The organism is Paenibacillus sp. P4_A9 (assembly GCF_056402415.1).
This window is the reverse complement of the sequence record NZ_JBFUHL010000005.1, coordinates 1-57,671: the sequence shown is the minus strand read 5'-3', so window position 1 is coordinate 57,671 and position 57,671 is coordinate 1. Positions and strand designations below refer to the sequence as shown.

Below are 57,671 nucleotides of genomic sequence, written 5' to 3'. Positions count from 1 at the left end.
ATTTTCCATCCCGATCCGCAGCAAATTCCCAAGTCGAACAACCATTTGGCTGACTTTCTTCCCTTGGTTTTGGATGGCTAGCACATTGATCGATTCGAGTGTATTAAAAAGAAAATGAGGCTTAATCTGCGCTTGCAGCAGCATAAGCTCCGCCTTGTTTTTGCGGTCTTGCTGACGCTTCACCTCTTCGAGAAGATCCTCGACCCTTACGACCAAGCTGTTAAAGCCTCTCGCCAACGCTGTCGTTTCGTCCTTCCCGCTTACTTCCATGCGCGTAGTAAGATCGCCCCGTTCCACTTTTTTCATCGAGGACAGCATACGTAAGATCAATTGAATAATACGTCTGACGAAGACGAGGTTATACACCAGCGCAAAGAATAAACAAATAAATGTTATTCCCGCTACGAGCTTCATAATCGTCTCAATTTCCCCAGCGACATATTTCCATGAGGTAATGGACACGACACTCCAGTCCTGAACACCCATCGAATTAATATTCAAATGGTACAAGGAGATGAGGCTTTTTTCATTTTGAAAATTGGCCTGGAAGCTGTAATTTTTAAGCCCAAGATCCAATTTCCCTTGCGTTAATTGCAGGATATTGGCTCCATCTAAGCTCATCTTATTATCGTAAAAAATAAGGCCATTCTTGTTGATCAGCAGATACCGCTTGGAGCTTTGCTCATTCGTATTGAAGGATTTGAATATCTGATCCAACTCATTGAATTTAAATTTCAATAGCATATACCCTAGGTTATCCATCGTCCAAAAATCCTTGACCATTCGCGCTTGATAGAATTCCCCGCGGCCTGAACCGAACTCCTTGAACTCGGAGGGGCCAATCCACAGGGGACTGCCGTTTAGCTCCTGAATATGCTGGAAGGCCATACTTTGCTGTATCGTTGTCCATGGAATCACGCTTCCGCTCGTGCGGCCTGCGCTGAAGGATTTGCCGGCATTGTTGTAAATGACGACAGACTGTACAGGTGAATATGTGAGGATTGAGCCGCGAAGCAGTGTATCGAACGTATTCAAATCATACGAGGACAGCGAGTCGGCGTTCGGCTTAACGGCATCTATCGTACGATAGATGCCTTGAATGCTATCTTTCACCATCCAGAAATCCGAGAAATAGTTCGCTTCCTTGAACATGTAATAAATATTGCGGGAGATCGCTTGCAGCGTTACTTCTGTTAAATCTCCATATTTCTTCTCAATAAGCTGCTGGGAGACCGTGTAAACCGCTGACCCGAGGACGAATAAAGGGATGATAATGAAAAGTAAAAAACCGATAAATACTTTTTTGTTCAGATTCATCGCTGCGCTGCTCTCCTTCTAGATAGACTCGGACATTTAGACGACAAGACGACAAGACGACAAGACAACAAGACGACAAGACAACAAGACAACAAGACAACATCTCAGCAACGAAGATTCGTTTATGCTTCCAAGATTCGAATATTTGGCTCAACGCTTATATGTACATTGCCTCGCAAAGCCTTGCTAATCATACAGGTCTGTTCAGCACGAATGGCCGCTTTATTTATTTTATCCAATTGCGCTTCGGTCGTTTGAGGTGGCACAGAGATGAGGGGACGGTGAATGATCGCATTCACTTTCATCGTAGGTTGGTTCTGAACTAAGATGTGGGATTGGAGCTCAAGAGATAGGATTTCTGTCCGCTGTAGCAGCGCACCTAAAGTGATGATGTAACAAGTTGCCGCGGCACCGAGCAGCATTTCTTCCGGATTTGTTCCCATTCCTGGACCATCAAATTCACTTGGAACGGAAATTGGCGTTGTGAGGCATCCCGCCTGAATGTGGCCAGTTCCGTCTAGCCCGCCTGTCCAAGTTGCCTTGAGTTCAAAGCGATGTTCGGTCATCGATTCTACGCCTCTTTTCACAAACATTATTAACAAACCATCGGTTGATTTGATTTTATTGTAAAGGAAGTAGGCAGGATTCACCAGCCATTAGCACAACATAAAAAATCGTTCCCGCACCTAATCAGCACGAAAACGATCTATCTAACTACAATTGATATCTATGAAATTGCGTAATTCATGTGTTGGAATCAAAACAATGAAAGCCCTACCTCTCTTTCATCCTTGCGGCTCCAATGACCGCGCCAGTGCGAATTGCGTTACAAACACTTACTGCCGAAACACTTACGTTGCCTCGGGTTTACCATAAATGAGCTGATGGACTGCGCATTGGGAGAAAAACAAACAAGGAGAGGGGGTTACTTTCTTCTCGCTAATCGTTCGTGTGGGGTAAATGAGGCTAAATATGAAGTGTTTATATGGTTTCATTTCAATCAACTTTAATATTATATAACAATTGTATATGCGTGTCAATACTTTGGTGATATACGGCGTGTGTGTGCTATTATATAGAAATAGTTGGTCGTAAAGAATACGCCGCTTTTCTAATTTCAGCCTAGGCTGATTTAGAGAAGCGGCTTTATTTATTTCAAGGAGGTATCCCAATGAAAATAGAATTTGAGCTTGCACATGATGGATTTATTGCTTACCACGCATCTACTCGAAAAGGTGACTCTCTTCGCAGGCTGCTGGAGGGCCACAGTCATGCTGAGAAATTATTTCTTTTGCAGGTTTGGTGGCCTGCCTTTAAACACTTCAATGATCTTCATCCCGAGTATGAAGTGAAAGACTTTCGGGATGGCACGCGATTCATTGACTTTGCTTTTATCAAACATACGCTCAAACTTGCCATCGAAATTGATGGATTCTCCACCCACGCTTCGCAAATTAGCCGCACCCAATTCTCCGATCAGCTGCTTCGGCAGAACCATCTCATCATCGATGGATGGAGAATACTGCGTTTCTCCTACGACGATATCAAAGATCGCCCGCGCATGTGCCAACAAGTCTTACAACAATTCATGGGCCGGTATTTTGGCATGACAAGCAGCTTAAACATTCCAATGAACTACATGGAAAAAGAAATCCTGCGGTATGCGCTCAACTTAGAGACATTTCTTACAATTCAAGATGTGTGCCAGGTATTGTCCGTTAAAGATCAGAAAGCACGACAACTGCTCAAGATCATGCTTGAAAAAAAGATCCTTGAAAGCGTTGGGAAAGGAACTCAGCGGATCAAATACTACCGTCCTACCGCTGAAGCGCTGCAACAGTTGATGGGCTAACTTGCGGAAGCTAGATTTCGAAAGCTAGACGGAGTTGCAGCCACTCTCCCGCTGTAAGCGTGTTTTTCAACGCTATAGCTCGCTAACCGGCGGGTTTCTCGCCGTTCTACCACTGTAAGCGTGTTTTTCAACGCCACAGCTCGCTAACCGGCGGGTTTCTCGCCGTTCTCCTGCTGTAAGCGTGTTTTTCAACGCTACAGCTCGCTAACCGGCGGGTTTCTCGCCGTTCTACCACTGTAAGCGTGTCTTTCAACGCCACAGCTCGCTAACCGGCGGGTTTCTCGCCGTTCTCCTGCTGTAAGCGTGTTTTTCAACGCTACAGCTCGCTAACCGGCGGGTTTCTCGCCGTTCTACCGCTGTAAGCGTATTTTTCAACGCTACAGCTCGCTAACCGGCGGGTTTCCCGCCGCTCTCCTGCTGTAAGCGTGTTTTTCAACGCTACAGCATCAAACCAAAAACCCGCAGGCACAATGCCCGCGGGTCCACTCTACACCTTAAATTTCTGCAACGAAATTTGCAATTCCTCCGCGAGTCCAGCTAAGGACTTCGCGGAATTCTCAATTTCCTCCGTAGTCGACAGTTGCTGCTGACTCGCAGCGGATGTCTCTTGGCTGACGGAAATCCCTGTCTCCGAAACGGAGCTCACAATGCGCATCACCTGCTCGATTCGTAAGTTCGCATCCACGAGTTGGTGAATGTTCCGATTCACATCTTCTACTTTCGCATTTACTTTCTCGACAGAAGTCTCGATATGTACGAACGATTCTTGCGCTTCCTCCGAAATCGTCAATCCCTCTTGCACTTTCCCTGCTCCCGTATGCATGGAGCTTACTGCTTGATTGATCTGACTTTGAATCATCAACACCAGATCCGTAATGTTACGCGCAGATGTGGACGACTGCTCCGCCAGTTTACGCACTTCCCCAGCTACAACCGCGAAGCCACGTCCGGATTCCCCAGCCCGTGCCGCTTCAATCGCTGCGTTCAAAGATAGCAGATTCGTTTGTGTCGAAATCTCATTAATGACATTGACGATTTCACCGATTTTGTGTGCATTTTGCCCCAAAGCTTCAATAACCACGTTAACGTCACGAACCGCTTCAGATATCTCAGACATTTGACCTGCAATAGATACCACGGATTGCTTACCGTTCTGAGCTGCTCGCGTCGCTTGATTCACGAGAGTGGCAACCACTTGCGCAGACTCATCAATTTGCTTCGTACTCGTCAGCATAAGACCAACAGCCTCATTCGCTTGTGTCACACCGGCAAATTGCTTATCGAAATCCTCCGACAGCTGCTGACTTGAAATAGCCACCTGCTTCGCTGCCAAAGAGCTTTGCTCCGAGCTCGCTAGCAGCTCTTCCGAACTTGCAGATAACGTCACTGCATTATCAGCAATCTGCATAACCAAACTGCGTAAGCTCTCCGTCATCACATTAAAGGAATGGGTTAACTTTCCAACCTCATCCTCATAAGGGTAGTCCCCTTTAACAGATAGATCACCGTCGGCTGCTTTTTCCATGTTTTCTTGAAGTCTGCGAATTGGCGTAGAAATAATCATGTTCAGGGCCAAAGCGCCCATAGTCATCACCACAATCGCGATGATAATTGTTAGAATAATGACCAAATGAGAAGTAGCTGAATCGGAACTACTCGATTTCTGGAATTGTTCGGCAGCGGATTCTTTGAGTCCAACGAGCTTATCCAACGCTTCTACCGTTTTATCACCATGTGGGGATACTTCATTGTTATAGATTTGATAAGCAACTTGATTATTTTGCGTCGCTTGATCGATCGTTTTTGTAACGACTTCACGATACTTCAAATTCAGCTCCTCGAAACTTTTGAAAGCTCCCTTCTCTTCCTCATTAAGGGGAATTCCTGCTATTCTCGTAACTAATTCTTTATTGGTAGCTGAGTTCTCATCCAACTTCGCTTTGAGCTTGGCCTTATATTTCACATCCGTGGAAAGCATCATTTCAAGCAAATTAGATTCAGTTTCATTGAAATTTGTTTTTATTTGATTAATCCATTTGACAGATAGCAGACTTTCCTCGTACATTCTAGTAGAATTACTAGACATCTTGTCCATAAAATAATAACCGGTAATACCTACAATTAAAAGGAATAAGATGGCTATTGCATTCATTAACATCAGCTTAAATCGAAGTTTAAGATTACGAAGGATGGACAGGTTGCCGTTCAGCTTTCCCGTACTATTCATGCTGCTCAATTTCGAATTGTATTTCAAAGTTAACCATTCTCCCCCCGAGTGTAAATCACAAAGTAGTCTTTTAAATGACATAAAACCTAACACCAGGAAAAATTATTTTACCTATGGTTTATTTTACAAAACAGTGCCCCTTATGTAAAGAAAATTCATCATAATAAACCTTATACAACAATCAATCCACTTTCAAAATACTTCCACTTCACAGAAAAGATAAGGGGTAAATATCCATGAAATCCATCGGAATCATCGTGAACCCGCTTTCAGGTAATGGCAGAGGAGCTAACATATGGACCCAAATCCAATCCTACCTCCAAGCAAATCACATCTCTTATCTAGCAAAATTGACTACAAAAGCTGGCGAAGCGACGCAACATGCCTTGACGCTGATTCAAGAGCATCATGTCCATAAGATTATCGTTATTGGCCGAGACGGTACCATTCATGAGGCAGCAGGTGGGATTTGGCAGTTTCAAAACAAGGAAACCTCCTGCCCCATCGCGGTTATCCCAGCAGGAACAGGCAATGATTTTGCCAAAGCCTATGGCATCCCTAATCATCCGCTTGAAGCTCTACAAATCGCCTTAAATGCCCCCAGTACGGTGCAAATTGATCTCTTACATGCCATACACAATCAAGTGGCTGTGAATAGCATAGGCGCAGGCTTTGATGGGATGGTTGCCAAACTGACAAACGAAGCCAGCTACAAAAAGCTCCTAAACCGTCTAGGACTAGGTAAACTATCCTATTTCATATCTATACTTCGCGTATTCGCAACCTATCAACCTTCCACAGCATGGTTAGAAGTAGACGGCAGCGTACATGAACTGCCTAACATGTGGCTAGCAGCCGTTGCGAATATCCCTTTTTACGGAGGTTCGATTCAAATTTGCCCGACAGCAAGCCCAACCGACGGTATCGCAGATGTTGTTGTTATTAAAAGTAAAAGCCGCTTCCGTCTTCTGCCTGTTCTTTTCACTGTATACCAAGGTAAGCACACTCAGCATCCTGCTGTATCTTTCTATAAAGGAAAATACATTTCCATTCGGACAGAAAAGCCCTTGCTTGTCCAAGCAGACGGGGAATTCGCAGGCTCCACCCCTTTGCAAATCGAACTCATTCCTGCCGTCATTTCCGTAATCAGACCAACACCCACAGCTTAAGCTGTGGGTGTTCCACCATCTGGATGCCCATCATTGTTTTTCAATGCCCATTGCTTCAGCGTCACGTAGTCAATCTTTCCACTACCGAGCAGCGGCAGCTTCTCGATATACCGAAGCTCAGAAGGCATATAAATCGCTGGCTGCCCCCCAAGTCGCATCGACTCGCGAAGCGTTTCAAGCGGATTCATCTTACTCGTATGAAACACAATGATCCGCTCTCCCTTTCGTCGATCAGGCACATGTACCGCAGCGCAGACCGCAGGTGCCACCAAGCTCCGTGATACGAGCTCCTCCACCATGAGAAGGGATATTTTTTCCCCGCCGATTTTAGCAAAAGACTGCAAACGTGCTTGAATGAACAGGTATCCTTGATCGTCCAAGGTAACAATGTCCCCGGTGCTATACCACTCTGGAACAGGTACGAAGCCCTTGCTATGAATTAAGTACCCTTTCATAACATTCGGACCCCTGACAAGCAAATGACCACCTGTCGCAATCCCTTCTACTTCTTCAACAACGGCATCTATCCCTGGCAGCAGCTTGCCAACTGAGCCTTTTTTCGCATTCATCGGTGTGTTCAGAGAAATAACAGGCGTCGTCTCCGTCGTACCATAGCCCTCCAAAATTCGAAGACCGAATTTATCCTGCCAAACCTGTCGAACCTCATCTTTCAGCTTTTCAGCACCCGCTACAACATACCGCAACGAATGGGCAAAATCATAGGGATGTGCTGTTCTGGCATACGCTCCTAGAAAGGTTGACGTACCGAACAGAATAGTAATATTCCGATCATACACAAGCTCTGGAATGACTTTATAATGCAAGGGATTGGGATATAAAACCAACTTAACCCCCGCAAGTATCGGGAGCATCGTACCCGCTGTCAAACCGAATGAGTGAAACATGGGCATACTGCCAAGCACGCTATCTGAACTATTAAAAGCAATAACAAGCCTCGCCTGCTGTATATTCGCACATATATTACGATGTGTCAGAACGACACCCTTCGGTTTACTCTCACTGCCTGATGTGAATAGAACAACTTCATTCTGACCAGGACCCACGGGCCCTTTCTTCTGCAGTAAAAAGTGAAACAAGCCAGCAAGCTTCTCTTGTAAGCTCAGCGCTTCCTTAACGTCTTCGAGATAAATAATGTTGAAGGAACCGCTTGCACCTTGGATAAAATCCGAAAGACCCGCCTTCTCGATAAATGCCTTGGACGTCAACACACTCTTCACTTCGGCTGTTTCACACGCCTCTAGCATAGCCTGCCTGCCGGCTGAGTAATTCAAGATCGCTGGCGTAATCCCTAATCGGTATAGCGAAAATAACGTCACCACATGCCCCGCGGCATTGGGTAGCAGTACGGCTACCCGCTTCTGCTCTACTAGAAGCTTCCGCAACCGAATCGCCAGTGTATAGCTAGTTAATAGCAGCTTCCGATACGTCAAAGCAGAATTACTCAGGACATCTTCACAAATGACCGTGGATGGACCGTGCCTTTGAGCCGCCATCAGCAGCTCATTGAATAAATTATGCTCAGGCTCGAGTCGGCTGTCCAATAGATGTCGCAGGAGCTTATTGCGGATAAACTCCGTCGCCTGCTCCTTTTGAACTTTCTTCGTGAACCGCTTATCCCCTGCCGGGACTTGAAACGCATCGCCAAAAGCGATCTCTACCTTCGGGAACCATCGTTGTTTTATTTTTCCACGTAGATACGACAGCTTCGAATGCTCCAAACCTTGGATGGCGATCGGCACAATTCGAGCCTGAGCCCGGAGTGCAATGTACCCGATGCCGCCGTATATTTTCATCATGCCACCTGTCGTTGTGATACGTCCTTCTGGGAAAATAACGAGAGGTATCCCTGCATGTATCGTTTTCAACATTGTGCGAACAGCATAAGGATTTGTCGGATCTACCGCGATATGAGCTCTGAAAAGGAGTGCCCACGCAAAACGCTTCGCAATGTTCGTATTCACAACAAATGCCGCGTCCTTAGGCAAAATCAAGGCGAGCAGCACCGCATCCAACAACGATACGTGATTCGGGATGATCACTGTTTTACCCGTTAGAACGAGATTCTCCATGCCCGTCACTTTCACCTTGAAGGCGACCCGCACTAACAAACGCAAGCACGAAAGCAGAGGCCTTACTAGCGTAACGAACATCCATTTGAACATGGGAATTCCCCCTATTGGTATCTCTATCGAGTCTGTCAATAGTTCATTGTATGCACGAAAAAGAAATAAGACCTCGGCATGTGTATGCTTCGGTCCATTTATTCTTACCTATGTTTCCAAATACGCCCTCAGCCTGCCCGGGTAATCCGTTATAATACCCGTGACACCTGCTTCAATCATCCTTTTGTAATCGGAAACCTCATTAACCGTGAAAGGGTAAACAGCTATCCCCGCTGCCGTTGCCAAAACTATGTCGTCTAAGCCAATAAATTGATTATGTGGATGTAGAGAGAAGACTTCAACCTCTAGCAACTTCGCATATGCTGTATGGTCAATAAAATTTGCCGAATACAGCAAACCCACCTTCAATTCAGGTTCTGCTCTTTTTAACCGCTGAATAAATTTATGGTCAAAAGATGAAACAACGACGTCCTCATACCGCTTGGCCTCACGCAAAAACGCCAGCAGCTCCTTCTCCATTCGTCCCTCATAGGCATGCTTCACTTCCACATTGATGAGCGTGCCACGCGGCACTAAATCGAATACTTCGCTAAGAAGCGATATACGTTCCCCTTTGAATTTCTGCGAAAACCAAGATCCCGCATCTAGTTTCTGAATGTCTTTCCAATTATGATCACAAATGAGTCCTGAACCATTCGTCGTTCGATCTAACGTTCCGTCATGGCATACGACGATTTCGCCATCCTTCGTGATATGTACATCCAGTTCAATGGCCTGTGCTCCTTGTTCTAAGGCCAATGCAAAGGAGGCCAGTGTATTCTCTGGCGCTTCCCCTGCCGCGCCGCGGTGGCCGATAATGATCGGTTTCGGTGTATTCATGTTCAACGCTCCCAACGTTTTAGCGTGCATGACTTGCTCTCCAAATTATATACGCAGCCGATTCTTGGCGTCAATTAGCTTCACCGATGTCTCCGCCCATGAAATTAAAAGAGTCCCGTAGAGCGGCTTTACAGCCAGCTCTCGGGACTTTTATCTAAAGGTAATAGAAACCGGAATTAATTCAACAAACTATTTACCAAGCTGATGAATCGGGTGTCCAAGCGCACCTTCAGCGGCATCCATGATCATTTCTGTCAATGTTGGATGTGCGTGAATTGTGAGTGCGATATCTTCCAGATTAGCGCCCATCTCAACCGCTAGAGCAAGCTCACCGATCAAGTTAGAAGCTTCTGGACCTACGATTTGACCACCAAGCAACTGGCCTGTTTCTTTGTCGCCAACAAGCTTCACGAAGCCTTGAGCCGCATTCAAAGAGTTAGCACGTCCGTTAGCCGCGTAAGGGAATTTACCAATGGTAACATTGATTCCTTGCGCTTTTGCTTCCGTTTCGCTTAGACCTACACCTGCAATCTCCGGATCGGAGAAAACAACGGCAGGCATTGCTTTGTAATCTACGATGCTTGCGTGACCAGCAATCGCTTCAGCCGCCACTTTCGCTTCGTAAGAAGCTTTGTGCGCCAAGGAAAGACCAGGAACAACATCACCAATTGCGAAAATGTGAGGAATGCTTGTTCTACCTTGGTTATCGACTTCGATTAGGCCGCGATCTGTCATTTTCAAGTTAATCAGGTCTAGACCAAGCTCGCCATCTGTATTCGGACGACGACCTACAGTTACAAGAACGTAATCTGCAGTAACTTGTTTTTCTTCGCCTTTCACTGTGAACGTAACAGTTACATCGTTGTCTGTTTTTGTGCAGGATTGCGCTAACGCTTCGGTATGAACCTCAACGCCAACTTTCTCTAAGTTCTTAGCAACCAGCTTCGTCAATTCTTTCTCGAAGCCTGGAAGCACGTGATCAGAGCCTTCCAACACAGTTACTTTCGTACCGAATTTTGCGTATGTTTGACCAAGCTCGATACCGATATAGCCGCCGCCGATGACGATCATGCTTTTCGGAATTTCAGGCAAGTTCAACGCTTCTGTCGAAGAAATGATTCTTCCGCCGTAAGGGAAAGCTTTCAACTCGATCGGACGGGAACCCGTTGCGATAATACAGTTTTTGAAGCGGTAACGCGGTGCTTCTGCATCATTGAACACACGTGCTTCGTGCTCGTTGATGAACATCGCTTCACCTTGGAAGGTTTGGATCTTGTTGCCTTTGAGCAAGCCGCTTACGCCGCCTGTTTGTTTGGCAACAATGCTGTTTTTCCAAGCTTGTACTTTTGCAAAGTCCACTTTCACGTTCTCAACGGAAATACCTATGCTATCCGCATGCTGAGCATGTTCATATGTGTGTGCTGCGGAAATCAAAGCTTTGGATGGGATACAGCCGCGGTTCAAACACACGCCGCCCCAAGCTTCTTTATCGACAATAAGAACGCTTTGGCCTAGTTGAGCAGCCCGAATGGCGGCAACGTAACCGCCAGGGCCTGCACCGATGACCAACAAATCTATATCTAAAGAAGCATCTCCTACAACCATGTTGTTACACCTCCAAGACGAGAAGCTCTGGATCAGCCAGAAGCTGTTTGATGTAGTTCAAGAAGCTTTGTGCTGTCGCTCCATCGACGATACGGTGATCGAAGCTCAAGGAAAGCGCCATTACGTGTGCGGCAACGATTTGTCCGTTTTTCACAACAGGCTTCTCCGTGATACGGCCTGCACCTAGGATCGCAACTTCTGGGAAGTTGATTACCGGTGTGAAGAACATACCGCCAACGGAACCGATGTTTGTGATGGAGATCGTGCTGCCTTTCAACTCATTCGCCGCCAATTTGCCATCGCGTCCGCGAAGCGCCAAATCTTTGATCGAAGAAGCGATCGACCATACGTTTTTACGGTCAGCGTCATGGATAACTGGAACGAGCAAGCCGTTCTCTGTATCTGTTGCGATCCCGATGTTGTAGTACTTTTTGTAGACGATTTCTTGCTTCTCTTCGTCGATCATGGCGTTCATGACCGGGAATTGACGGCAAGCTGCTACCAATGCTTTCACGATGAAAGGAAGGTACGTCAATTTCACGCCTTTTTTCTCTGCGAGCGGCTTCGTACGCTCGCGAAGAGCGACAAGTGCCGACACGTCGATCTCATCCATCAATGTCACGTGCGGAGCCGTGTACACGGATTTAACCATCGCGTTCGCGATGATTTTACGGATGCCTTTGAACGGAATCCGTTCTTCGACGCGATCGCCAACGACAACCTGCTGTGCTGCGGCTGCAGGTGCGTCATCAGTGCCAGCTGCTGCTGGAGCAGCTGCCTCTACTGCTGCTGGAGCAGCTGCGCTAGCTCCTGTAAAGCCTAGCACGTCCTCGCGTGTTACGCGGCCGTGCTTCCCTGTAGGCGTCACCTCTGCGAGTGTGATGCCTTTCTCTCTTGCCAGCTTGCGTACGCTAGGCGTCGCAAGCACTTCGCGGCCTGCGCCACCCGTTGGCGCGGACACTGCTGGAGCTGCGGCCACAGGCGCAGCTACCGCTACTGCTGCTGGCGCTGCAGCAGGTGGTGTTGCTACAGCCACGGCTGGTGCAGCGTGGCTGGATCCGTGATGCATGGAAGCAGCAGGCATCTCGCCTGTGACTTCAATCGTCATCACGAGCTCACCGATCGTGCACACTTGTCCGTCTTTGACAGCAACGCTGACGATCTTGCCTTCTACAGGACAAGGAACTTCAACGACTGCTTTATCGTTCTGTACTTCCATAAGAATCGTTTCGTCAGTAACGGTGTCCCCCGCTTTAACTAACATTTTCACGATCTCGCCTTCATGTATGCCTTCACCAAGCTCTGGGAACTTGTATTCAAACAATGCCACGTGTACGACCTCCTGTTACCTTCGACTGGGTGAATTAAAATTCAAGAACTTTCTTAATACCAGCAATAACACTAGCTGGACTTGGTAACCAAGCGTCTTCGATTTGTGCGAACGGATAAACGGTATCTGGCGGAGCAATACGCAGAACCGGCGCTTCCAAGTGAAGAATCGCTTTTTCGTTAATTTGAGCAATAACCTCTGCAGCTACACCAGATGTTTTTTGCGCTTCTTGAACGATAATCGCGCGATTTGTTTTTTTAATGGAAGTTACAATTGTATCGATATCCAAAGGAAGAAGTGTACGAAGGTCGATAACTTCGACTTTCACGCCTTCTGTTTTTTCAATTTCTTCAGCAGCCTTCATGGATGTGTGAACCATGGCGCCGTAAGTAATGATCGTAACGTCTGAACCTTCTTTAACCACATTCGCTTTACCCAGTTCAACGGTGTATTCACCTTCTGGTACTTCGCCGCGGAATGCACGGTATAAGTTCAAATGCTCCATGAAGAAAACAGGGTCATTATCGCGAATAGCTGCAATTAGAAGCCCTTTTGCATCGTAAGGGTTGGAAGGAACAACGACTTTAATACCTGGTGTTTGAACAAGTAGACCTTCTAGTGCATCGGTATGAAGCTCAGCCGCTTTAACACCACCACCGAATGGTGTACGGAATACGATTGGAGAGTTGTAACGACCGCCAGAACGGTAACGCATACGAGCCGCTTGCACGCAAATTTGGTCAAGTGCTTCGTAAATGAAACCTACGAATTGGATCTCAGCGATTGGGCGGAAGCCTTGTACGCCTAAACCAACCGCAAGTCCGCCGATTGCGGACTCAGCAAGAGGCGTATCGAATACGCGCTCTTCGCCGAATTCTTTTTGCAAACCTTCTGTCGCACGGAACACGCCACCAACATTACCAACGTCTTCACCGAACAAAATAACATTAGGATCTCTTTCTAATTCTACGCGCATCGCGTCTTTTATCGCTTGAATCATTGTCATTTGTGCCATGACTACTCTGTGCCTCCTAAATGTTTTCGTAAGAAAACTCGCTCCGTAAGCATAATCTTAGTTAAAACTTGTTTCGAACGCTTACTCCTATTTAAACAATTCTTTTTGTTCTTCCAAATGGGAAGGTGTCACTTCGAACATGGAGTCGATCAAACCAGCGACTGTCATTTTCTCTGTTTCTTCCGCTTTTTTGATGTGCTCAGCAACAGTAGCTTTCGCTTCTTCCTTCACTGCAGCTTCTTCTTCTTCGCTCCAAAGACCTTTTTTCGTCAAGAACAAACGCATACGTGTAAGCGGATCTCTTGGTTCCCAATTGGACTCTTCATCTTTCGTACGGTATTTCGTTGTATCATCCGCCAAGGAATGCGGACGGAAACGGTATGTCAAAGCCTCGATCAACGTAGCGCCTTCGCCTCTGCGTCCTCTTTCAGCAGCTTCCGTAACTGCTTGAACAACAGCAAGTACGTCCATGCCGTCTACTTGCACGCCTTTGATACCTGCAGCAACGGATTTATGTGCAACAGAAAGTGCTGCTGTTTGTTTCGAATAAGGTGTAGTAATCGCGTAACCATTGTTTTGTACAAAGTAAATGACAGGCAGCTTAAATGCCCCTGCAAAGTTCATACCTTCATAGAAATCGCCTTCAGAGCTTCCACCATCACCAGTGTACGTAATCGCTACACGCGGTTGGTTACGTTTTTTGAAAGCCATCGCCACGCCTGTTGCGTGAAGAATTTGTGCGCCGATAATAATTTGCGGCATAAGTACATGCACATCTTGCGGAATTTGTCCGCCATGTTGATGACCGCGGGAATACAAGAATGCTTGATATAGCGGAAGACCGTGCCATACCAATTGCGGCATATCGCGGTAACCTGGGCAGATGAAATCATCTTTATTTAGGGCAAATTCGCTGCCAATCATGGATGCTTCTTGACCAGAAACTGGTGCGTAGAAACCAAGACGACCTTGACGACCTAAATTAACTGCTCTTTCATCCCATACGCGTGTAAATACCATTCTTCTCATTAATTCTTTTAATTGTTCATCGCTAAGCTTAGGCATTTTATCGGGATTAACGACAGTGCCGTCTGGAGCAAGAACCTGCAATGGCTCAACCTTTTCTGTGGTCACTTCATAATTTGCTTGGCTGACAAGTGGCTTACTCATACCATTTCACCTCTTATATGATTTTGGTGCCTACTATCTGGACTTCTGTTATAGTATTATTATAATCCTGTTTTGGTGAATTGTACACCAGCAACCACGGGGTATCTCACCTTTTTTACTGTCAGTGAATAGTACAGTTTAACAAATTATATAATACAGTTTAGAAGGAAACAATAACTGCTATAATACACCTATCCCTACGATGAAGGAGATCCACGATGTCAGATGACTCCCGTTTGTACAAGCGTACTATTGTGAAAGATGAAATAACCTCGAGCCTGCTAGGAGAAAATCGTCCCCTGCGGATCTATCTCCCCCCTGGCTATAACGAGTTGCTCTCCTATCCGGTTATTTACTGTCAGGATGGTGAACAGTTCTTTAATTTCGGCCGAATTGCTACAACCCTTACACGGTTAATCCTAGATGAGGATCTGGAACCTGCCATTGTTGTAGGTGTCGACGTGAATACTGCCAATCGGACGTCTGAATACGCGCCTGAAGGGGAGCGTCATGATGCCTACTGTCAATTCTTCGCAGATGAGCTTCTCCCTTATGTAGAAAGTCGTTATCCAGTCCGCACGGAGCGAACAGAACGCATCCTTGCAGGCGATTCGCTTGGTGGCACAGTTTCCTTGCATCTCGCCTTAGATTATCCTAGCCTTTTTTGCCGAGTTATATCCTTGTCAGGCGCATTTTTCGACATTACTCGCGAAAGAATCAAGCAAGAGGACGACTTATCTTGGCTAGAGATTTACATGTTGATAGGAACAGATGAAACAGATGTTACAACCGAACGCGGTACCTTCGATTTCGTCCGTGAGAACAGACTGACACACACTTTTTTACAAGACAAAAATGCCACGCTTCACTATATAGAGAAACCTGGCAAGCATATATGGGGCTTCTGGCAAGTTGAACTGCCAGCCGCGCTTCATTATTTTTTAGGGTGAGATCGCATAGCGTTCCTTCATCAAAGCGATCATGTCATGTACCTGGGATTCAGTGGGATATCCGGCGATTTCTTCAGCCTGGCTAAACTGAATCCCTGAGCTGCCCATCACCTGTCGCAACTGTTCCACAAACTGTTCCGCTGATATCGGCAGGTGTAAGCACTCCGCTAAGCTCGACATACTCTCCTGCACGACAATGGGATAATCCTGCTTGGTTGCTGAAACTGCTGCCCTCTCGTAAAAACTATGAGCTAATGCAGCTTTCTCCTCGCCGCGGCCTTCTACGATTAGGAAAGCTTGTACTGAAATAGCAAGTTGCTGTCTGCGCTGTGCAATCCCGCAAAATTTACGTCCACCAATGCTCAGATCAAATTCTCCTGGGCAAAATGAGCCCATGATTTCCCCTTGATCGATGCGATCCGTTAAAGAAGCCATTCCATGTCTAATCAAGTCCACCATAAGTTCGAAATCTTTACGATGCTCCATATCTCCGGCTTCTTTCGGGAGGAGCAAGGAAATATTAACGACTCCTACGTCTAAAGGTACAGCCGCGCCGCCAGAGTTACGTACAGCAGTATCGTAACCTTGACTTCGCAGCCATTCATCTGCTTGCGCTGCGCTTGGGAGCCTGCTATCTCTTAGCCCCATGACGAACGCACGCGGGTGCCGCCAAATATGTAGAATGGGCGGAGTTCCATGCCCAATAGCACGGCATAATAGTTCCTCTAAGGCAAATGCATATAAAATCGGTTTAGGTTCTGTGTCATTTGAACGATCTAGAATTCGTAGAGATGAAGGCAGTTGGGTCGCCATAATGTTAGGTCTCCTGAGTTTAGTATGTGTGGGCAGCATGGGCAGCCAAATAGGCTTAACTTCCATCATACCTTTTATTTACTGTTTGACAACCCTTGGCTCGCCAAAATGTCCATGATCCCTTTAAATAAAGGAATAGCTTTATTACTTTCAGCTGGATCCGTATTTTTGATGACAACAGATACCGCATACTGAGGAGCATCCACAGGGCCATAGCCAATGAACCATTGATTCACTTTCTCTTGGTTCCCATTTTGAATTTGTGCTGTTCCCGACTTACCTGCTAGCTTCCACCTGGCACTTTGCAGACTTTGACCTGTACCTTCTGTGACTACCTCCCTCATCCAACTAAGGAGTGTCCGACTCGTTGCAGCCGATATTTTGCCATCATCTGAAGCTAAAGCTTTAACAGGAAATGACTCCATCTCTCGTCCCGTTTGATAGCGTATCTCTTGCACAACTCGAGGTGTGAAGCCCTTACCTCCATTTAACAAAGTCACGACCATATTGGACGCCTGTAATGGGGTCATCCTGACATCCCTTTGTCCAATTGCCGTTTGCATCAGAACACCCTCATCATTCTCAGGCGTATGCGCAGCAAATAATTGCCCTGTCTCCTCGGAATCAAATTGTTCAAAAACATCCCTCATGTCGGTTTTCCCTGTCCAACCAACTTCATTCAAGACACCTAGTTTATTCGCATATTTTTCTAATTGAGCCGCTGTCAGACGCTGCATGACGTTCGCAAATACAATATTACACGATTGCGCATAACCCTCCTCTAAGGTTAAGGGTCCGTGCCCGTCTTTCCTCCAGCAAGTAAAGCCATACTTGCCAAGCGCGCCTTCACAATTAAAGGTTTCCGTAGGAGTAACGACCTTTTCATCCAATGCAGCAGCCGCTACAATGGTTTTGAAAATCGAGCCAGGTGCTGTCGCTTTAAGTGCATAATTACTCCAATTATTACTGGCCAGATCCACTTGTAAGGGATCATAATTCGGCCGACTTGCCATGGCAATCACATCCCCATGTGCGGCTTCTTGCACAACTGCCGCTCCTTCGCGAATACCTAGCTTATCCATTAAGGCTTCTATTTGCTGTTGTACGCGGCCATCCAAGGTCGTGATTAACTTTACAGGGTAGAAAGAGTTATCCGGAGCAATCATCCGAGCATCCAAACCAGCTAGGGGTCTTTTCCCTGCATCTGTAAAGTATGAAATCGAGGTTTCACCTACACCCCGAAGCCAAGTGTCGAACGACTTCTCCAATCCAGCTCCTCCAATTTTGGACGTAAGCGCAACTCTTCCTTTTTCCAAATCCGAGCTGTATATTTGCATCACACGATCTGGATTTTGCCCAATAAAGCCAACCAACTGCCGTGCCGTCATACCTGTTGGATAGCGGTCCTCCATTTCTACAACCTTTACATTCGGTAAGTTTAGTCCATCAATCCCTTTCACTTGTGCATCACTTAGAAAAAGTGCCTTCCCACCATTTTGCGTCCCCCATACTTGAGGTTCTTTTAAATTACGAGTAAATGAAACCCAGCTTTCTTTATTCGTCTGCAAAATACGTGCTAGTTGATTCACTTCCTGCTGATTCATCGCGAATTCATTGTTGATCGGGAAGGCAACTAACGCTTTCACGATTTTACCMGTCAATGGCTGGAGATTCCGATCTACAATCTCGCCTCTCCCGCTTTCTAATACAAGCGCGCGTTGTCGTTGTATCACGGAATTTTTCACCAGATTAATCCCTCGAGATGAATAACTTTCCGCGGCAGCGATTTGAATCCAGAATAACTTGCCTAAAATACTTACAAATAATAGCAGAATCAGAAAGAGCATCAGAAACATACGTCTTTTTTCATTCGCTGATAATTGATTATTTCTCATTGTACGAACCCCTTTGACATCCAGCATGACCGTATCTGTTTCCAGTATCGGCATTCAGGCATCACGTCAAACTGATTCAGCTAGGCAAAATGAGAAAACTTCTATCGAGGCCATTCAACGATGAGCGACCGCGTTTAGATGTAAGTTTTATCGCCAAATAGAAAGACGTTATCGGAAACCGAAAACTCATACTTTCTAATGTGGTGAGAAAAAATCCACCCTCCAAATGGAGAGTGGATGTGGGTCTTTGGCATTATACTTCGAATTTGGATAATGTATCCGTAAGTGATTTGGACAGTAAATCCAGCTTGTCCGACAATTTCACCAAACCATCACTAATGCTCAGCTGTTCGGAGCTAAGGGAAGCAACTTCCTCGGAAGTAGCCAGTGATTCCTCAGCAACTGCACTTACATTCGTCATTGCATCAGACAGAACCACTTGTGATTGTTCTAGCGTAGAAATGGAATCGCTAACGGTGCTCAACTGAACAATAAAGCCACCCATATGATTCGTTACTTGTTTGAAAATCGTATCGGCCTCTTTTACAGCCATAATTTGCTCTTGGAAAATTGGGGTTGCGGTCGAAAGCACCTTAACCGTTTCATCGATTTCTCGTTGAATCGTTTCTGTAATTTGACCTACCACGTCAATGGATTGTTTCGATTGATCAGCTAGCTTACGAATCTCATCCGCTACGACCATGAAGCCTTTGCCGGCTGCACCTGCACGTGCTGCTTCAATCGTCGCATTCAAGGAGAGGATGTTCGTTTGCTTCGTCATGTTATTCAATACATCTAGAATTTTACGAATGGAACGTGTACTTTCTTTCAAACGATCTACTTTATCAACCATAGAACGAATCATTTCTTCCGTCAGGTTCGTTTTGGAAATGAGCTCTGACATATATTTCGTTCCAAGTTCACTTGAGGTTTGTACATCGGCTGCCGCAGTTCCCATCTCAAGATTGGCTACAATTACTTGCTTCATTTGAAGGCCGATATGGTGCGTTAGCTCGTTGCCCTTCTCAGACTCTGTCGCCAAACCGCCTGCTCCATTGGAAATCTCGTCAGTCGCAACGGCAATTTCTCTTGCCGCTGTAGCTGTCACTTTGGAGGAATTGGTCAATTCTTGCGCAGTTTCAAAAACCGCCTGAGCAGATGTACTCGTTTGCTGTACAAGTGTCGTAATCTGCTGCATCATCACGTCGAAGCTTGCTCCCAGCTGCCCAATTTCATCCTGAGACTTATAATTGGCACGAACGGTTAGCTTACCTTTGGCGCCTTGCTGCATTAGGTTGCGTAGATTAATGAGCGGACTTCCAATCATTCTAGCTACGATAATACCGATGATGACCGCTGCGATCGCCGCAAACAATGCGATAAGGAGCGTGTAATTAAAAATCTTCTTCGCGTCTTTAACAAGTGAACTTACTGGAATATCACCAACCAAGTTCCAACCTGATACGGCTGACTTATAGAAAGCAACCAAGTGATCATCTTTGGTGATAAATGAACCATGTTCTTCTTCAAGTTGTTCCTTCGTGAGTTGGACGGATGCATCCTTCCCAATCAAATTCATATCTTTTAGCGCAATATTCTTATTCCCCGCAGTTGTAATAATGACATTACTGTCATCCCCTAGTGACATTCCGCTTAATTCTTTGGTCAAAATGTCTGTACTAAGCTCTAGAACTAGAACGGCTGTTGATGAGTTCGTCAACGTATTACGCATCAGACGGCTGATCGCAAACGTATTCGCGGAGCTGCTAGAGTAACCTTTGGCTTGACTATCCAGCCATGTCACCTTGCCACCGTTTTCAACGGTACGTTTAAACCACTCTGTTTCATTCGTTTTTTCAGATAATGAACTACCACCAGAACCTGTAATAACAATAAGTTTACCATCCGGACGATACAGATGAAGCGTTTTAATCGACTTGTTCGAGAAGGTTACTACGTTTAATTTCTCAGTTAATTGACGTGTATTATCAAGTGCTTCATAGGAAGATGGCTCTAATTTAGGAACCTTATCCAGCAGCTCTTGCAGCTCTTTATTAAGCATAATTTGCAGGGATACATCATCAAAGGTTTGATAAAGGAAATCTAATTTCTGACCTGCTTGTGTAACTGTTTGTAAACTGGATTCGGATACCTTGTTTTTAATAACACTTTTGGAGACTGAATACGAGATCATACCTACCGTAAGAACGAAAAACAAAATACTAATAAAAAACATCAGAAATAACTTCATACCAACTGATTTCACTGGACTTCCGAGCTTCATGTTGTTCGGACCTTTGAATGCATATGTACCATTTGGTGAAGCTGACCCACCTGCTGTGTCAACATTTCGATCCCTTCGGACTTGACCAGTTGCTTGAACTACTTTGTTTAAAGTGGAGCGGATACCTTGAAGTTTTTTTGTCATTTCGTTCACCACCATTAGTTTCTAATTAACCTTTTCTTACCTACGGATTTAATGAAAAGGTTTACATTCTTTGTTAAAGATGAATTTCGACATTCATTTCCAATATCCTCTATAATACGATCTAAAAGAATAAAAAAAATGAAGCTTTCTCCAATATAACCTACACTGGAGAAAGCTTCCATGGTACTATTTGCCTGTTTTTTTTCGCATCATATCCCACTTTTTTACAGGATGCTCTGTTTTTAGCTGAACCAGTTGTAACGGATGTCTTGCTGCGGTCAATTCTTGACCTGCTTCATCTTGAATTACGTCAACTGTTTGCTTAAAATGCGTACCCTCTGGGCCAAAAAATTCAATCTCTTGGCCTGGCTTGAAATGATTTCTTTGCTGAATAAGGGCAACACCTGTTTCTGCGTTATACCCCATGACCAAGCCTACAAAATCGAAACCAATGACCTTATCCTCTGGTTCGAAAATATGATCCTCATGGCCAGGTGCCTCATAAAAGAATCCATCATTCAAGGGTCGATTCGCTGCTTTATGAATTTCATCCTGCCACACAGGATTGAGTACGAAATGCGCTGGGTCCTCGAAATAAGCGTCAATCGCTTGACGATAGGCATTCACGACCGTTGCCACATAATGAATACTCTTCATTCTTCCTTCGATCTTGAAGCTATCTACACCCGATTCAATCATATCCGCAATGTGATCAATCATACTTAAATCCTTCGACCCCATGGTAAAAGCATCGTCATCCTCTGCAAACATAGGGAAATCCGTCGCCAAAGGAGCATCAAGCGGCTGATCCTTTGTGAATAGATCATATTTCCATCGACACGATTGTGAGCAGCCGCCGCGGTTCGAATCGCGATCCGTAAAGTGATTGGATAAGACACATCGACCCGAATACGAGCTGCACATAGCGCCATGAATAAAAGCTTCAATTTCGACATCCACATGCGCCTTGATTTCATCGATTTCCTGCATGCTAACCTCGCGTGCCAATACGACACGCTCAATTCCTTGATCTTTCCAGAACTGAACGGTTTGCCAATTCATCACCGATTGCTGCGTACTTACGTGAACTTCAAGCTCAGGGGCAACACGTCTGCAAGTCTCCATAATAATGGGATCAGCAGCAATGATAGCCGATATACCCACCTCCTGCAGCCCTCGCAAGTACTCATCCAAGCCTTCGATATCCTCATTATGAGCGTAGATATTCGTTGCCACAAATACTTTGGCGCCATATTGCTTCGCAAATTCGACCCCTTCACGCATTTCTTCTTTGGAGAAATTGTCAGCGTTGGAACGCAATCCATATTTCTGACCACCGATATATACAGCATCTGCGCCATAATGGATCGCAAATTTCAGCTTCTCTAAATTTCCTGCTGGAGCTAACAGCTCTGGCTTATCAAGTCTTACTCGCTTACCCCTGGCTCGTGCTTCTACGGCTGTAGTCATCTGGGAGAGCACCTTCTTTCTTGAATCAATATACCTGTTCTTTATAGAAAAATCCGAAACTCAGCTCACGCTCAGGATCCTGCAGCGCCACAATCGCATCTAACCATTCCTGCTGGAACTCGTAGCCCTCAGGATTAGCAATATAAGCGTCAATCGCCGCGCGATAGCTTTTAACAACTGTTTCGTTATATTCAGGGGATTTGAGCAACCCTTCAATTTTCAAGCTGTCGATATGCCCATCGATCAACTCTGGTAAATTTTCCAGCATACAGAAGTCTTCGGAGCTCATAATGTGTGTACCATTGCGATCCTCGTAGACGGGATAGCGTTGATCGCGGCGCTCGTGTTCGATAAGGAATAGTCCCCGTTCTTTCGACCGGTCCTCTTCCACCTTATTCCCCTGATGTGCCATGTAGTTTTTGACTAGCTCGCGCTTGGAATGATAAATATTCGTAATCCCATGCACTTGTACTTCTACAGCAATCTCTGAATTCGCTTTAAAATCAATCACTTGCTCCATGTTCAGCTCTCTCGCTAGTACAACACGGACTGCGCCTTGCTTCCCCCAATAATTCGCTGTTGCATAATTCGTCGAGGTCATTTCAGCATTCCAGTGCAGCGGCAACGACTCGGGTAACTGACGAACTGTCATGACGACAGCTGGATCTCCAAAAATGATAGCGTCTACGCCATAAGACTTTAAGGCAGCTAAGTACTCCTTCAAACCTTCAAGTGTTTGATTATCCAAAATATTGTTGACCGCTACGTATACTTTCGCATTACGTCCATGGGCCCAAGCGACTGCTTCTCCGATCTCGTTCAGCTTCACTTCGCCAGGCAATCGAAGCCCGTAGCGATCTTCCCCTATAATAACTGCATCCGCACCCGCAAGAATCATTTGTTTCAACTCAGCAATCGAACCGCAGCTGATGACTAATTCTGGTTTATTCACGTCATGCTTACCTACCTTCTGTCAGCTTAATTCGTGGCCTTTTTACTATTTGCAATATTCTTCTTGTGCTCTTCAAATGTTTCTGCAAACAAATGACCCATGGTTCCATCCTTTTTGGTGACATAGAACACATATTTTGTTTCTTCCGGATAGATCGCCGCCTTAATCGAGGCTAGACTTGGGCTTGCAATCGGACCAGGTGGCAATCCTGTATTCAAATACGTATTATACGGACTTTGGATCTGAAGATCCTTTTCCAATAAACGATCCTTCGACTTATCAAATAAATACTGTACCGTCGCATCGATCTGAAGAGGCATGTTCATTTTCAAACGGTTCACAATGACACCTGAAACGAGTGCACGTTCACTATCGATAACAACCTCTCGTTCGATCAACGAAGCAATGGTCAGCATTTCGTGAATGCTGAGATTACGTGCTTTCAACTTGTCCTTCCAATCCGTCGGAAGTGTCGTGAGTTTTTTGTCTAGTTGAACTAACGAACGCTCAACAAAATCCTTCTCCGTAGAACCTTTCTTAAATTCATACGTTTCAGGGAATATATACCCCTCTAGTCGATGCCTTACATTTTTACTGTCTGGAATCGAAGCGGTTGTCTCATTTTTAAAGCCCGCAGGGTCATCAACCAGCCCCAGAAACGTCTCTTTCTTCCAAGTGCTCTGTTCACTCATTTTGGCAGCGATTTGGTCGATGGTGTAACCTTCAGGAATCGTGATACGAATCATTTCTTCCTTCACAACATCTCCCTTGTTGAGCTTATCAATCAGTTCTACAAACGTCATGCCCGGCTTCATCGCATACTCGCCGGCTTGAAATTTGGAGCCTTGCTTTTTGTATTTTAAATAATAAGTGAAAATGGAAGAATTCTTAATGAGTCCCTTTTCTTTCAATTCATCTGCAATCTGTATCGAGCTGGATCCTTGCGGAATGGATACGCGGACCTCCTGATCTGAAACCTCAACCGGCAGAAGCGCATTAGCGATAAACAAACCTATACCACATGCCGTACCTAGAACAAGCAGCACAACGATACTTATAATAAGCAATACCCATTTCAGCACACTTCGCTTAGGCTTCTGTGATTCTTCGTGTTCATTATCCATATTCACAACGCTTCTATTCCCCCTAAGAATGTCAATCGTTAAGCCTTTGGCTGTAGGTTACCTTAGTATCATTAACCATATGCACAACAAAACCGAGCGGATGTACTCCGCTCGGTTATCTTCTTCTCACAAGTCGTCCTGCTCCGGAAAAACCATCTCGTCGTATAGCTCCGAAACCGTTTCCCACTCATCGTCATCGTCAATGGTAACTAGTTCGTATTCACCGTCATCATTCGAGATAACACGAAAAAGGGCAACTTCTTCTTCCTTCTTCAGGGCATCGGATTGCATAACAGCGTACGTTTGGTTCTMATAGACGAATTCTTTCAGAAGATGATATACCGTCGACTCACTTTGGTCGTCAGACAACAGGATATCATCCCCGTAAGTATTGCGCAATACATCAGAAGGTGTTGTCAAACTCATGCTTCTTCTTCCTCATCGAACTCCGCCATTAAGGTGTTGAATGTTTCCTCAACAATGTTCCACTCTTCTTCGTCGTCAATGGTGAAGAGCTTCAAGTCTTCGCCATCGTCGTCTTCTTCATAACGGAAGGCATAGACTTCATCGGATTCTTCGTCTGAGCCATCCGTAGGCACAACCATCATATATTTCTTATCTGAACCGTCCACTTCGAATTTCATGATAACCTCGAACTCTTCTTCGTTGCCTTCATCGTCCGGGATGTAAATGATTTCTGGTTCTTCTTCACGCAATTCTTCTTTGGACATGTTCATTCACCTCTTCATATTGGCATCCATGTAACCTTGCAGAATGAGTTGTGCTGCCATCTTATCAATGACTAGCTTCCGTTTCTTCCGGCTTACGTCCGCTTCAAGAAGCGTCCGTGTTGCGGCTACGGTTGTTAATCGCTCATCCCATAGGTTTACTGGTACACTGATCTTTTGTTTTAATTCTTCTGAAAAAGCGATCGCAATCTCGCCGCGGGGACCAATCGTATTGTTCATATTCTTGGGCAGCCCGACAACAACCTGCGATACGCCATATTCATTAACAATCTGTATAAGCCGTTCAATGTCTTCTCCCGGCTTATTACGGCGAATCACTTCAAGCCCTTGAGCCGTCCATCCAAGCTCATCGCTTAATGCGACACCAATAGTTTTATCCCCATAATCCAAGCCCATCCATCTCATGCTGGTTCTCTTTTCTACTATTTGTGTTGACCCAGATAAGCACGAACTAATTCTTCAATCAGTTCATCCCGTTCCCGTTTACGAATGAGGCTTCTCGCATTATTGTGTCGCGGAATGTAGGCAGGATCCCCCGAAAGTAAGTAACCAACAATTTGGTTAATCGGATTATACCCTTTTTCCTGAAGAGCATCATACACCGCCAGCAACACATCCTTCGGCGAAGTTTCGATCTCTTCCGCCTTCACATTGAACTTCATTGTTTTGTCCATGGAACTCATCAGGAGCACCCCATTTCCTTGTGACMTTTGTTAAATAAATGAAAATAACTTGCGTTATACATGTGATATATTCTCTATGGTTTTAAAAATTCCTGTCCAGTAGAAAAATAATTATACGAATTGGGAAAGGAGCCCCTCGACACTTGCTAAAGCAGCTTGCAGTTTGGATGCATCCTTACCGCCAGCCTGCGCCATATCTGGACGACCGCCACCGCTTCCGCCAACGGCCTGAGCGACTTCTTTAATGATTTTACCCGCATGGAAGCCTTTAGCAACAAGATCAGGCGTTACAGCCGCAACAAGATTAACTTTATCTTCTGTGGCAGCGCCAAGAACGATAACAGCCGAGCCCAACTTCCCTTTCATCTCATCAACAATGTTACGAAGAGAATCCATATCAGCAGCATTGACCTGCGCAGCTAGAACGGAAACACCCGCAGCTTGCTTCACTTGATCTGTAAGAGAACCTGCTTCAATACGACCGAGCTTACCTCGCAGTGACTCATTCTCGCGTGCTAATTCTTTCAATTGCAGCAAGGTAGCATCTACACGCTTCGGAACATCCTGGATGTTCGATTTAAGCAAGCCAGCCGCTTCTTTCAACAATTGTAATTGTCCATCTAAATATTCGTAAGCGCTGCGCCCTGAAACGGCTTCAATCCGGCGCACACCAGAGCCGATACCTGATTCGCTCACGATTTTGAACAAACCGATTTGGCCTGTATTTTGAACATGACAGCCACCGCATAGCTCTAAGGAATAGTCGCCAACTTGTACAACACGTACGATATCGCCGTACTTCTCGCCGAACAACGCCATAGCGCCCATTGCTTTCGCATCTGCGATCGCTTTGAGGGAAATATCAACATTCGTGCTATTCCAAATTTGTTGGTTCACGCGTTGCTCAACGTCCTGTAATTCTTCTGCTGTAATACTGCCGAAATGGGAGAAGTCGAACCGCAGTCGATCGGGTTCAACGAGGGATCCCGCTTGATTAACATGCGTACCTAGCACTTCTTTAAGCGCCTTATGCAGCAAGTGAGTTGCTGTATGGTTCTTAATGATATCGGTACGTGGCGCGGACGCTACAATGGCCTCTACAGACTCGCCTTTGCGAAGTACGCCAGACTCAACAATAACCTTGTGGATATGTTGTCCATGCGGCGCTTTCATGACGTCAACAACCTGCAGGGTTACTTGAGCGTTGCGAATCGTACCGTGATCGCTAACTTGACCACCGCTTTCTGCATAGAAAGGCGTACGATCTAGGACAACCTGGCAGGTCTCACCAACACCAACAAGCTCCACGAGCTCATTCTCATGAACAATCGCTTCGATATTAGCAGTAACTACCAATTCATTATATCCAACAAATTCGCTTTTAATCGTTAATTCGGAGAGCGGCCCGCCTTGAACCTTCATGCCGCCTTCTTTGTGACTAGCCGCACGAGCGCGATCACGTTGCTCTTGCATCGAGGCATCAAAGCCAGCACGATCAACCGTGAGCCCCTTCTCCGACGCAAAATCCTCCGTCAAATCGAATGGGAAGCCATACGTATCATACAGCTTAAATGCGTCCGGTCCGCTGATCTGATTCGTACCTGCTTGCTGCGTTTTCTGAACCATTTCCCCCAAAATAACCAAGCCATCGCTCAACGTCTCATGGAAACGCTCTTCTTCTGTGCGGATTACTTTCTCAATGAACTCACGTTTATCGACAACCTCTGGATAATATACGCCCATGATGTCGCCAACCGTAGGCACTAGCTTGAACAGGAACGGCTTATCCAATCCGAGCACTTTCCCGTAACGTACAGCACGACGAAGCAAGCGACGGATGACATAGCCGCGACCTTCATTGGAAGGAAGTACGCCATCACCAACAGAGAAAGCAACTGTACGGATATGATCTGCGATAACTTTAAGCGCGACGTCATGCTCATCGTTCGTATGATAAGAAACGCCTGTTAACTCACACGTTTTATCAATAATCGGTAGGAATAGATCTGTATCGAAGTTAGAATCAACATCTTGAAGAATGGAAGCAAAGCGCTCCAATCCTGCGCCTGTATCAATGTTCTTGTTCGGAAGCGGTGTGTAGCTGCCATCGGAATTGTGATTGAACTGTGTGAATACCAAGTTCCACACTTCAAGAAAGCGCTCATTTTCGCCGCCTGGCCAGCACTCTGGATCCGACAAGTCACCGTATTTATCGCCGCGATCGTAGAAAATTTCTGTACAAGGTCCGCATGGGCCCTCACCAATATCCCAGAAGTTATCTTCTTTGAGCTTATAGATACGCTCTTCGGGAATCCCGATTTGCTTGTTCCACATGTCGAAAGCTTCCTCGTCATCCTCGTGAACGGTAACCGAAATACGATTCGGATCAAACCCGATCCACTGTGGATCTGTCAAAAACTCCCATGCCCAAGGTATAACTTCTTTCTTGAAATAATCGCCAATAGAGAAGTTCCCCAGCATTTCAAAAAATGTATGGTGACGACGCGTTTTACCTACGTTTTCAATATCATTGGTACGGATACATTTCTGAGCATTCGTAATTCGTGGATTCTCAGGAATTTCACGTCCATCTAGATAAGGCTTCAACGGTGCAATCCCTGCATTAATCCACAATAAGGATGGATCGTTGTGTGGGACTAATGAAGAGCTCGGCTCAACCTTATGCCCTTTACTTGCGAAAAATTGCAACCATTTCGAACGAATTTCACTTGCTTTCATCTCTGTGAGCCTCCATATTTAGGATAAGTTTACAAACAAACAAAAAACGCCCCTGCAGCTAACAGGGACGAATCATCGCGGTACCACCCTGGTTATTGCATTCGTGTTCCCTTTGCCAATGGCAAAGAGCGAATCCAATCTCCTTGTGCGGATTTGTAACGGGTCCAACCGGTGGAGTTCATCCACGCTCCGAAACGAGCTTTGGGCCATCCTAGCACCGAAAGGTTCTTCCAGCCGATCTTCGCAGCTTTCACTGCCAAGCGGAACCTTCTCTCTGACGATGGGCTATGGCTTACTAGGTTTCATCAACGCTTTAATTCAAATATAGATAAGGCAAATTATAACTTTATGGGGGTTGGCTGTCAATATGAGGGCATTATACAGTAGAATATAGAGACTATGGAGGTGCTTCACATGGACATATCAACACTTACCTTGCTTGGCCTCATCTTCCCCATCTTCGTTTTAATCATTTACATTATGGCGAAAACACTCATCAAAAAGGAAATACCTGATAGCCGTTACAATCCCTTCGACTACATAACCGGCCAAACCCATGTGGAATTTCAAGAGCAAAAAGAACAAAAAGAAGAGGATGACAGTCAAGGCGACGATAAGGACAAACACCTAAAATAAACGCGTCTACATCGGTTTTAACTCATTTCAAAATCACAGTTGACAATGATTCTCAATAGAAGTATACTAGGTTTATTGATAATGATTTTCATTACCAAATGAGAAATTTACAACTTACAGCTTGATTATTACTCACTAATTCCGTAGTCCATTTCATGGTTTACGTATGGGCCACAACCTTTCAACCTCCTCAACCCTCGTGCAAAACCCCTTGCCCATGATCCCGCAAGTCATGGCTCAAGGGGTTTTGTGCGTCTTCTGCACGTTTACATCGATGTCTGCCTAGGTTGTTGGCTTATGAACAAAATGGATGAACACATGCTGAACGATGACTTTCATCACGGCAAAGAAAGGAACAGCCAAGATTAATCCGACTACCCCCGCTACTTCTCCACCCACGAGTAAAGCAAAGATGATAAACAACGGATGCATGTGCAGGGTTTTACCAACCACTTGGGGTGAAATCACATTCCCCTCCAGAATCTGCACGGTCAAATTGACAAGTGCGACGAACAATACCATTTTCAAAGAAACGGTTGAAGCCATTATAATGGCGGGCGCCGCTCCAAAAAAAGGACCCATATACGGGATGATATTGAAGATCGCGACGACGCTGGCAAGCAGCAAAGGGTACGGCATTCCGATCAACCAGTAGCCTAAATAAGCAAGCACCCCAATAATGAAGCACACGAGGAGTTGTCCTCGAATATAGTTACCAAGCGCCGTATCAATGTCCATAAGCAGGGAAACGGTTTTTTTGCGATGCTTCATGGGTACAATGGCTAACACCGTTTTCTCAATAATCTGGAAATCCTTTAAGATGTAGAAGGCTAGAAATGGCACGATGAAGGCAATAAACAACATATTGATCGTCGTTCCGATTTGATTCATATAATTGGCAACCGCCATGGAAATTTTCGTCTCCAGCTTACCGATGGAATGATTAAAGCCATTTCGAACACTGTCAGGCAATAGTTGATTTTGATTAAAGCCGTCGACTAGAGATTGTGCGCGCATCGCCATTTGTGGCATATGCTCATTTAATTCAGCCGCTTGCTCAATAAACATCGGGGTCATATTCATGATAATGACCGTCACCGATGTGATAAACACACTATAAATCAACAACACGGCAATGGTTCTCGGCACTTTCCGTTTATTCAGTATGGTGACAACTGGATTTAAAATATACGATATGATCACCGCTATGAAAAACGGCATGATTATTGCTTTTATGAATGTGAAAAGGTGAAATAAGATAGGTTTTATGAGCAAAAGCAAATATAAACCGAGTAAAATTAATAAGGCATAAATCAGTCCTTTAAACCATTTATTACTCGAAAAGATTTCCATGCTGCCTCCACCTCTGTCATTTGAATTCAACCTTGCCGCTCATACAGTATGTGTACAACCTGCCCAAATTAACCCTTAATTGCCACCGAAAGACAAAAAAACGCTATTCTCCAAGCGAATCATCGCTCGAAAAATAACGTTTCATAAAGTTAACTTTAGTTCACGTGCTCGTGGATATGAGAAACTTCTTCCTCAAAAAACAAATCATCCAGAGAACTTAACGTACCATCTTCCTCTACTTGATAAACGGACATTTTATCTCCGTTTACGCTGAGTTCGATAAAACAACCCCAGCAGTAAAATTGATGGGAACCGATCTTTCCAATATCTTTGGAATTACAGTTTGGACAACGCATCATGCTCACCCTATTCTTCTTTGGATACGAAGAGTTCTTCTATTTCCTGAGCGCAATGTCCAGGCACGATGATCGCATCTTCCCCTATGGTTGCCTTATCTGGCATGGGAAGCCACTTTCGCCCTTCTTTTAAATCAGAAATAAACCCTTCGGACAATTCATAACCTACTATTTGTTTTCCCCAATTCTGGTTTAAATAAACATCTTCTACCACGCCTAATTCGTGCCCTCCCACTGTAATCACCGGGAGTCCCTTTATCTTGTCGCTTCCCTCAAGAAAAGCATGGCACTCATTCTTCTGCCCAAATTCGCAAATGACACTGTCGTTCGGTATGGTTATAGCATCCTCTCCGGCTGCGACAATTCCCTCCCATGATATGTATCGTAAGGACGAGAACCAAGTCTTCGCTTCGAGCACGATGCCGCTTATGTTCCACGTTGGGTCAATCAATAAATCCTTTACTTCACCAACTTGCTTACCCGACTCAACGGTTAACACGGGAAGTCCTATTAATTCCTGCGCTCTGCGCAAACGTAACGCCTCCTAGAACCACCCAGTACTACTTATTACGCAACCGATGGATAATAGTTGCAACTTTATGGGCAGCCGTTTCGATTTGTTCTTTAGAATTCCCCATTCCAAAGCTAAATCGCACCGCGGAGTGTGTCACATTTTCTGGAAGTTTCATGGCCTGTAAGACATGAGATACTTCGAGCGAGCCAGACGTGCATGCGGAGCCGCTAGCAGCAGCAACCTGATCTAAATCAAGGTTCATTAACAGCGTTTCTGTTGAGATACCAGGAAAGGAGATGTTCAAAATGTGGGGAACATTCCAAATTTTATGCCCGTTTATGATAAAACGATCACAGCCCAATTGCTGCTCTAAGATAGAAATCATGTGTTCGCGAAGCTCACTGGCCTGTGTGTAGTTGCGTTCTTGGAGCGGAAGAATGATTTCAACTGCTTTAGCAAAGCCTGCGATGGCGGGTACATTTTCAGTACCTGCACGGCGCTTGCGTTCTTGTGAGCCACCGTATACGTGAGGAAGCAATTTCGTATGCTTCGATACATAGAGGGCGCCTACACCTTTGGGTCCATACATTTTGTGAGCGGACAGACTCATGAGATCGACCGGTAAGTCAGCAAGGTTCAAAGGTAACTTCCCTAAAGCTTGCACCGCATCGACATGAAAGGGAATGCCATGCTGCCTAGCGAGCTGGCCTACTTGCTCAATCGGCTGAATGGTGCCCACTTCATTATTCACGTACATCATAGAGATTAGAGCTGTATCGGGACGAATAGCCGCTTCCACATCTTCTATTTGAATACGTCCATCTGGACCTACTGGGAGGTAGGTGACTTCAAATCCAAGGCTTTCCAATCGTTCACAGGGATGCAGTACGGCATGGTGCTCAATCGCTGTCGTCAGGATGTGCTTTTTGCCGGCTTGGTCCCCCTGCATGATCCCAAAAATCGCCATGTTATTGCTTTCCGTTCCGCCGCTTGTAAAAATAAGCTCACCAGGCAAACAGCCTAAGGACTTCGCCATGCCATCGCGGAAGCGATTCAGCGCTGTTCTTGCGGCACGCCCAAAGCTATGCGTACTGGAAGGATTACCATAATTTGCTGTATAGAAAGGCAACATAGCCTCCCATACATCAGCATGTACGGGCGTTGTTGCAGCATGATCAAGATATATGGGGTCCATGGGTCACCTTAAATGTAAAACATGTAGTTATCGTTTTTGCCTTTATCCTCGAAAGAAATCAGGTTCGCCAATGTTGTGGAGTCAAGCACTTCAGCTATGCTATCACGAATTCGAATCCACAAGTCCCGTTTGGCCGGGTCATCCTCTTCCGTAAAATCCACGGGGCTGATCGGTCCTTCAAGTACGCGAATAACCTCACCTGCAGTAACCTGCTCGGCAGATTTCGAAATAATATAGCCACCGTAGGCTCCACGAATACTTTTGACTAAACCCGCATTACGCAATGGAGCTACAAGTTGTTCAAGATAATGTTCAGAAAGCTGATGTTTTTCAGCAATACTTTTCAGTGAAGTCGGTCCTTCACCCACTCGGTTGGCCAATTCCATCATGATCGTTAAACCATAACGACCTTTTGTGGAAATTTTCAAAATTAACACCTCATTCAACATGATCTGCCATCAAGGATTCTGTATTTACCACAATAGAAAGTATAAGTTTTCGGATTCCGAAAACATCTTTCTATTTGGCGATAAAACCTACATCTAAACGCGGTCGCTCATCCCTGAATTGCCTCGATATAGGTTTTCTCATCGCTAAAACTTGAGATGCTTACCAACCTTGCTACCCACGCTTTAACACCAGGGTCGTCCCTATCTAGGTAAACAGCGTTTCCATTTTTCGCAAAAACATTCCAAAACATCCGTATATCGTATCTATGTTATCACAAAACCCTTGTATTGTGGGGGAAAAACAATGACATTCTCATGAAATATTTTAATTTTGAGCAATTGGCATGTATAATAGTAGTGTTCAAAATATACAGCTCCGCCAAAGTCTTGCAAGATGGAAAGAGGTTTACGCTATGCAAACAAAAAAACGTGTCATCCTTGGTATGTCTGGAGGTGTCGATTCATCCGTTGCCGCGCTGTTGCTTAAGGAGCAAGGGTATGAGGTTATTGGCATTTTCATGAAAAACTGGGACGATACCGACGAATTCGGTCATTGCACCGCAGAAGAAGACGCAGAGGATGTCAGACGGGTCTGTGACCAGCTGGACATTCCTTTCTATACAGTAAATTTCGAGAAGCAGTATTACGACAAAGTTTTTGCCTACTTCTTGGACGAGTACACCAAGGGACGGACACCGAACCCCGATGTCATGTGCAATCGTGAAATCAAATTTGGAGAATTGCTTCAGAAGGTGCTCGATTTAGGCGGCGACTACATTGCTACCGGACATTATGCGCAAGTGAAGGAACAAGACGGTGAATTCGTGTTGATGCGTGGAAATGACTCAAACAAGGATCAAACTTACTTCCTTAACGTCCTAAACCAGGGGCAGCTTGCAAAAGCGATGTTCCCGATCGGTCATCTGCCGAAATCCAAAGTACGTGAAATCGCTGAAGCAGCTGGCCTTGCAACGGCGAAGAAGAAAGACAGCACTGGGATTTGTTTCATTGGTGAGCGCGACTTCAAAACATTCCTCAGCCAATACCTCCCTGCACGCCCAGGCAACATGGTTGATATCCGTAACGGTGAGATCAAGGGGCGCCATGACGGGTTGATGTATTATACATTAGGCCAAAGACAAGGCCTCGGCATTGGTGGATCTGGTTCAGGTGAACCGTGGTTCGTCGTTGATAAAAACTTGGAGACGAATGAATTGCTCGTCGTTCAAGGTGAGCAGCATCCGGGGCTTTACTCCAAGGGGCTGACTGCAACCGATGTGAACTGGATTTCTTCGAAAAAGCCAGAAGGTGCTTACACATGTACAGCCAAATTCCGTTATCGCCAAGCGGATCAAGGCGTTGTGATTACGTTACAACCAGATGGCAGCTGCGAAGTTGTCTTCGATAAGCCGCAGAAAGCGGTAACACCTGGGCAATCCGTTGTCTTTTATGATGGTGAGATATGTTTAGGCGGCGGTGTGATTGATAAGGTGCATAAGTAAGGGGTACGTGTGGAGTTAAGTGCTTAATAAAAAGTGCGAAGGCAAGAAATAAATTCGAAGATTAGAGCGAAGGAGAATGTATATGGCTATGAGCGAGGTAACGATAAAAGCTGATACGTATGAAGATGTGAAGAGGCTCGTTAAGGAGATTGGTATTCTCCCCCTCTCTTCGTTCATCCCTGAGCATAATTCTCTTGAATCTTTGACCACGCACGAGCAATGGCATACGGGGTTAGAGACAGATCCTTGGTTATGGCGTGATCGCCTTCCTGGGGATGGGCTTGCTGCATATGGGCGGTTTTTTGCCAAGAAGCCGTTGTTGATAGCTTCTGAACTCTTTCCGCTGATTAAAAATTTGCTAGAAGATCCCTACTCCGTGGACGAGCGGTATTCCGATGGAGAGCTGTCCAAAGCGGCCGTAGATGTGTATCACGCTATTGCTGGGAATGAGGGCATCGATGTGAAAGCCTTACGCGCAGCGACTGATCTGAAATCAAAAGAATCGAAGGCCGAGTTCGACCGTGCTCTGATCGACTTGCAGAGTAAAGCCGACATCGTGATCGCGGGAATCAGTGAGCGACTGAATGCTAATGGCACAAAAAACGGATGGAACAGTACGTGCTATATGACGGCCTCACATTGGATGGAGCTGCATGGGATTGCGAAGAACACACTTCCAACACCTGAAGCTAAAGCTCACTTACGTACACTGCTGCAGGAGCAATTTAGTGACGCTGCTGGTAAGTATTTGGGGAAGATTTTTAAGTTATAACAGTTCCAGTGTATTGATGCGATAATGCATCATTTATCTATCATTCTTAAAAAATCGCTGAAACAGCTACATTTTGATGTATTTTTGCAACATTTAATGCTAATTCACCGAAAAAACGAGAAGAATCCTGCACTTTTGCATGATTCCTCTACCGGGGTGCCGGAGAGGCACAGGGGGAGCACAGGGGTGCTCCTTTTTTTGGCTGTTTACGGTACTCCTGAAGCTCTCAACTGATTCTGAATTAATCCGATATATCCGAATTAATAAGAGAATTCCTTCTCCAAAAATACAAATAGTCAGTTTCTATCGAACTAAATCCCCAAATTTCTTAGTTGTAAGTTGTTTAGGTCAATTTAGATTGGCTAATTCGGACTATTCAAGTAAAACTTGGGAGTATAGAAAAAATAAGTCGTTGTTTTCGGACTAATGCTCTTATTGCTGTTTTTTACCGCTCTCGAATTACGCATGTACGCCCCCACCGTCGCACACGCTACTAGTGAAAGGTGGGAGCGATACTGAGCAAAATCATAGCTTTTTTACTCATATTGGGGCTGAGCTTGGGTGTCTCATCGCCTGTACTTGCGGAAACGATCCAATTAGACAATAGCGACCGTGCGGGCAGGACTCCCGTACATGACCCCTCCTATGCGAAGTGGAGCCGTCTTGCTTTTCACGAAGCAGGTAAGGTGTATACCTTGTTGGATTACAAATATATTGGAAAGTCCAACGTGGCACCAGGTGTTACTCAGCAGCAGTTCCGATTCTGGGTCAAAAAGAATGGTGCTGAGTTTCCACTCATCGTCTCGATTCGTTATGATCCCGTTACAGATAGGCTATTCACCATCCTTATGGAACAAGAAAATAGAGGGACTCTACGGATTCTATGAATCTGTAGGTGTCCCTCTTCTTTTATGCTGATTAAGCTTCATCTTCTCTTCCGTACCTTGATTCGTTGCCGCAAAAATAACTTCATGTTGGATGTCATCCGGCAAGTATTGCTGACGAACGAAATGCCCAGGGTAGTTATGCGGATACATATACCCTTTATGTCCGAGCTTCTCCGCACCTTTGTAGTGTGTATCGCGCAGATGCAGCGGAACTTCCGCTGATTTTACACGCTCCATCAGCTCCTGTGCACGCATAATAGCGAGCGGAATAGAGTTGGACTTCGGACTCTCCACAGCGAATAAAATTGCCTGGGAAATGATGTACTTCGATTCTGGCCAGCCGATCTTATGGTAGGCGTCCATCGCCGTGACAGACTGGACCATTGCCTGCGGATTGGCGAGTCCAATATCTTCGCTGCAAGCGACGATGAGACGCCGCAGGAAGGTCATTGGATCCATGCCGAGCTTCTCAACGGCATATAAGAACCAGAACAGCGCGGCATCGCTAGAGCCGCGCACGCTCTTGTGAAAGGCGGACAAGACGTCATATTGCGTCGACTCGTCCGCTTTCACGATCGGGCGGCGGATCGACTCTTCCGCCACCTCGCGCGTGATATGAACCGTGCCGTCCGGTTCAGGTGAAGTCGTCAGTGCTGCGAGCTCCAGCGCGTTCAAGGATCGGCGGATGTCGCCATTGGCCATCTGCCCGATGTGCTCTAGCGCCTCCTCGTCTACGTGGAGGCGCATGAAGCCGAGCCCCTTCACGGGATCGGCAATGGCTCTTCGCATGGCGATGAGCGCATGCTCCGCCGTGAGCGGCTCGAGCTGAAACAACGTCGAGCGCGACAAGAGGGCCCCGTTCACATGGTGAAAGGGGTTCTCGGTGGTCGCACCGATGAAGATGAGGATGCCCTGCTCGACAGCAGGAAGCAGCGCATCCTGCCGCGAGGTATTGAAGCGATGGACTTCGTCTAGAAATAGGGTCGTTTTGCGACCGTACATCGCTTTCGTGCTTTTGGCCAGCTCAATAATCTCGCGGACATCCTTCACGGAAGCATCAACGGCGTTGAGCTTCATGAACTCACCCTGTGTGCGATTCGCGATAATGTTCGCCAGCGTTGTCTTCCCTGTTCCTGGCGGCCCGTAAAGGAGAATCGATGTGACTTGATCGGCTTCAATCGCCCGACGCAGGAGCTTGCCTTTGCCAACGATTTGCTCTTGGCCAATATATTCGTCTAGTGTCGTTGGCCGCATCCGATCAGCAAGCAGCTTGCCCCCCGGATCTTGTGATGCTGCATATGTAAACAAATCCATGGTTAGTTTCCTTTACTTGGTGTTGAAAGTAGTAATTTTCATTATACTCCGCCCCGGAGGGCATGTCATGTGTCACCATCAAATTGACATTACGCTCCTCTTTTTAATCGCAAAAAAACGGACACCCCATCATCGGGACATCCGTTTCTCTTTACAATGATTTCTTCTTCGAACCAATCTCCAGCAATTCCTTCACAGCTGCACTCACCATGATAAGACCCGCTACAGGAGGCACAAAAGAGTTGCTTGCAGGCGGCTGCTGCGCCTTACGTCTCTCTGGTGCATCCGCAGGCACGATTTGTTCCGTGACGTCTTCCCGTGGCTTCATCGGTTCTTCCATCGAGAATACGACCTTTACACCCTTCTTGATGCCCTCTTTACGTAATCTTTGGCGAATAACGCGTGCGATCGGATCCATACTTGTTTTAGAAATATCAGCAATTCTAAATTGGGTAGGATCCATTTTGTTCGCAGCACCCATACAGGAGATCATCGGGATTTTACGTTCGAGACATTGTTTAATCAGATGAATCTTGTATGAAATCGTATCACTTGCATCCAACACATAATCGATCGGATACGCGAATACTTGCTCATACGTTTCCTCTGTGTAAAACATCCTCAGGGAAATGACATCACACTCAGGATTGATCAAAAGGATACGATCCCGCATCAGATCAGCCTTGGGCTGACCTACCGTAGTCGTAAGGGCATGTATCTGGCGGTTGATATTCGTGATATCGACGACATCTTTATCGATCAGAATCAAACGTCCTACACCAGATCTCGCTAAAGCTTCCGCCGCAATGGAGCCAACGCCGCCAATACCGAGTACGACAACTGTACTATTTTTCATAATTTCAAGACCCTCAGGGCCAATGGCTAATTCTGTTCGCGAAAATTGGTGAAGCATAGGAACACTTCCTCTTCAAGGTTCTTAGGCTTTGGCAGCAGGCTGCTTAAGCGCTAAGCGAATCGACAGTTGTTCTAGTTGTTTGTCATCCACAGTTCCCGGAGCGTCTGTCAACAAGTCTGTTGCACTAGCTGTTTTCGGGAATGCGATCGTTTCTCTCAGGTTCGTACGACCTGTAATTAACATGACCAAACGGTCAAACCCAAATGCAAATCCACCGTGTGGAGGCGTGCCGTATTCAAATGCTTCCAGCAAGAAGCCGAATTTCTCAACTGATTCTTCTTTGGAGAAGCCAAGTGCTGCGAACATTTTCTCTTGTACATCACGTTGGTAAATCCGCATAGAGCCGCCGCCTACTTCATATCCGTTCAAGACAAGATCGTACGCTTGCGCACGAATTTGACCTGGATCTGTATCGAAGAAATGGATGTCATCTTCGTTCGGACGTGTGAACGGATGATGTTCTGCTACATAGCGTTTCGCTTCTTCGTCATATCCAAGTAGTGGGAAGTCTACGACCCACGCATATTTGAAGACGGAGTCATCGATAAGGCCAAGTTGACGACCAATTTTCAAACGAAGGTTACCTAGAACATCAGCAACAACCTTTTTCTTGTCAGCAGAGAATAATAGAAGATCTCCCTCTTCTGCTCCCAAACGCTCTGTCAATGCTGCGATTTCAGCCTCGTTGAAGAACTTCACGATTGGCCCTTTGAACTCGCCGTCTTTCACTTGAATCCAAGCAAGACCCTTCGCTCCGTAACGTGCTGCGAATGGTAATAGATCGTCGATTTCCTTACGACTCCAAGTACCGCACCCCTTAGCATTAAGTGCTTTCACTTGGCCACCGCCGTTTACAACGCTAGCAAAAACTTGAACGCCGGAAGTTGAAACGATATCGGATACATCTTTCAACTCAAGGTCAAAACGAAGATCTGGCTTATCAGAGCCGTATTTCGCCATCGCATCTGCATGCGTAATCCGTTGGAAAGGACGTGGAATCTCCACATTTGCCGTTTCTTGCATCAATTTAACTACAAGCTCTTCTAGGATATCAAGAAGCTGATCTTGCGATAGGAAGGAAGTCTCGATGTCGACTTGCGTAAACTCAGGTTGACGGTCTGCACGAAGATCTTCGTCACGGAAACAGCGAGCGATTTGGTAGTAGCGCTCAAGACCACTAACCATCAACAATTGCTTAAAGATTTGCGGCGATTGTGGAAGCGCGAAAAACTCGCCTGGATGCACGCGGCTTGGTACCAAGTAATCACGTGCGCCTTCTGGTGTACTTTTCGTCAAGATCGGTGTTTCCACATCAATAAAGCCTTGTGAATCCAAGAAATTACGGAATACATTGGATGCTTTGGAGCGCAGCATCAAGGTACGTTGCATTTCAGGACGACGCAGGTCAAGGTATCGATATTTCAAACGAACAGCTTCATCCACTTCAATGCCATCTTCGATAAAGAACGGAGGTGTTTTCGCTGCATTCATGATTTCGATTTCGGTTACTTGAACTTCGATTTCACCTGTTGGAATGTTTTTGTTAACTGTTTCAGCATCACGCTCAACAACTTTCCCTTTAATTGCAAGCACGTACTCATTACGTGCACGGTCAGCAATCGCCAATGCGTCGCCAGAGAAATCCGGGTTAAACACCGTTTGGATTAAGCCACTGCGATCCCGTAGGTCGATGAAAAGAAGGCCGCCAAAGTCACGTCTTACTTGCACCCACCCGTTAAGTATTACCGTTTCGCCTACATGGGCTTTTGTTAGCTGCCCGCAATGATGTGTTTTGAGCATCATAATTGTTGTTCCTCCTTGTAGTGTTTATTTTGGTGTACTTATCTATTCGAATAGTGTCTTTGCTGCATTTGAGGCAAGATCCACTAAACTAAGCGTGATTTGATTTCCTGTGTCCATCTTCTTCAATGTAATTTCGCCGCGAGCTAACTCATCGTCACCAAGAATCGCCACATAGGTTGCTTGGAAACGATCTGCAGATTTCATTTGAGCCTTCATCTTGCGGCCCTGATAGTCCTTCTCCGCCTTTAATCCTTGCACTCTTAGCTGGTGTAGAAGCTTCGTAACTTCTTTCTCCGCTGCTTCACCAAGACCAATCAAGTACACATCAAGCGGTTCTGGTTTCGGAATTTCAACCCCTTGTGCTTGGAGTACAAGCAGAATACGTTCAAGTCCAAGTCCTAAGCCTACACCTGGTTGATCAGTTCCATGTCCGCCAATTTGCTCGACAAGACCATTGTAACGTCCGCCTCCGCCGATCGTGTCGATGGCACCAATCCCAGCTGCCTTATATTCAAACGCGGTGTGCGTGTAGTAATCAAGTCCGCGCACAAGGCGAGGATTGATACGGTATGGAATCTCCATCGCCGTTAGGTGTTCTTGTACCTGTGCAAAGTGTGTACGACATTCCTCATCCAAGAACTCTAGGATATCAGGAGCGCCTACACCATGCTTTTGATCGATTTTGCAATCGAGAATACGCATTGGGTTTCGGTCATAACGAGATTGACAATCCTTACACAGCTGATCCTTCACTGGAGCAAAGAATGCCTGCAGCTGCTCACGGTAAGCCGTTCTAACTGCTGGTGTACCCACCGAGTTAACTTCAACGGTTACTTCTTTGAGCCCAATTTCTTTATAGAAAGTGTAGCCAAGCGCTATCACTTCTGCGTCAATACTTGGATCCACCGAGCCGAATGCTTCAATACCGAACTGGTGAAACTGGCGGTATCTGCCTGCTTGCGGCTGTTCATAACGGAACATAGGTCCCACATAAAACAGCTTCGTAAGATCTGGAATCCCATATAGTTTATTTTCTACATAGGCTCTAACGACACCCGCCGTTCCTTCAGGACGCAGCGTCATGCTGCGGTCGCCTTTATCCAAAAATGTGTACATTTCTTTTTCGACGATATCCGTCGTTTCTCCAACCCCGCGCGAGAATAGCTCCGTACTTTCGAAAATTGGCGAACGAATTTCTTTGTAGTTAAAACGTTGACACAAATCTCTCGCCTTAGTCTCGAGGTACTGCCACTTCTCCACCTCGCCTGGAAGAAGATCCTGTGTTCCTTTTGGCTTCTGAATACTCATCTAAGTAACCTCCCTTTTCTCTACTACATGCTCTTACAAAAAACAAAAAAATCCCCCACCCCCGACTTACGTCAGGGACGAGAGATTTGAATTAACAATTCACCCGTGGTACCACCCACATTCAGCATACCTTGCTTCCTCGCTTACGCAAGCAAAAACAATTCTGCTCTTTGCGGTTAACGCCCGCTATTCGCACAACTGCTACTTAGCACATCGTTCATGCGCTGTTCCCAGTTGGTCCTCGGGGAGGTCTTTTCATTCGCTCATCATCGGAAGCTTGCAGCCTAGACTTCCTTCTCTGTACATGTGGGGGCGAATTACTGTGTCCCTTCAACGGATCACAATCTTATGGAATTACATTATGGTTATTGTAAACATTGGTAAGGGCAAAGTCAAGAGATAGTCGTTCCTAATAACTTGCCCCCATCATGTATTTAGGATAATGTGTCCGCCCATTTTTGCACTTCTTCCATAACGGGCTTAAGTGCTTTTCCTTTTGCCGTTAATTCATACTCAATTCGAACCGGCGTTTCTGGATACACATGTCGAGTAATAATCTCTGCAGCTTCAAGTTCCTTGAATCTTTCAGAAAGCATGCGATCACTCATGGACGGGATGAGTATTGAGATATCCTTAAACCGCTTGGGCCCAGTTAACAGCACACTAATGATAAGTCCTGTCCAACGCTTTCCTAGAAGTTCAAATGCATTCTCGAATTTGGGACATAGTTGATAACCTTCCATCTTAATCATCTCCTCCGAGTTCTTGCATGAACACTTGCTTCATACATGTCCGTAAAACTATTTTATCATAGTCGCTTGACAAAAGTAAGTGACTCGTAATAATATACTAACATAAAGTAAGTTGTTAAACAAAATATATCTACAGAGGAGATGTTAGTATGGCATTAGGACTTCTTATTATTCGTTTGGTGATTGGATTAACGATGGCGGCACATGGTACACAGAAATTGTTTGGTTGGTTTGGCGGGTACGGACCTAAAGGTACAGGCGGATTTTTCGAATCCATCGGCATTAAACCAGGCATCTTAATGGCCGTGGCAGCTGGTTTAGCAGAATTAGCAGGCGGCTTACTCTTCGCCGCTGGTCTATGGACAGAAGTTGGTGCTGCTCTAATTATTATCACAATGTTGATGGCAATTATTAAAGTTCATGCTAAAAATGGTTACTGGGTAACTTCCAATGGATTTGAATACAACGCTGCTTTGATCGTGGTTGCACTTGGGGTGGCGTTGATCGGAGCAGGTGATTACGCTATTGATGCACTTATGTAAGTTGAAATTGTATACGAAACCGTCCAGCTCAGCTGTGGCGGTTTTTAGTTTGTATGCAAGAAAATAGCCTGCGGCACATGGCTGCAGGCTTTCAAAGTTTATATTTAAAAGGGGGTCGAGAATCAGTATATCCTCTTTAGATTAAAGGAAGATGAAGCTCTTATTACAATTTCATTACACAGAATTATCGCACATTTTCAATCATTTTCATTTCGTTTCACTCGTATATTCATTCTGTTTTCACATATACATGTACAACAAGGCAGATGGCCTTGAATATAACATCTGGAGGCTGTAACAATGACACTACAAAACGAGTTTCAAGAGGAACGTCAGGATCTCGTGGTGCTTTTCTCTGAAGAATCCGAAACCGAAGCCGAAGTAGAAGAAGTAGCTGAAGAAGCAGCCGAAGAAGAGGCCATTGAAGAGTCGGATACTGAAGACGAAGAAGCGGAAGAAGAAGCTGAGGAAGAGGAAGAAGCTGAAGCTGAAGAAGCAGAGGAAGCTGAGAGCGAAGAATCTTCTGACGAGGATCCAGTTGCTGCAGCTGAGGATGACGCGGAAGCAGAAGCTGAAGAAGCTGAGGCCGAGGCTGAAGAAGAAGCTGCGGACGAAGACTAAGAAATGTAACCGCAACCATCAACCCTCTCATTGTCAACCACAAACTAAGAGCCTTACAGCCACATCCAATGCGGCAATAAGGCTCTTTATGTTGTTACGGCTTTCCTGTCAAACCTAGCTTAACGTCTCGAATCATCATATATGTGTCGCCATTTGTTAATTTTTGCTGATCTGCAATCCCCTTAACCGTTTCTACTGTTAGCAGTTTGCTCTCTAGAAGCTTCGCTTGCGCTTCAGCAGCTGTAACTTTCATGCCAAGGGCTTGTGTAAAGGTATAGCTCGCTTGCTCAAGGGTCAACGGTATTTTATCCGCATTATCCAGCTTGGCAATCGCTTGATTCACATCCCCCGTAAACGCATCCGGTTTCATCTTCCGTGCCCCACCAACCACATTCACCATTCGCTTCGGATTGGCCGCGTCATCGAGGTGGAAATTATTCGCGTAGGCTCCTGATGCAAGGCCTAACATCAAAGCTGTTTTTACTCCCTCATATGCCTTATGTTCCATAAATGGTTGAGGTTTAATCGTTATTGGCTGAATTTCCATACCTTGCTTATTCAGCTGAGCCTGTAGCTTCGCGATACTTTCTTTGGACGTCGAAATCTGACGGAAGGTCTTATTCTCAGACTTCGCTAAGCTAGCTGCAGCTCCAGCTGCTTCGCCCTCTGCCATACCCGTTGGCATGACACGTGCGCTTCCGTGCGGAAGTGTGTCATAGCTTGCTGCTCGACCAACAACGAGTAATCCATCAACTTTCAGAGGAACGATACTTCGGAAAGGAATGGCATATTGCTTAGGCTTACACACGACATTACCGGAATCTGTTGGGGATATCCGTTGGATGTCGACAGCATAGGAACCAAATCCAATCCGATCCCATTGGTCCACATTTGTACAAACATCTACGATATTTAATCTGTATTCGCCCTGCATATGACGTGTTTCCCTCACATAGAGCTCAGGTGCGGATCCTTCTAACTCAACAGTAGCAAACTCCGGAAATGTCTTCTTCATGTAAGCGACAATAGCTGGTAATTCCTTATTCCCTATGTCAAATGCTTCTTGTACAGACTTTGGATCAAATCGATCTACACCAAAAATCTGCAACGCATTAATAAGTACGGAATTGTCATTTTGCCTGCCCATATTGAAGCCTCTCATCTTGGCTCTCTCTTTGTTAATTGCCGGGTAGGCACTCATTTCCCCATAACCGAATACGCTTACCTCATTTACACCAGTGTCTGGATTGTTATCTCCATTCAGACGTTGAGCCATTAGATTCCAAACCTCTGGCGTAAAATTTTTCAGACGAAAAGCTAGCGTTACTGCCATTTTGGATTTCGGATCTCCGATATCCTCATGCCCGATGGTAAACGGAACACCTGCCGCTGCTGCGAAATCACCATCTTGGGTCGCATCAATAACCGATGCCGCTTTAACAACTTGTGTACTGCCATTTTCAAACGTAATTGTAGCGCCTTGTACAGCTGATTTATCGGACGAGAGCAGTGGATCAATGTTTTTGGTTTTCATCAGAAGATCAATATTTTTTTCATTTTTTACCGCATCATAAAACGCATTTGCTGCGGTATTCACATCAAAGGAGTCTCCTTCAATTTTGGCATACCACTCAGAAAAAAAACCTTTGTTCCACACATCATCCTTGCCTAGCAAGTTCTTACTCGTGGAATAATTCATATCAAGGGAATTGATCCACCCAAGCGTCATCAATCCGCCTAAAATCTCGCGATTCCGACCATCAACAAGCAACGTGCTTAATCCATTCCGAGCGGACGAAACCGCTGCTGCTACGCCTTCTGGATCCGTACCAACGACAATTACATCATAGGCATCTTTCGCCTTTTTCACCGATTTCACTTCATCAAGGGCTTGCTGCAGCCCACTATGTCCTTTAGAGCTGTTATGATGATTATATTGATAGTACATGGCGGCCGTTGCAGCCAGCAGTGTAAGTACAATCAATAAGCCCATCAACCATAGCCATCCTTTGGATGTGGATTTGTTGCGATTTGAATTTGCCATTACGACGTAAGCACCCACCTTATCTCCTGCATGTCTTACAATAATTCCATAGGCTAGTTTACCACAATTTGTAGTGGTAGAGAAATTACGCCCGTTTCACAAATAAAACCACGCAGGGCTGACGATCAGCACACACGTGGTTTTATGAATTACCGGTACGATTTTTTAGGAATACTCTTCATTTTCTCTTGATCCGAAGTGAATTCCGCACTTATTTCAACATCCGCAAATGCAGAAGCTTGACTCATCCGTTCAGCCATGGAGGTATGGAACAATTGCTGTACCGGAGCAGTCATGATTTTTTCTTTGATCGATTGACGCATCTGTAGGCTCCTAACCGCTAGTTTATACTCTTTTAGTATAACCAGTGGCCGAGCTGCCTATCCCGCATCCTCTTATTTACTGTCGATTACTAAGGTAACAGGTCCCCAATTCGTAAGGGAAACGTCCATCATTTCACCGAATGCACCGGTTTCAACCTGTAAGCCTTGTTCTCTAAGCAACTTGTTGAATTGATGATACAACGGCTCCGCTTGCTCGGGCCGTGCCGCTGACATGAAATTCGGCCGCTTACCTTTGCGACAATCCCCATACAGCGTAAATTGTGACACAGATAAGATCGATCCACCTGTCTCCATGACGGAAAGATTCATTTTACCGGTTTCATCMTCAAAAATACGCAGCCCCGCCACTTTATCTGCAAGGTACTTCGCATCCTGCTCCGTGTCTTCATGGGTAATGCCAACTAGCAGCATTAGCCCCTGCTCAATTCGACCGATGGTTTGATTGTTGGCGGTTACTTCCGCGCGCTTACAACGTTGAACAACTACTTTCATCGTCCCTAAATCTCCTTACATGCTAGCTCTGCATAATTCGTTGAACGGAATATATGTCTTTGACACGTTTTATTTTTTCTACAACAGACTGTAGATGATCGATATTTTTAATTAAAATGGTCATATGAATCGTCGCCATTTTATTTTTATCGGAACGCCCCGAAACAGCTGAAATCATGGTCTTGCTCTCTGATACGGCTTGAAGCACTTCGTTTAAGAAGCCGCGGCGATCATGGCCTGTAATCTCAATTTCCACATTGAAATTGGATTCCACAGCCTCTGCCCAATCCACTTCGATAACCCGTTCTTCCTCACCCATACTCGTTGGAATGTTCGTACAATCCGCGCGATGGACAGATACCCCGCGTCCGCGAGTGATATAGCCAATAATGAGATCCCCAGGCACTGGATTGCAGCAACGAGCAAAACGGACAAGCAGGTTATCTACACCTTTAACACGCACACCATTCGTAGGTCGGCCTTTGCGTTCTGCAACAGCAGGAGCTTTAACCTCTTTTACTTCGTTGCTCAGCTTAATAACCTGGGCTTCTTCCGCTTCCTTGCGAAGCTTCTCCGTAAGCTTGGTACATATTTGAGCCGCCGTAATGCCGCCAAAACCAACAGCCGAGAGCATGTCTTCAATATCACTAAAATTGAACTTCCTCGCCGCTTCCAGCATTTTATCGTCACTCATTAAGGTTGGCGGATCTATCGCTAAGCGTTTAAGCTCACGCTCGATCATATCCTTACCTTTTTCAACGTTCTCCTCACGCTTCTCTTTCTTAAACCATTGCTTTATTTTGCTGCGTGCATGGGAGGACTGTGCGATCTTGATCCAATCTTGACTAGGACCATAGGAATGCTTGGATGTTAAAATTTCAATGATATCGCCAGTTTTGAGCTTATGATCGAGCGGAACGATCCGCGAGTTGACTTTGGCACCAATCGTACGGTTGCCGATTTCTGTATGAATCCGATAAGCAAAATCCAATGGAACCGCGCCTGCTGGAAGCTCAATGACTTCCCCTTTTGGCGTAAAGACGAAAACAAGATCAGAGAAGAAATCCATCTTCATGGATTCCATGAATTCTGAGGCATCGTTTGTTTCATGCTGAAGCTCCAGAATTTCGCGGAACCAGCTCATTTTATCCTCGAAGGTGCCTGATGGAACCACTGAACCCCCTTCTTTGTACGCCCAATGCGCCGCGATCCCAAACTCAGACGTACGGTGCATTTCCCAAGTCCGAATCTGAACTTCAAGCGGCTCACCCTTCGGCCCAATAACGGTCGTATGCAAGGATTGGTACATATTGGGCTTCGGCATCGCAATATAATCCTTGAAGCGTCCAGGCATCGGTTTCCATAACGTATGAATGATTCCCAAAGAGGCATAGCAGTCCTTTATGCCGTCAACAATGACACGCAGGGCCATGAGGTCGTAAATTTCGTTAAATTGCTTGCCGCGGGAGCTCATTTTCTTGTAAATGCTGTATAGATGCTTCGGTCTTCCCGAGATATCCCCTTGAATCCCCATCTCATCCAGCTTCTCTTTGATGCTAAGAATGACATCTTCAATGTATTGCTCACGCTCTGTCCGTTTCTTCTGCATGAGATTGACGATCCGGTAGTATTGCTGCGGATTCAAATAACGGAGGGCAATGTCCTCCATCTCCCATTTGATCGTGGAAATACCAAGTCGATGTGCGATCGGACAGAAAATCTCCAGCGTTTCTTCCGCAATGCGGCGTTGGCTTTCTTCCGATTGATACTTCAAAGTCCGCATATTATGCAGCCGATCCGCAAGCTTAATCAAAATAACGCGAATATCCTGCGCCATCGCGACGAACATTTTGCGGTAATTCTCGTTTTGCTGCTCTTCTTTGGATTTGAACTTAATGCGCTCTAGCTTCGTCAAACCATCAACGAGCATCGCACACGTTTTCCCGAATTTATCTAGAACAGTTTCAAGTGAAACTGTTGTATCCTCAACAACATCATGCAGAAGCGCAGCGATCACCGAAGTGACATCCATCTGCATATTCACCAATATATCTGCAACAGCGAGTGGATGCAGAATATAGGGCTCACCTGATTTGCGCACTTGGCCATGATGGGCTTCATCCGCGAATTCATAGGCCTCCCGAATCCTCTGCAAATCATTCTCTTTCAGATAGGTGGCGGCCTTTTCCAGCAGCTGCTCTATACCCATGCATCTACCCATTCCCTTTAGTCGATTTTTATCCATTATGCCTGCAAGTCAGGCCCCTCGTCAACTATTCGCCTACACGCATTCGACAAAAAGCATCATCGATGCCGCAAAAGCATCGCATTCACTTCGTAAAATGCTATGAAAAAGAGAATCGAATAACGAGCATTCGATTCTCCAGACCTATCTTAATATTGAACAAGAGATACAACATCAATACCATCAAATTTGCTGCGGCCATCTAAGTACGTAAGCTCGATTAAGAAAGCAGCTCCGACAATCTCTCCGCCAAGCTGTTTGATCAAATCAACGGATGTTTGAATCGTTCCGCCTGTTGCAAGCAAGTCGTCAGCGATAAGTACTTTCTGTCCAGGCTTAATCGCATCCTTGTGCATAGCAAGCTTATCCTTGCCATACTCAAGCGCATAATCAGCTTCGATCGTTTCACCAGGCAATTTGCCGCTTTTACGAATTGGAATAAAGCCTACGCCAAGTGCAGTAGCCAGAGGAGCTCCGATGACAAATCCACGTGCTTCCGGACCTGCAATCACATCGATTTCCTTGTCTTGGATGAGTTGTTTTAATTGCTCAATGGCTTCTTTGTACACAGGACCATTCTGAAGCAGTGTTGTAATATCTTTAAAACGAATGCCTGGTTGTGGAAAGTCCGGGATAACGCGAATGTAATCTTTGAAATTCATATGATTTCCTCCAATGTAAACTCTGTTTATTTTAGTAGAAAAGAAAGTATTTCATTCTTTATACTTTTGCTTCGCATCTACCTTGGTAAACGCACTCGTCCTCAGAGGACGGCGGATTCGTTTATCCTGGTGTGATCAGCGATCCATTGCTCCAGCTCTTTGGCTGAAGAATACATAACAATCGCTTCAACTTCTTGACGATGCAATCGATGCTGGTACAATCGTGATGTGGTTAAATCTCTTTTGGCAGGCGTCGAACTCAACGTAACTATATTATCATGTTTCACGACAAATTCTAATTCCTCAAAGACAGATAAAATAAAATGAATCATTCCAAGAGATAGTCCTGAACGCTTACTAAAAGCCGTCATCATTCGGGTATCTTGCAATTGAAGTGACTTCTCTTTCTGCAAGGTACCGTAGAGCATCTTGAACATATCACGGGAAGGCAATGTATTTCCGCTGTCCTGCCCTAACTCTGCAAATACAGGGTAACACCGCATCATGCCTGTTGCCTGCTGGAGTACCCGTTCTAGCGTGGCAATACGACGAGGTAATGTGTACAAAATGACATCTTGCAGCTCGCCAAACGTCATCCCGCTTGCAGCCTCATTGCCCGGCTTCACATGCTCGGTTTCCTGCACAATCCAATACGGCACATGATGGCCGATCTGAGCAGCAGTTGACTGGAACAAGGCTATATCTGCTTCATCAAAAAGCACAATGCCAGGTGATCGCAGCAGCACCGCTGGTCCCGCCGAGAGATTGCTCTCAAGCGCAGTAAGCTTCACATGCAACTGTCCCGTGCCTCGCCAATCAAATACCTGTGTATGCGGGATGCGCAGATCCTGCATGATGATTTGCGGCTTCCTGACGCCGTTCCACTCATTAATTGAGAGCTCACCGAGCACATCAACCTTGGCGGAGGGAGCAATTAGCGCTGCTAAGCTGCCTTTGCCGAAGCCTACTGCTTCAACCGTACAGCTGACTTCATCCTTCGCTTGAGAGAGTCCCAGCTTCAGATGCTGCTTTTCTTTGCCCATGGTTCGAATATCTTCAAGACCTAAATCTGTAAACATGAATTTAGGCGATGGATTCCCCATTCCGAAAGGAGCTAATAGCTCCAAGCCTTCAATGCTTGCAATTGGGACATCCGCAAGGCTGCACTGATTGTCTACCCGCAACACAGGCACGAAATCTTGCTCCGTTAAAGTCGCCGCTGCAAGTTCATTTAAGCGGACTGCGAAAGCTTGCAGACGACCACTTTCCAAGCTCATTCCAGCCGCAGCTTGGTGCCCGCCATAATGGTCAAGAAGATCCTTACAAGCTGTCAATGCCTTGTGCAAATCAAAGCCCGCAATCGAACGCGCAGACCCTTTGGCCATGCCCTTCTGAGGATCAATGCTTAGCACAAGCGCAGGGCGATAGAATTTCTCCACGATCTTCGACGCAACTATCCCAACGACACCAACATTCCAGTTCTCTTTGGCTACGACAATGACTTTATCCAAGCCCATAGCTCGCTGCTCCTCAGCCATAGCAAACGCTTCTTGGACCATATCCTCGACGATTTGTTGACGCTCCTTATTCAGCATATCCAATTCGAAGGCAATTTGCTCCGCTTCTTTTTCATCCGTCGTGGTTAGCAGTCTAACGGCAATATCCGCTGCTTCTAATCGACCGCTCGCATTAATTTTGGGCGCAAGCGAGAATCCGATATGTCCTGCGGTAATCTCTTTCCGTTCAATGCCAGATACACCGATAAGCGAACGAAATCCAACGTAACTGGAATCCTGCATACGTGCTAAGCCCATCTTCACAAGCAACCGATTCTCACCGGTGAGCGGCATAAGGTCGGCAACCGTTCCGAGCGCTGCGAATTCGAGAAGCTCTTCAGGAAAGCGCTCAAGCAGAGCTTGCGCAAGCTTGAATGCAACGCCTACACCCGCTAATAACTTGTAAGGATAAGGACAGCCAGGCTTCTTAGGGTTAATCACTGCTAAGGCATCTGGCAGCACCTCTGGCGGCTCATGATGATCCGTCACGATGATATCTAAGCCTATTTCTTGGCCATAAGCAATTTCTTGAACTGCGCTTATTCCCGTATCAACGGTAATAAGGAGCTGAACACCTTGCTCCTTCGCTAACGCAATGGCAGCGCGATTCAGACCATAACCTTCGCGAACCCGATGAGGGATATAGGTATCGAAATGAGCCCCTAATCCTTTTAACAAATGCGCCATTAAGGACGTACTGCTGACACCATCGGCATCATAATCGCCGTAAACACGAATCAACTCGTTGTTCCGCAGCGCTTTGCGAATTCGCTCCACAGCTGGAAGCATCCCATCCAGCAAATAGGGATCATGATAATCGCCGATGCCACCCTGCATAAATTGTTTGGCCTCAGGCACGCTACGGATATCTCGAAGCACTAGAATACGGGCAACCAAAGGATCCAGCTGCAGCTCACGTACAAATTCTTCTACAAGTGCTTCATCCGCATTTCCAATGTTCCATCTTGCCTTCGGTGCTAGCACTTGGTGGGTCCTCCTTGGCGTTTTCCTAAGAAAATTTCATGATAGCTTAGACTTCGAAAACTATGAATTAATGCAAAACAGACGGCTGTTCACTAGCTTCCACATCTGCCTGTTGTTTATAGGGATACCCTGCATCGTAGGGATTTACATGGATGAACACGTTGGTCACATGATGATACTGTTTCATCAACTGTTGTTTTATTTTCTTCGACACCTCATGCCCCTCCCATACAGAAAGCCTAGGATTCACACTGATGGTCATTTCAATCACAACATAATGGCCATGTTCTCTAGCACTCAGCTCATCAACTGTTATAACCCCGTGAATCTTTTGAACGGCTGTGACGAAATCAGCTGCTTCTTCCTGATGAAGAACCTTTTCTGCTGAAGTAGCTATCGTTTTACTAATCAGAGTGAATCCCATCATACATATTAAAAGTGCAATGATCAGGCCAACAAATGAGTCTACATAATAAAATGCGCGATACCCCGTTGCGTGCGCTAGCATCGACGAGAGTATGCCGATCGCGACTACAAAAGAAGAGTATATATCGTAACGATGTCTTCGCGCATTGGCAATGAATTCCTTCGTCCCAACTTGTTTGCCGAGCCTACTCAAGTAGTGGAACATGATTTCCTTTGTAAGAAACGAAATCACTAGCACGGCAAGAGTAATCATACTGGGTTCATATTCTACATGGTTTAACAATGATTTGATCGAAATAATTCCCATTTCAGTGCCAATCACCATGATGAGGACAATGAGTAGGATTGAACCGACTGAACTTTTTTTATCCAACCCTCGGAAAGAAGTCGCTGCAAGCTGCACTCTCGTCTTTCTAACACTCATGATAGCAGCAGCCAGCACACATATCCCTGCTGCCGATTGAGCCGCCGCTGCGAGCAGCGAATCACTATGTACCTGAAAGCCAATTACGCCCTTCAGACAAGCCAGCACGGTAAGGACGAGCATACCTGCCCAAAGCGCGTATTCTGTCTTTTGAAAACCCTCGTCATTCACGTGGACATTCCCCCTGAACGGATACAAAGGCCGCGCAACAATCACGCGGCCGTTTATTAAGGTTATTACGCTGCAGCTTTCTTTTTAGAACGTGATAATGAGTTTCTTTTGAACAAATACCACAAGGAACAGGCAATAAAGATGGAAGAATAGGCACCGCTCGTTAAACCAATTAACTTAGCTAATGCGAACAGCTTAATGGACTCGCTTCCGAATAGATACAAACAACCTGCTGCAATTAACACGACGAGTACAGTATTGATGTTACGCGCCATCGTTTGCCAGATACTGTCGTTGACTAAAGCAACAAGGTCAGCGTCTGTCTTGAGCTTAGCAAAACGCAGATTCTCACGAATCCGGTCAAAAATAACGATCTTGTCATTAATGGAATAACCAATTGTGGTCAAAACCGCCGCAAGGAACGGTAGATTCACTTCAAAGCGGAAAATCGCAAACATCGCGATAACAATAAACGCATCATGCAGAATAGCGATAATGGCAGCTAAGGCAAATCGCCATTCGAAGCGGATGCTGACATACAAGCAAATTAATACGCTTGAAATTGCAACAGCGTACACCGCTTTCATCAATAGTTCTTTGGCTAGCTGTGGGTCAACGGTGTTAATTTCCTTAGAAACCTCTGCACTATATGCGGTTGCAAACGCTTTTTGGATCTTGTTGACCGTAGCGTCGTCCAAAACATCATCGAAACGGATCGACACGCGATCGCTATTATTTCCACCGATTGTAGGATCCGCATATTTCGACTTCACATCACCACTCGTAGTCAATCCATGCAAAATTTCCTCAACCTTAGCACTATCCATCTGTTTACCGACAACAAGGTCGATATTCGTTCCTGCTTTGAAATCGACACCGAAATTCATACCCGAGGTTAAAATAACGACTAACCCAATGATAAGAATTACAGCAGATACGATGAAAAATTTATTGCGATTTTTTACAAAATCGTACTTATTCTTAAAGTCCACGGATGTCTGCCTCCTTCACACCGAAATAACTTGGCTTTTTCAGCAAATTACCTCGGATAATAAGATGTAGCAGCCATCTGGAGAACAAGACGTTCGTTAAGATACTGATAATAATACTCATCATCGTAATAACTGCGAATCCGCGAATAGCACCGTTACCTACATAATAAAGCACGATACCCGCGATTAAATTCGTTACGTTCGCATCCATAATCGTACGGAAGGAATGCTTAGTCCCTGCTTTCAGGGATGAAAGGATACTCTTGCCTGCACGGATTTCTTCGCGAATTCTTTCGTATGTGATAATGTTCGCATCGACAGCCATCCCTGCGCCTAAGACTAGGGCAGCAATACCAGGCAGCGTCAGCGTTGCATTCATAAAGTCGAAGATCGCTAATAAAACCCAAACATACGTAATCAATGTGAAAGCAGCTACAAGCCCTGGCACACGATAGTAAAGCACCATGAACAAGAAGATCAAGATTGAAGCAATTAGCCCCGCTCTTGCGGTTTCATGTAAGGAAGCTTTCCCTAATGTTGCATCAACACGTTGTATGTATTTCTCCGTTAATTTGAGCGGCATAGCGCCCAAGTTAATCATTTTAGCAACTTTCGTAGCTTCGGACACGCTAGTTTGTGTAATGATGGCTGAGTCGTCATCAATCGGGAAATTGACAGATGCCGTCGATTGCAAGTCATCATCTAAGTAAATGGACAATGTACTGCCTACCAATTTCGTTGTAACTTCTTTGAATTTCTCTCTGCTCTTCATTTTAATTTCAACAATCGGTTGCTTCGTATTCGGATCGTAGCTTAGTTTCGCTGCGTTCTCCACGAAGTCAGTTCCATTCATGTAAACCGTTCCATCTGGGCCTCTAAAGGTTAGTACGGAAGGCTTGGACATCAGTTGACGCACTTCATCCTCATTCTCAACGCCTGCAAGACGCACACGGATGCGATCTGAACCTTCCGGATAAACCTCAGGTTCCGCAACACCAAGTGAATCCGCGCGTTTCGCAAGGCTCTCGGCTGCTTCAGAAAGCGTTTCCTTCGTTAGGGGCTGGCCAGCCGTTAACGGCTCTGCGGTGTACAAAATTTCAAAACCGCCTTTTAAATCCAATCCAAGTTTAATACGTTCTACTAGTCTAGGGCTCGTTGCTCCAACTGCGCCAAGAACAATAATAACCGTTAGAAAAAAGAACGAAATTCTTTTCCAATCCAGCATCTGTTGCTAGTCTCCCTTCAATACTCAATATGCCTATTATACTCAGGTCTGAAAAACGAGTCAATTTAAGTCGTTTCATGAAATAAATAACACCATTAACAGAAAAATAAGCCCATTCTTAGAATTGGGCTCCTCTATACATACTAATCGTCATCCAGTTCATAAACGCAGTAGATTTAAGGGACAAAATGTCATTTACGATTTGATGGAGAGAGGGCAACCCTGTTTTGCGGTATCTATCGCTTACACAATCCCATATATCCTTGCCGGTCACATGCTCATATCCAAGCAAAACGAATTCTTCAACCTTGCTCAAACATAAGTTTTTGATGACTTCATTTAGTTCATGATCCGAAAGACTCGGATTCTCTTCTTCACTTCCGTTATCCTGTTCGTCATTCATGGGGGAATCCTCCTAAAAGTTTTGCTTTAGCAAAACTAACTTCGTAAGCATAGGCTAAGGCAAGCTTTTACCTGTATGCTGTGTAATTCGAGAGTCACCTCGCAATTTCCTGCCGAATACGCCCTTGTCCATAAAATCTTAGCATGAGCTTGGCCAGCTCGCGCATAGTCATAGGTATGACATTATCGGAAGAGGGTATGGCAGTGACCAAGCAGTCGTTTATTAGAGGTACAATGATCCTGCTCGCCGCAGGTATTTTGAATCGCATACTTGGCTTCATACCCCGAATGACTTTACCCCGCGTTATCGGGGCCGAAGGCATTGGTATTTATCAAATGGGGTGGCCATTCCTTTCTGTTATTCTAACCATCATTACCGGGGGCATTCCTGTTGCTATCGCCAAGCTGATTGCAGAAGCAGAGGCAGAGAAAAATGAGACCCGTATTCGAAGTATTTTGCGCATATCTTTAGCGATTACTATAACACTAAGCATCATTTTTACGATTATCTGCATCGCAGGAGCCTCATGGATCACTTCGCATTTGCTGACAGATTCGCGTGTTTATTACACTTTCCTATGTATGAGCCCCATGATTCCTATTATCGGCATCTCGGCCGTGTATCGCGGCTATTTTCAAGGCAGGCAAAACATGATTCCCACCGCAACCTCGCAAATTATGGAGACGTTGATTCGTATTGTCATGGTTTTAATCTGTTCGTATATGATGATTCCTTACGGAATTGAATATGCAGCAGCAGGCGCAATGATTGGCGTCCTAGCAGGCGAAATAGGCGGACTTGCTGTCTTGGCTATCCATTTTAGATGGGATAAAAAAGCAGCACCGAAGACTCCTGTGGCTCAAATCGGTACTAAGAAAACAACAGGTCGATTAACGAATTTACGTAGAATCTTACGTATTTCCATCCCGATCACAGGAAGTAAACTCATCGGTGCTGGCTCCTATTTACTTGAATCCATCCTAATTGCTCAAAGCTTAGCGATCGCTGGTATTACCACTTCCCTTGCAACCGCTCAGTATGGCGCATTACAAGGCATGATCATTCCCATTATCCTTCTACCGAGCGCTCTTACCATGTCATTATCCGTCTCTCTAATTCCTTCGCTAAGTGAAGCTGCCGCTCGTAAAGACCTCAAAACCATTCATATGCGACTACATCAATCCTTGAAGCTCGCATTAATTACAGGTGCCCCTTTCGCAGTGCTGATGTTTGTATTAGCTGAACCCATTTGTACGTATATGTACAATCAACCCGATGTGAGTGTCATGCTCAAGATGATGGCACCCATTGCGATATTCATTTATTTTCAAGCTCCACTGCAATCTGCGCTACAAGCATTAAACAAGCCTGGTGCTGCCCTAATCAACACCTTAATTGGATCTACGGTTAAGCTCGTATTGATCTACTGGTTAGCCAGCAAACCTGAAATGGGTATACAAGGAGCTGTATTCGCGATTAATGTCAATATTGTTCTAGTTACATTGCTGCATTGGAACAGTGTAGTCCGATTGCTCAAATTCCGTATGGAAGGCAGCAGCTTTGGGAAAATTGGTGCGGCCATGCTACTCTCTGGTGTTGTTAGCTATTTCATCATGTACACGCCATGGGTCTCTGTGACTTGGATTCGATTTGTCTCCTCCTTACTTCTAGGGCTCTTCTCTTATATCTTTTTCATCACGATATTCCGACTCATCAGTGTTAAGGATATTGGGCGTCTAATGAATATGGGCAAAAAAATAATACGGTAAATCGCGGCTTATCTTTTACGATCGAGGAACATTCTGCCGCGATGATCAATCGAGCAATAGAAGATTTCTTTAAAATCCCGCGCTCCTTTCTCTTGGAGCTGGTTTTTCAACCAAAATCTTGTTTGACCTATTTTCTCTAAATTATCGTCCTGGACTTTACCATCCATAATAAGAGGCAGCGGTAAGCCTTCGTAACGTATGGTTCCTTTTAACTTCGTAACCCCGGCCCCTGTCTCTTTCTCATATTTTTCCTTCTCAACTACACTTAATTTCCCCGAAGGCTCTAGTATGGCAAATTCCACATCAGCCACGTTCATCACTTTATTTTGTCTTAGCTGCAGCATCAGATCATCTAAATTATAACGATGCTTCTTCATTTCCTCGCGATCGATCATTCCTTTATTGATTAAAACGCTCGGCTTACCATCGAAAAGCACACGAATTGTGCGACTTTTTAATGTAATATACGCAATGACAACTTGAATAAGCACCAACGTCCCCAT

The 57,671-nt window shown here is 45.5% G+C and carries 52 protein-coding genes (1 of these 52 running past the window's edge); 10 read left to right on the top strand and 42 right to left on the bottom strand.

Annotated elements, in window-relative coordinates; translation table 11 throughout:
* Positions 1-1,317 carry the 5' portion of a cache domain-containing sensor histidine kinase gene (locus AC1DVJ_RS06740; RefSeq protein ID WP_477589351.1) on the bottom strand. Its footprint begins 498 nt before the window's first position, so only the first 1,317 of its 1,815 coding nucleotides appear in the window; its start codon is at positions 1,315-1,317; its stop codon lies off the left edge, out of view.
* 122 nt (positions 1,318-1,439) lie between these two features.
* A complete protein-coding gene (locus AC1DVJ_RS06735) occupies positions 1,440-1,883 on the bottom strand; it encodes an OsmC family protein (RefSeq protein WP_477589350.1) in 444 nt (147 codons plus the stop codon).
* Positions 1,884-2,488: 605 nt separating this feature from the next.
* Between AC1DVJ_RS06735 and AC1DVJ_RS06730 the strand changes: the two genes are divergently transcribed.
* On the top strand, positions 2,489-3,169 hold the full coding sequence (locus AC1DVJ_RS06730; RefSeq protein WP_477589348.1) for an endonuclease domain-containing protein: 681 nt from the start codon (positions 2,489-2,491) through the stop codon (positions 3,167-3,169).
* A 487-nt stretch (positions 3,170-3,656) separates the two neighbouring features.
* Here AC1DVJ_RS06730 and AC1DVJ_RS06725 read toward each other — a convergent pair whose 3' ends face one another.
* Complete coding sequence (locus AC1DVJ_RS06725; protein ID WP_477589347.1) at positions 3,657-5,423, bottom strand: methyl-accepting chemotaxis protein; 1,767 nt, start codon at positions 5,421-5,423, stop codon at positions 3,657-3,659.
* 209 nt (positions 5,424-5,632) lie between these two features.
* Here AC1DVJ_RS06725 and AC1DVJ_RS06720 point away from each other — a divergent pair, with 209 nt between their 5' ends.
* Positions 5,633-6,565, top strand: a complete 933-nt coding sequence (locus AC1DVJ_RS06720; RefSeq protein WP_477589345.1) for a diacylglycerol/lipid kinase family protein — start codon at positions 5,633-5,635, stop codon at positions 6,563-6,565.
* Here AC1DVJ_RS06720 and AC1DVJ_RS06715 read toward each other — a convergent pair.
* The 6 genes from AC1DVJ_RS06715 to pdhA all read right to left on the bottom strand — a co-directional run bounded on the left by AC1DVJ_RS06715 (position 6,562) and on the right by pdhA (position 14,708).
* Positions 6,562-8,748, bottom strand: coding sequence for an AMP-binding protein (locus tag AC1DVJ_RS06715; RefSeq protein WP_477589343.1), 2,187 nt, complete (start codon positions 8,746-8,748; stop codon positions 6,562-6,564). The two genes, AC1DVJ_RS06720 and AC1DVJ_RS06715, sit on opposite strands and share 4 nt — an antisense overlap.
* Before the next feature lie 108 nt (positions 8,749-8,856).
* Positions 8,857-9,588 (bottom strand): glycerophosphodiester phosphodiesterase, encoded by a 732-nt coding sequence (locus AC1DVJ_RS06710; RefSeq protein ID WP_477589342.1) that lies wholly within the window; start codon positions 9,586-9,588, stop codon positions 8,857-8,859.
* A 189-nt stretch (positions 9,589-9,777) separates the two neighbouring features.
* Positions 9,778-11,193: a dihydrolipoyl dehydrogenase gene (gene lpdA / locus AC1DVJ_RS06705; RefSeq protein ID WP_171632058.1), complete on the bottom strand. Its 1,416-nt coding sequence runs from the start codon at positions 11,191-11,193 to the stop codon at positions 9,778-9,780.
* Positions 11,194-11,197: 4 nt separating this feature from the next.
* Positions 11,198-12,523 (bottom strand): dihydrolipoamide acetyltransferase family protein, encoded by a 1,326-nt coding sequence (locus tag AC1DVJ_RS06700; protein WP_477589340.1) that lies wholly within the window; start codon positions 12,521-12,523, stop codon positions 11,198-11,200.
* A gap of 34 nt (positions 12,524-12,557) precedes the next feature.
* Positions 12,558-13,538, bottom strand: a complete 981-nt coding sequence (locus AC1DVJ_RS06695) for an alpha-ketoacid dehydrogenase subunit beta (RefSeq protein WP_477589338.1) — start codon at positions 13,536-13,538, stop codon at positions 12,558-12,560.
* Positions 13,539-13,625: 87 nt separating this feature from the next.
* Entirely contained in the window at positions 13,626-14,708 is a 1,083-nt protein-coding gene (gene pdhA, locus AC1DVJ_RS06690; protein WP_477589336.1) for a pyruvate dehydrogenase (acetyl-transferring) E1 component subunit alpha, read from the bottom strand.
* A gap of 218 nt (positions 14,709-14,926) precedes the next feature.
* Between pdhA and AC1DVJ_RS06685 the strand changes: the two genes are divergently transcribed.
* Positions 14,927-15,658 carry an alpha/beta hydrolase gene (locus AC1DVJ_RS06685; RefSeq protein ID WP_477589334.1) on the top strand — a complete coding sequence of 244 codons (732 nt, stop codon included), beginning with the start codon at positions 14,927-14,929 and terminating at the stop codon, positions 15,656-15,658.
* Here the strand turns inward: AC1DVJ_RS06685 and AC1DVJ_RS06680 are convergent.
* The 12 genes from AC1DVJ_RS06680 to AC1DVJ_RS06625 form a co-directional block, all read right to left on the bottom strand.
* Positions 15,650-16,471: a lipoate--protein ligase family protein gene (locus AC1DVJ_RS06680; RefSeq protein ID WP_477589332.1), complete on the bottom strand. Its 822-nt coding sequence runs from the start codon at positions 16,469-16,471 to the stop codon at positions 15,650-15,652. The two genes, AC1DVJ_RS06685 and AC1DVJ_RS06680, sit on opposite strands and share 9 nt — an antisense overlap.
* A gap of 74 nt (positions 16,472-16,545) precedes the next feature.
* The gene (locus tag AC1DVJ_RS06675; RefSeq protein ID WP_477589330.1) at positions 16,546-18,420 is read right to left on the bottom strand and encodes a peptidoglycan D,D-transpeptidase FtsI family protein; all 1,875 of its coding nucleotides are present in this window, start codon (positions 18,418-18,420) and stop codon (positions 16,546-16,548) included.
* 199 nt (positions 18,421-18,619) lie between these two features.
* Complete coding sequence (locus AC1DVJ_RS06670; RefSeq protein WP_477589328.1) at positions 18,620-20,794, bottom strand: methyl-accepting chemotaxis protein; 2,175 nt, start codon at positions 20,792-20,794, stop codon at positions 18,620-18,622.
* A gap of 186 nt (positions 20,795-20,980) precedes the next feature.
* Positions 20,981-22,264, bottom strand: a complete 1,284-nt coding sequence (locus AC1DVJ_RS06665; protein WP_477589326.1) for a peptidase U32 family protein — start codon at positions 22,262-22,264, stop codon at positions 20,981-20,983.
* 25 nt (positions 22,265-22,289) lie between these two features.
* Positions 22,290-23,216, bottom strand: a complete 927-nt coding sequence (locus AC1DVJ_RS06660; RefSeq protein WP_477589324.1) for a peptidase U32 family protein — start codon at positions 23,214-23,216, stop codon at positions 22,290-22,292.
* Positions 23,217-23,242: 26 nt separating this feature from the next.
* Positions 23,243-24,340, bottom strand: a complete 1,098-nt coding sequence (gene mltG / locus AC1DVJ_RS06655) for an endolytic transglycosylase MltG (protein WP_477589490.1) — start codon at positions 24,338-24,340, stop codon at positions 23,243-23,245.
* 126 nt (positions 24,341-24,466) lie between these two features.
* The gene (locus AC1DVJ_RS06650) at positions 24,467-24,766 is read right to left on the bottom strand and encodes a DUF1292 domain-containing protein (protein WP_477589322.1); all 300 of its coding nucleotides are present in this window, start codon (positions 24,764-24,766) and stop codon (positions 24,467-24,469) included.
* Positions 24,763-25,071 (bottom strand): DUF1292 domain-containing protein, encoded by a 309-nt coding sequence (locus AC1DVJ_RS06645; protein ID WP_477589320.1) that lies wholly within the window; start codon positions 25,069-25,071, stop codon positions 24,763-24,765. Before AC1DVJ_RS06645 ends, AC1DVJ_RS06650 begins: the two co-directional genes overlap by 4 nt.
* A gap of 6 nt (positions 25,072-25,077) precedes the next feature.
* On the bottom strand, positions 25,078-25,494 hold the full coding sequence (ruvX, locus tag AC1DVJ_RS06640) for a Holliday junction resolvase RuvX (protein WP_477589318.1): 417 nt from the start codon (positions 25,492-25,494) through the stop codon (positions 25,078-25,080).
* Positions 25,495-25,511: 17 nt separating this feature from the next.
* On the bottom strand, positions 25,512-25,772 hold the full coding sequence (locus AC1DVJ_RS06635) for an IreB family regulatory phosphoprotein (protein WP_028555746.1): 261 nt from the start codon (positions 25,770-25,772) through the stop codon (positions 25,512-25,514).
* A 111-nt stretch (positions 25,773-25,883) separates the two neighbouring features.
* On the bottom strand, positions 25,884-28,511 hold the full coding sequence (gene alaS / locus AC1DVJ_RS06630) for an alanine--tRNA ligase (protein ID WP_477589316.1): 2,628 nt from the start codon (positions 28,509-28,511) through the stop codon (positions 25,884-25,886).
* Positions 28,512-28,603: 92 nt separating this feature from the next.
* Positions 28,604-28,771, bottom strand: a complete 168-nt coding sequence (locus AC1DVJ_RS06625) for a hypothetical protein (protein ID WP_477589315.1) — start codon at positions 28,769-28,771, stop codon at positions 28,604-28,606.
* Positions 28,772-28,925: 154 nt separating this feature from the next.
* Between AC1DVJ_RS06625 and AC1DVJ_RS06620 the strand changes: the two genes are divergently transcribed.
* Positions 28,926-29,147, top strand: a complete 222-nt coding sequence (locus tag AC1DVJ_RS06620) for a DUF3951 domain-containing protein (protein WP_477589313.1) — start codon at positions 28,926-28,928, stop codon at positions 29,145-29,147.
* Between the two features lie 282 nt (positions 29,148-29,429).
* Here the strand turns inward: AC1DVJ_RS06620 and AC1DVJ_RS06615 are convergent, their stop codons facing one another.
* The 5 genes from AC1DVJ_RS06615 to cymR all read right to left on the bottom strand — a co-directional run bounded on the left by AC1DVJ_RS06615 (position 29,430) and on the right by cymR (position 32,993).
* Positions 29,430-30,500 (bottom strand): AI-2E family transporter, encoded by a 1,071-nt coding sequence (locus tag AC1DVJ_RS06615; RefSeq protein ID WP_477589311.1) that lies wholly within the window; start codon positions 30,498-30,500, stop codon positions 29,430-29,432.
* Between the two features lie 155 nt (positions 30,501-30,655).
* Positions 30,656-30,859 carry a hypothetical protein gene (locus AC1DVJ_RS06610; RefSeq protein WP_028555750.1) on the bottom strand — a complete coding sequence of 68 codons (204 nt, stop codon included), beginning with the start codon at positions 30,857-30,859 and terminating at the stop codon, positions 30,656-30,658.
* Between the two features lie 7 nt (positions 30,860-30,866).
* Positions 30,867-31,388 carry a PRC-barrel domain-containing protein gene (locus AC1DVJ_RS06605; protein WP_477589310.1) on the bottom strand — a complete coding sequence of 174 codons (522 nt, stop codon included), beginning with the start codon at positions 31,386-31,388 and terminating at the stop codon, positions 30,867-30,869.
* Positions 31,389-31,416: 28 nt separating this feature from the next.
* Positions 31,417-32,565: a cysteine desulfurase family protein gene (locus AC1DVJ_RS06600; protein WP_477589309.1), complete on the bottom strand. Its 1,149-nt coding sequence runs from the start codon at positions 32,563-32,565 to the stop codon at positions 31,417-31,419.
* Positions 32,566-32,573: 8 nt separating this feature from the next.
* On the bottom strand, positions 32,574-32,993 hold the full coding sequence (gene cymR, locus AC1DVJ_RS06595; protein WP_477589308.1) for a cysteine metabolism transcriptional regulator CymR: 420 nt from the start codon (positions 32,991-32,993) through the stop codon (positions 32,574-32,576).
* A 434-nt stretch (positions 32,994-33,427) separates the two neighbouring features.
* Between cymR and mnmA the strand changes: the two genes are divergently transcribed.
* The 3 genes from mnmA (at position 33,428) to AC1DVJ_RS06580 (ending at position 36,175) form a co-directional block, all read left to right on the top strand.
* Positions 33,428-34,516, top strand: a complete 1,089-nt coding sequence (gene mnmA, locus AC1DVJ_RS06590) for a tRNA 2-thiouridine(34) synthase MnmA (protein WP_477589306.1) — start codon at positions 33,428-33,430, stop codon at positions 34,514-34,516.
* 82 nt (positions 34,517-34,598) lie between these two features.
* Positions 34,599-35,288: an AlkZ-related protein gene (locus AC1DVJ_RS06585; protein WP_477589305.1), complete on the top strand. Its 690-nt coding sequence runs from the start codon at positions 34,599-34,601 to the stop codon at positions 35,286-35,288.
* 557 nt (positions 35,289-35,845) lie between these two features.
* Positions 35,846-36,175 carry a DUF3889 domain-containing protein gene (locus AC1DVJ_RS06580; RefSeq protein ID WP_477589303.1) on the top strand — a complete coding sequence of 110 codons (330 nt, stop codon included), beginning with the start codon at positions 35,846-35,848 and terminating at the stop codon, positions 36,173-36,175.
* On the opposite strand, the gene AC1DVJ_RS06575 is transcribed toward AC1DVJ_RS06580, so the two are convergent.
* The 5 genes from AC1DVJ_RS06575 to AC1DVJ_RS06555 all read right to left on the bottom strand — a co-directional run bounded on the left by AC1DVJ_RS06575 (position 36,170) and on the right by AC1DVJ_RS06555 (position 42,259).
* On the bottom strand, positions 36,170-37,489 hold the full coding sequence (locus AC1DVJ_RS06575; RefSeq protein WP_477589302.1) for a replication-associated recombination protein A: 1,320 nt from the start codon (positions 37,487-37,489) through the stop codon (positions 36,170-36,172). The two genes, AC1DVJ_RS06580 and AC1DVJ_RS06575, sit on opposite strands and share 6 nt — an antisense overlap.
* A gap of 151 nt (positions 37,490-37,640) precedes the next feature.
* On the bottom strand, positions 37,641-38,402 hold the full coding sequence (locus AC1DVJ_RS06570; RefSeq protein WP_477589301.1) for a tRNA threonylcarbamoyladenosine dehydratase: 762 nt from the start codon (positions 38,400-38,402) through the stop codon (positions 37,641-37,643).
* A gap of 24 nt (positions 38,403-38,426) precedes the next feature.
* Positions 38,427-40,208 (bottom strand): aspartate--tRNA ligase, encoded by a 1,782-nt coding sequence (gene aspS / locus AC1DVJ_RS06565; RefSeq protein ID WP_477589300.1) that lies wholly within the window; start codon positions 40,206-40,208, stop codon positions 38,427-38,429.
* A 42-nt stretch (positions 40,209-40,250) separates the two neighbouring features.
* Positions 40,251-41,516 carry a histidine--tRNA ligase gene (gene hisS, locus AC1DVJ_RS06560; protein ID WP_477589298.1) on the bottom strand — a complete coding sequence of 422 codons (1,266 nt, stop codon included), beginning with the start codon at positions 41,514-41,516 and terminating at the stop codon, positions 40,251-40,253.
* A 434-nt stretch (positions 41,517-41,950) separates the two neighbouring features.
* Positions 41,951-42,259 (bottom strand): winged helix-turn-helix transcriptional regulator, encoded by a 309-nt coding sequence (locus AC1DVJ_RS06555; RefSeq protein WP_477589296.1) that lies wholly within the window; start codon positions 42,257-42,259, stop codon positions 41,951-41,953.
* A gap of 158 nt (positions 42,260-42,417) precedes the next feature.
* On the opposite strand from AC1DVJ_RS06555, the gene AC1DVJ_RS06550 reads away from it, so the two are divergent.
* Together AC1DVJ_RS06550 and AC1DVJ_RS06545 are read left to right on the top strand one after the other, a co-directional pair.
* Positions 42,418-42,810: a DoxX family protein gene (locus tag AC1DVJ_RS06550; RefSeq protein WP_477589294.1), complete on the top strand. Its 393-nt coding sequence runs from the start codon at positions 42,418-42,420 to the stop codon at positions 42,808-42,810.
* Positions 42,811-43,110: 300 nt separating this feature from the next.
* A complete protein-coding gene (locus tag AC1DVJ_RS06545) occupies positions 43,111-43,431 on the top strand; it encodes a hypothetical protein (protein WP_477589292.1) in 321 nt (106 codons plus the stop codon).
* Between the two features lie 94 nt (positions 43,432-43,525).
* Here AC1DVJ_RS06545 and AC1DVJ_RS06540 read toward each other — a convergent pair whose 3' ends face one another.
* From AC1DVJ_RS06540 to AC1DVJ_RS06495, 10 genes are all read right to left on the bottom strand, one after another.
* On the bottom strand, positions 43,526-45,475 hold the full coding sequence (locus AC1DVJ_RS06540) for an FAD-dependent oxidoreductase (RefSeq protein WP_477589291.1): 1,950 nt from the start codon (positions 45,473-45,475) through the stop codon (positions 43,526-43,528).
* 149 nt (positions 45,476-45,624) lie between these two features.
* A complete protein-coding gene (locus tag AC1DVJ_RS06535) occupies positions 45,625-45,798 on the bottom strand; it encodes a hypothetical protein (protein ID WP_477589289.1) in 174 nt (57 codons plus the stop codon).
* Positions 45,799-45,870: 72 nt separating this feature from the next.
* On the bottom strand, positions 45,871-46,311 hold the full coding sequence (gene dtd, locus AC1DVJ_RS06530) for a D-aminoacyl-tRNA deacylase (RefSeq protein WP_477589288.1): 441 nt from the start codon (positions 46,309-46,311) through the stop codon (positions 45,871-45,873).
* A gap of 22 nt (positions 46,312-46,333) precedes the next feature.
* A complete protein-coding gene (locus AC1DVJ_RS06525) occupies positions 46,334-48,520 on the bottom strand; it encodes a RelA/SpoT family protein (RefSeq protein WP_477589488.1) in 2,187 nt (728 codons plus the stop codon).
* 185 nt (positions 48,521-48,705) lie between these two features.
* On the bottom strand, positions 48,706-49,218 hold the full coding sequence (locus tag AC1DVJ_RS06520; protein ID WP_477589286.1) for an adenine phosphoribosyltransferase: 513 nt from the start codon (positions 49,216-49,218) through the stop codon (positions 48,706-48,708).
* A gap of 101 nt (positions 49,219-49,319) precedes the next feature.
* On the bottom strand, positions 49,320-51,758 hold the full coding sequence (gene recJ, locus AC1DVJ_RS06515) for a single-stranded-DNA-specific exonuclease RecJ (RefSeq protein WP_477589284.1): 2,439 nt from the start codon (positions 51,756-51,758) through the stop codon (positions 49,320-49,322).
* 67 nt (positions 51,759-51,825) lie between these two features.
* The gene (locus AC1DVJ_RS06510) at positions 51,826-52,779 is read right to left on the bottom strand and encodes a cation diffusion facilitator family transporter (protein ID WP_477589283.1); all 954 of its coding nucleotides are present in this window, start codon (positions 52,777-52,779) and stop codon (positions 51,826-51,828) included.
* Positions 52,780-52,844: 65 nt separating this feature from the next.
* Positions 52,845-53,771 (bottom strand): protein translocase subunit SecF, encoded by a 927-nt coding sequence (gene secF / locus AC1DVJ_RS06505; protein ID WP_477589281.1) that lies wholly within the window; start codon positions 53,769-53,771, stop codon positions 52,845-52,847.
* Positions 53,761-54,993: a protein translocase subunit SecD gene (gene secD, locus AC1DVJ_RS06500; protein WP_477589486.1), complete on the bottom strand. Its 1,233-nt coding sequence runs from the start codon at positions 54,991-54,993 to the stop codon at positions 53,761-53,763. Before secD ends, secF begins: the two co-directional genes overlap by 11 nt.
* Before the next feature lie 121 nt (positions 54,994-55,114).
* A complete protein-coding gene (locus AC1DVJ_RS06495) occupies positions 55,115-55,399 on the bottom strand; it encodes a post-transcriptional regulator (protein WP_477589280.1) in 285 nt (94 codons plus the stop codon).
* A 143-nt stretch (positions 55,400-55,542) separates the two neighbouring features.
* On the opposite strand from AC1DVJ_RS06495, the gene spoVB reads away from it, so the two are divergent.
* Positions 55,543-57,168: a stage V sporulation protein B gene (gene spoVB, locus AC1DVJ_RS06490; RefSeq protein ID WP_477589279.1), complete on the top strand. Its 1,626-nt coding sequence runs from the start codon at positions 55,543-55,545 to the stop codon at positions 57,166-57,168.
* An 8-nt stretch (positions 57,169-57,176) separates the two neighbouring features.
* Here spoVB and AC1DVJ_RS06485 read toward each other — a convergent pair.
* On the bottom strand, positions 57,177-57,671 hold a 495-nt coding region (locus AC1DVJ_RS06485), incomplete at its 5' end, for a DUF421 domain-containing protein (protein ID WP_477589278.1).

Bases quoted from the DNA above. Each gene is read 5' to 3' on its own strand.
- AC1DVJ_RS06735 (WP_477589350.1), bottom strand. From the start codon at position 1,883: ATGACCGAACATCGCTTTGAACTCAAGGCAACTTGGACAGGCGGGCTA.
- AC1DVJ_RS06730 (WP_477589348.1), top strand. From the start codon at position 2,489: ATGAAAATAGAATTTGAGCTTGCACATGATGGATTTATTGCTTACCAC.
- AC1DVJ_RS06720 (WP_477589345.1), top strand. From the start codon at position 5,633: ATGAAATCCATCGGAATCATCGTGAACCCGCTTTCAGGTAATGGCAGA.
- AC1DVJ_RS06715 (WP_477589343.1), bottom strand. From the start codon at position 8,748: ATGTTCAAATGGATGTTCGTTACGCTAGTAAGGCCTCTGCTTTCGTGC.
- AC1DVJ_RS06710 (WP_477589342.1), bottom strand. From the start codon at position 9,588: ATGAATACACCGAAACCGATCATTATCGGCCACCGCGGCGCGGCAGGG.
- lpdA (WP_171632058.1), bottom strand. From the start codon at position 11,193: ATGGTTGTAGGAGATGCTTCTTTAGATATAGATTTGTTGGTCATCGGT.
- AC1DVJ_RS06695 (WP_477589338.1), bottom strand. From the start codon at position 13,538: ATGGCACAAATGACAATGATTCAAGCGATAAAAGACGCGATGCGCGTA.
- pdhA (WP_477589336.1), bottom strand. From the start codon at position 14,708: ATGAGTAAGCCACTTGTCAGCCAAGCAAATTATGAAGTGACCACAGAA.
- AC1DVJ_RS06685 (WP_477589334.1), top strand. From the start codon at position 14,927: ATGTCAGATGACTCCCGTTTGTACAAGCGTACTATTGTGAAAGATGAA.
- AC1DVJ_RS06680 (WP_477589332.1), bottom strand. From the start codon at position 16,471: ATGGCGACCCAACTGCCTTCATCTCTACGAATTCTAGATCGTTCAAAT.
- AC1DVJ_RS06670 (WP_477589328.1), bottom strand. From the start codon at position 20,794: ATGACAAAAAAACTTCAAGGTATCCGCTCCACTTTAAACAAAGTAGTT.
- AC1DVJ_RS06665 (WP_477589326.1), bottom strand. From the start codon at position 22,264: ATGACTACAGCCGTAGAAGCACGAGCCAGGGGTAAGCGAGTAAGACTT.
- mltG (WP_477589490.1), bottom strand. From the start codon at position 24,340: ATGGATAATGAACACGAAGAATCACAGAAGCCTAAGCGAAGTGTGCTG.
- AC1DVJ_RS06645 (WP_477589320.1), bottom strand. From the start codon at position 25,071: ATGTCCAAAGAAGAATTGCGTGAAGAAGAACCAGAAATCATTTACATC.
- ruvX (WP_477589318.1), bottom strand. From the start codon at position 25,494: ATGAGATGGATGGGCTTGGATTATGGGGATAAAACTATTGGTGTCGCA.
- AC1DVJ_RS06635 (WP_028555746.1), bottom strand. From the start codon at position 25,772: ATGAGTTCCATGGACAAAACAATGAAGTTCAATGTGAAGGCGGAAGAG.
- alaS (WP_477589316.1), bottom strand. From the start codon at position 28,511: ATGAAAGCAAGTGAAATTCGTTCGAAATGGTTGCAATTTTTCGCAAGT.
- AC1DVJ_RS06620 (WP_477589313.1), top strand. From the start codon at position 28,926: ATGGACATATCAACACTTACCTTGCTTGGCCTCATCTTCCCCATCTTC.
- AC1DVJ_RS06615 (WP_477589311.1), bottom strand. From the start codon at position 30,500: ATGGAAATCTTTTCGAGTAATAAATGGTTTAAAGGACTGATTTATGCC.
- AC1DVJ_RS06610 (WP_028555750.1), bottom strand. From the start codon at position 30,859: ATGATGCGTTGTCCAAACTGTAATTCCAAAGATATTGGAAAGATCGGT.
- AC1DVJ_RS06600 (WP_477589309.1), bottom strand. From the start codon at position 32,565: ATGGACCCCATATATCTTGATCATGCTGCAACAACGCCCGTACATGCT.
- mnmA (WP_477589306.1), top strand. From the start codon at position 33,428: ATGCAAACAAAAAAACGTGTCATCCTTGGTATGTCTGGAGGTGTCGAT.
- AC1DVJ_RS06585 (WP_477589305.1), top strand. From the start codon at position 34,599: ATGGCTATGAGCGAGGTAACGATAAAAGCTGATACGTATGAAGATGTG.
- AC1DVJ_RS06575 (WP_477589302.1), bottom strand. From the start codon at position 37,489: ATGGATTTGTTTACATATGCAGCATCACAAGATCCGGGGGGCAAGCTG.
- AC1DVJ_RS06570 (WP_477589301.1), bottom strand. From the start codon at position 38,402: ATGCTTCACCAATTTTCGCGAACAGAATTAGCCATTGGCCCTGAGGGT.
- aspS (WP_477589300.1), bottom strand. From the start codon at position 40,208: ATGATGCTCAAAACACATCATTGCGGGCAGCTAACAAAAGCCCATGTA.
- hisS (WP_477589298.1), bottom strand. From the start codon at position 41,516: ATGAGTATTCAGAAGCCAAAAGGAACACAGGATCTTCTTCCAGGCGAG.
- AC1DVJ_RS06555 (WP_477589296.1), bottom strand. From the start codon at position 42,259: ATGGAAGGTTATCAACTATGTCCCAAATTCGAGAATGCATTTGAACTT.
- AC1DVJ_RS06550 (WP_477589294.1), top strand. From the start codon at position 42,418: ATGGCATTAGGACTTCTTATTATTCGTTTGGTGATTGGATTAACGATG.
- AC1DVJ_RS06545 (WP_477589292.1), top strand. From the start codon at position 43,111: ATGACACTACAAAACGAGTTTCAAGAGGAACGTCAGGATCTCGTGGTG.
- AC1DVJ_RS06540 (WP_477589291.1), bottom strand. From the start codon at position 45,475: ATGGCAAATTCAAATCGCAACAAATCCACATCCAAAGGATGGCTATGG.
- AC1DVJ_RS06535 (WP_477589289.1), bottom strand. From the start codon at position 45,798: ATGCGTCAATCGATCAAAGAAAAAATCATGACTGCTCCGGTACAGCAA.
- AC1DVJ_RS06525 (WP_477589488.1), bottom strand. From the start codon at position 48,520: ATGGGTATAGAGCAGCTGCTGGAAAAGGCCGCCACCTATCTGAAAGAG.
- AC1DVJ_RS06520 (WP_477589286.1), bottom strand. From the start codon at position 49,218: ATGAATTTCAAAGATTACATTCGCGTTATCCCGGACTTTCCACAACCA.
- AC1DVJ_RS06495 (WP_477589280.1), bottom strand. From the start codon at position 55,399: ATGAATGACGAACAGGATAACGGAAGTGAAGAAGAGAATCCGAGTCTT.
- spoVB (WP_477589279.1), top strand. From the start codon at position 55,543: ATGAGCTTGGCCAGCTCGCGCATAGTCATAGGTATGACATTATCGGAA.